The organism is Lacrimispora sp., assembly GCF_047605665.1.
Taxonomy (GTDB): Bacteria; Bacillota; Clostridia; order Lachnospirales; family Lachnospiraceae; genus Lacrimispora.
On record NZ_JASGFH010000019.1, the window covers coordinates 1 to 57,671 of the forward strand.

Here is a 57,671-nt window from a genome sequence, read left to right on the forward strand (position 1 = left end):
TTCGTGACGTGGTAGAGCGTGTTATCCCAAATCCTTCTCAGGAAGACATCAGGGAACTGAAAAAAGAGGCGGCAGACTTAGCGGTCAGCTCAGGAGCTTCCCCGGATACCATTGAAATCCACATCGAGATCGACAACCAGACCGGTAAGGTAACCGCCATTGCAACCGGTTCTACAGAGGTAAAGACCACGGACTTATTAAAGGCCTGCGAAGAGCCGGAAGCCTGCGAACTGGCATTAGAAGACTTTGGTCCCAAGATTACCAATGTCAAGCTGGCAGAGCAGACGGATAAGTTCTATGTATACAGGGGCGAAAAGGATGGAAAGACACCCCTTCGAATCGTGGATACCAAAGGCTTTATCAAGGTACAGTGTTCAGACGGTGCCGTAGAAAAATGCAAGGCAAAGGATTATGAAGAGGTGGTGGAAAAGCTTTGGAAGGAAAACGCCGTATTTAAGACAGACTCCGTTCTCCGCCCTGACTTCTTCGTATGCTTTGGACCGAGGGTGACGGATTACAGTGCCATTGACTTAGAGCAGGTACTGCTTCTTATGAATCTGGATTTAGGAGACAGGGAACCGGATGAGGATATCCTGATCATCGCATCCCATAGGGAGATTTAAGCTATCATGAAAAAAGAAGAACTTCAAACAGCTTTAAAGCCCATTGCAGACGGACTTTTCGGAAAGCAGGGGAGAAGAGTATATGAACGCCCACACTTTGATGTGCGCCCCTTAGGGGATATGCTGGCAGACTTAGCCGAGATCAGGCCGGAGGAATGGTATGGATATGCATTTTCCAGAGAGCCCTTAAACGGAAAGTTTACAGACGAACAGCGCAGAGTGTGGATGGAAAAGGCCTTGGCCTGCGGCAGGGAGTATGCAAAAAAGATCTGTGACAAGTATCAGACGGATGATCCAAGGGAAGTGGCAAAGGCCATGGGCATGGATGTCTCTTTCCCAGAGTTTCCGGAAAAGACGGACCGGGTGCTCTTTGCGGAGTTCCGTGTGCCCAATAAAATCTGTATTTACATGGATGCGGTGAAAAAGGCGGAAAAGCTGTTTGAAAGGCCTGGAGTTTCGGAAGTTCTCACGAAGGAGCTGGATGTCAGCGGGCTCCTTCTGTCCCATGAGCTGTTTCACTGTATGGAAGAGCAGTACCATGAGGAGATATTTACGAAAACCGAAAAGATCAGGCTGTGGTCCCTGGGATTTCTCCACAACGATTCCAATATCATCGCCCTGGGCGAGATCGCAGCCATGGGCTTTGCCCAGGAAATCATGGGAATCAGCTATTCCCCTTATTTAATGGATGTGTTTTTGGTATACGGCTACTCACCGGAGGAAGCCAGCGGCTTGTATGAAGAGATGATGGAGCTGGCAGGCAGACCCGTTTTGCCCGTCAAAACCGGTGAAGAAAAAGATGCATAGAGACAAGGATTTAAGAAAGAAGGAGACCCTATGAGTTTAAAAATTCCCTACAGCACTGTTTTGGAAACAGTGGAAAAAGCATTGTTAAACGCTGGACTTTCCGAGGAGAAGGCAAAGGTATGTGCCACCATTCACGCCCAGTCCAGTGCGGACGGAGTGGAGAGCCACGGACTGAACCGGGTTCCCCGTTTTGTGGAATACGTTCAAAAGGGCTGGGTTGACCCAAACGGTGAACCGGAGCTTGTGGGCGGAAAAGGCGCTGTTGAAAATTATGACGGACATTTGGGCATCGGCATCACCAACGCTCTCTTTTGTGCGGACCGTGCCATGGCCCTTGCCAAAGAGCACGGAATCGGCTGCGTTGCCTTAAAGAACACGACTCACTGGATGAGAGGCGGCACCTATGCCTGGAAAATGGCAGAGGCGGGCTTTATGGGAATGAGCTGGATCAATACAGAAAGCTGTATGCCTTTATGGGGCAGCGACGAGCCGGGAGTGGGTAACAATCCCTTCTGCATCGCCATTCCCCGTGAAGACGGTCCCATTGTCCTTGATATGGCTATGAGCCAGTATGCTTACGGAAAACTGGGCGTTTACCGTCTGGCAGGCAAGAAGCTTCCTTTCCCCGGAGGTTTTGACAAGGACGGCAATTTAACCGATGATCCGGGAGCCATTGAAGAGAGCAGAAGAATTCTGCCTACCGGTTACTGGAAAGGCAGCGGCATGGCCATTGCCCTGGATTTGGCGGCAGCTCTCATGTCAAACGGAAACTGCGGTTCCGATATGGATGAGGCCAATAACGGAAGCTGTACCGGATGCAGCCAGATTTTCATCGCTTATGATCCTTACTTATTCGGAAGCAGAGAAGAGATTCAGGCAATGCTCAACCGCCGGGTTGCGGCAGCAGATGCCAGCCATCCGGAACGGGAAGGCAGCCCGGTCACATGCCCAGGCGAGCGCACCATTGCCACAAGGGAAAAGAGCATGAAGGACGGCGTATCCGTGGACGAGCAGGTCTGGAGCCAGGTCGTTGCCATTTCAGAAGGCAACCTGGATACAGAGGACATTGCAAGCAAATAATAAAAAGGAGGCACCTATGCTTTTTGCCAACAGTTCCATTGCAGAAAAATATAATTATCTGGAAGATAAATTCCAGGCAGCCTACAAATGGCTGAAGGAAACCGATATCAAGGCTCTTCCCGTGGGAAGCTATCCCATTATGGGAGATACTGTGATCGCCAATATTCAGGAGTACACCACATTTGCGGCAGAGCAGGGCTCTTTTGAGACCCATGAGAAATATTTTGATATTCAGTATGTGGTTACGGGAATTGAGCAGTTCGGAGTATGCAAGCGCGACGCTTTAAAGGAAAAAGAGCGCATTCCGGAAAATGATGTGATCTTTTATGAGGAGCCGGAATTTTCCGGTTATGTGATCCTGGAGGAAGGCGATTTGATCGTGGTAGCTCCTGAGGATGCCCATAAGCCCCGCTGCGCGGCAGGAACGCCTTGTGAAGTGAAGAAGGTAGTTGTAAAGGTAGCTGTTTAAACGTTGTTTTTATAATAAAAAAGGCTGCTGCAAAGCGGAAGCGCTTTTTGCAGCAGTCTTACAGGCATTAAATCAAGTTCAGCTTGAGAGGCATCATCAGATGGGCGATGAGAGTCTGGTAAGCCTGGAGGCTGTCCCTGTTTTCCAGATGCCTGTAAAATTCCAGATGTTCTTCATAAGTCTTCTGAGCCCGTCCCGTAATGGCAAGGGCATTGGAAGTGGTCAAGTGAATGGTGTATAAAAGCCGCTGGAAGAGGTGCTCGAATTCACTGTTCTGGGCAAAATGGACCAGAAGCAGATGGAACTGGTGGTCAGCTTCTGTAAAGGAAGTGGAAAAGCTTCCGGAGGCCAGAGCAGCCTTTTGAAGCCTTAAGGATTCCTTCATATCCGCCAGCAGCTTCTGATACCGCTCTTCATCCTGGCACTGGACGGCTAAATGGACGCAAAAGCCTTCGATGGCGCATCGGGCCTCAATGGATTCCCTCATGGTTTCCCTGTCCAGGCGGCGGATTTTAAATCCACGGCTGGGAATGATGGTGATGTAGCCTTCCTGGGAAAGGTATTGAAGGGCCTCCCTCAAAGGCGTCCGGGAAATGCCCAGCTCCTTTGCCAGTCTGGTTTCAGAATAGAGAATCTCTGAGTCAAGAGCCTTGGAAAGAATCTGTTCTTTTATGGTATGATAAGCCTGATATTGCAGGGAACCGGTGTCGTTCATGGAAAACTCCTATCTTCATATTATGGAAGATATCATACCCCAGAAAATTTATGAAGTCAACAAAAAAAGCATTGACCGGTATACCGGTATACGGGTATAATGAAGGAAGAATATTTAAAATAATTATATATAGGAGGTATTATACAATGAATGCATTCGATTTAGGAAATGGTTTGAGAGTAATTGATTTAACAAAGGTGCTGGACCCTGAGACAGAGTCCAGAAGATGCCGGTTATTCCGTTTCAACACAGGCGGTCCTATTCCGGATTTCCATACCATCATGGACTTGACCAGCCATTTGGGAACCCATGTTGAGTGTCCTTATCATCACAATGACAACTGGACCGATGTACAGGGCCTTCCGATCAGTACATTTATGGGACGTGCCATCCATGTAAATATCACTCATATGGAGCCTAACGGAAAGATCAAGGGCGAAGATTTAGAGAAAGCCTGCGGCGACCGCATCAAGGAAGGCGATATCGTAATCCTGGATTCCGATATGAAGCTTCCTCCGTTTACTCCGGCTTCCAACACAGAAGAAGACAAGCGTCTCTTCATCTGCCGTGAAACCGCTGAGTGGTTAAAAGAGAAGAAGGTGAAATGCGTTGGCTTCGGCGACGGCGTTTCCATCGAGAGCAACAACGAAGACGTGAGCGCATTCCACGATGTATTGATGGAAGTGGACGTCGTATTCCTGGAGGTATTAAAGAACCTGGAGGAGCTCTCTACCGATACCTTCTTCATGTCCTACACTCCCCTTCCGATCAAGGGACTGGATTCCTGCCCAATCCGCGCTTATGCAATTGAAGGGCTGGCAGAGTTTTCTAAATAATAAAGGGGAAATCTATGAAAATTGCCGTAATCGGAGCAGGGGCTATGGGTTCCATCTATGGAGCCCACTTATCCCTGAACAATGAAGTATACATGGTGGATACGTCTGCCGCTACTGTGGACCACATTGAAGCAGAAGGCATTAAGCTTCAGGAGGATGGTACGGAAAATGTTTACCGTCCTCATGCAGTGACCTGTACAGAAGGCATGGAGCCGGTGGATTTGGTGATTCTTTTCGTCAAGTCCCTGTTTTCCAAAGCCGCTCTGGGCGGAAATAAATGCCTGATCGGTCCTGATACTTATGTGCTGACCCTGCAAAACGGTTCGGGCCATGAGGATATTTTGGGGGAGTTTGTAGATAGAGAACACATCATCATTGGAACCACAGAGGACAACGGCGCAGTGCTGTGCCCTGGATGCGTCAAAAGAGGCGGAAAGGGCAATACCAATGTGGGAATGCTGGTGGAGGACAAGGCCGGATTTCTTCCGAAGCTGAAAGATTCGTTTGAATCCTGCGGTTTTACGGTTCATGTTCACGCCAATATCCAGCAGTTGATCTGGGATAAGCTTTTTACCAATGTTTCATTAAGCGTGGTAACAGGCATCCTTCAGGTGGATATCGGCTATATTGCAGCCAATGAGCACGCATGGAATATGACCACCCGTCTGATTCATGAGGCGGGTGCTGTTGCCAAAGGCCTGGGACTGGAGGCTGATGAAGCCGCCATCACAGAAAAAGTAAGAAAAACCTCAGAAGGATCTCCAAATGGCCGTACCTCCATTCGGGTAGATTTGGAGAACGGAAGAAAAACTGAGGTGAACACCATAAGCGGCTCTGTCGTAAGAGCTGCAAAGAAATGCGGCGTTCCTGTTCCAACTCATGAGTTTGTAGTAGAAATGATACACGCAATGGAAGACAAGAGCCGGTAGAAGAAATAGAAAGAGGCTGGTTCCTGATTCAGGGGCCGGCTTTTTTACTCATTTCCGCGGGACTTCATTTAAGGAGGCTATTGCCGTGAAAAAATTATACGTTGCTTCTATCACTCCTTTTGACCGGGAGGGGAAGATTAACGAGGCTGCCATCAGGCAGCTTTGGGAAAAGAACATTTCCCAGGGAGCCGATGGCTTCTTCATCGGAGGAAGCTCAGGAGAGTGCTTTCTGCTGACAAGGGAAGAGAGAGTCCGTTCCTTTGAACTGGCTTCAGAATATAAGGACAGGACGGATATATTCGCCCATGTAGGCGCAATCAGTACGGAGGAAGCTGTTTTTTATGCCAAAGAGGCAAAGGAAATGGGCATTCCGCACATTGCGGCCACTCCTCCCATTTATTTCGGATTTTCCGAAAAAGAGATTGCAGGATATTATTACGATATTGCGGAGGCTGTGGGCCATTCCGTTCTCTACTATAACATCCCCTCCAGCACTCATAAGTATTTAAACTTATCCAGCCCGGAGATTCAGGCTCTGTTAAAATCCGGGGCAGTGGGGTCGGTAAAGCATACCAATTTAGACCTGCTTCAAATGGAGCGGATGCACAACATCAATCCTGACATCGTATGCTACGGCGGCTTTGAAAGCTGCATGGTGGCATTTCTGGCCTTTGGATGTGAGGGATTTATCGGAAGCAGCTTTAACTTTATGCTTCCTCAGTATAAAAGAGTCATGGAACTGTATCTGGAGGGCAGGGGGGAAGAAGCCAGAGTCCTTCAGTCCAAGAGCAATAACATTCTGGATGTGCTGTTAAAGAACGGCCTTTGCGCCAACTTAAAGCATGTTGTATCCAGACAGGGAATTTGGGCGGGAGATGTGAGAAAGCCTCTGCTGCCTCTGACAGAAGATCAGAAGGCTGAGATGGATCAGGTATTGGAACAGTACTTGGAAATTTGTTAAAGGCAAAAATAACGGTAAAACAGATAAATGGACAATCATACAAGGAGGTTTCATATGAAAGCTGGATTAATCGAAGCGCCTGGAGTGCTTAAAATGGTAGAACGTGACATTCCCAAACTTGAAAAGGATACGGATGTCCTGGTGAAGATCAAACGGGTCGGCATCTGCGGTTCCGATATGCACATTTACCACGGAAAAAATGCATTTGTTACGTATCCCCGTGTCTGGGGCCATGAGTTTGTGGGGGAAGTGGCAGAAACAGGCTCTGCCGTTACCTCGGTAAAGGCCGGAGATCACGTTGTTGCAGAGCCCATCCTTTCCTGCGGCGAATGCTATGCCTGCCGCCAGGGCCGTAGAAATGCCTGCCAGACCTTAAAGGTCTTCGGCGTCCACGTAGAAGGCGGAGCTCAGGAATACGTTGTCATTCCGGAGAAAAATGCCCACATCATCCCCTCTGACCTGCCGTGGAGCCAGGCTGTTTTAATTGAGCCCTTCACCATCGGCGCCCAGGCCTGCTACCGCGGAAATGTGCAGGCGGGAGACGTTGTATTTATCATGGGAGCAGGCACCATCGGCCTGACCATTATGGTAAATGCAAAGATTCTGGGTGCAACGGTTATTATTTCCGACATTGTGGATGGAAAGCTGGAATACGCAAAGGAACTGGGCGCGGATTACATCCTCAATGCCAAAGAAGTGGATGTGGTGAAAAAGGTGCTTGAAATTACAGAGGGCATGGGTGCCAACGTAACAGTGGATGCGGTCTGCTCAAAGGAAAGCTTTGAACAGGCCATCGATGTGACGAGCACTGCCGGACGGGTGGTGGAAATGAGCTTTAACACCACTCCCAGTGAGATCGCTCCCGTTAAGCTGGCAAAGGGCGAGATGACCATTATGGGTTCCCGCCACCAGACAGGCCGCTTCCCGGTGGTCATCGAGTATTTAAAGCAGGGCAAGCTTCCGTTAGAGGGCTTTGCCAATGCAGAATTTTCCTTTGATCAAATGCATGAAGCCTTTGATTATGCGGAGAAAAACACAGACACTGTGCGCAAGATCATTCTTTCTATGGAATAGTGTATTTCAGTTTGTCATATACCGTGAGTGGCAGGTTCTCTGGAACCTGCCATTTCCATTTTAGAACAAAAGAGTATTGCTCTACAGATGATTTTTTACTTGAATGTTTCTTTCACAGGAAATATAATAAGAAAAAAGAAAATTCCTGCTGTACCAGTGACCGTATCAAAGACAGTCAAAAATGGCAGGTGTGTTGCTGATTTCCAGGGGCGATAAATGACAGGAGTACAGGCAAAAGACAGCGGATGAAGGCTTGTATCAGGGAATGAGGCAAGGGAGGGATGGATATGGCACGAACCAGGCAAATTAAACCGGAAACACTTTTTTTCCCCAGAAAGCTTACGGAGCATTTGAACTCCATCAAGGCGTATCCGCTGACCCTGGTGGAGGCGCCGTCGGGCTTTGGAAAGACTACGGCATTGCGCCATTTTTTCGATTCACACGTTTCCAAAACGGCACAGGTTATCTGGCATACCTTTACTGTGCAGCAGCCGGGCTCTTCGTGGAAAACCTTCTGCTCTCTGATCGGGCAGTTCGATCAGGAAAGTGAAGAGAAGCTGGCAGTGGCAGGTGCACCGGATGAAGATACGCTGCCGGAAATTGAGCGCATTTTCCAAAGTCTTCACTGTTCGGAGGAAACCTATCTTGTGCTGGATGACCTCGCCGCATGGAAGCTGCCCTGTGTGGGACAGTTTCTGATGGCGCTTTCAAAGCATGGCGGCAAAGAGCTTCATGTGGTGGCCGCTTCCCAGCCTCTGCCGGAACAGGCACAGAGCTCCATCGTGGAAAACAACCGCTTTTTCATCCTGCGGGAATCTGTCCTCGCTTTTTCCGCCGGGGATATCGACGCCTATTACCGGCAAGCAGGAATTTCCCTGACGGCAATGCAGCTTGAAGAAGTGCAGCGGATCACCGAGGGCTGGGTCATGGCGTTATATCTCCAGCTTCTGTCCTTTATTGAAAGAGGCCAATTCGAAGACGGAAACATACAAAACATGATTCGCAATGTACTGTGGAGCCATCTTCCTGCCTTTGAGCGGGAGTTTCTGACTGTGGTTTCCATCTTTCCCCGCTTCTCCCTGGCCCAGGCAACAGCCTTATCCGGCATGAGCGCTGAAAAAACGGAAAGCCTCTTAAGGGAAAAGAGGGTGTTCGTCCATTTTGACCGGGAAACCCGGAGGTTTTATCTGCATACCCTGTTTCAAAATTTCCTGACCAGGCAGTTTGAGCTGCTGCCGGAAGAGAAACAAAAGGCTGTATATCTCATTGGAGGCGATTTGTCGGAACAGGCGGGAGACCGGGTGAATACCCTGCGCTTTTATTACCACTCCGGGGATTGGGAGCGGTTTTTGGCTCTGCCGCTGACCAGCTTTGAGATTGCCGATATCGTGGACGAAAGCACAAGGCCTATGATACTGGACGTCATCGAGAACACGCCTTTTGAAATCAAGAGGAAATACCCAGGCGCCATGGTGCCGCTGGCATTTACCCTGTTCTTCCTCCATGAAACCCAGAAGCTTCTTGCAATCAGGGAGGAAATCCACGCGGTCATCACTCAGAGCGATCTCCCTGAGACCGCCAAGAATTCCCTGTCCGGAGAAATGGAGCTGCTGCTTTCTTTTCTGGAATATAACCGCATTGATGCCATGAGCATCCGGCACCGCAAAGCGCTGGAACTGCTTGGTGGCCCGGCCACCCTCATCAATGTCAAAAGCACATGGACCTTTGGCTCCCCATCAGTGCTGTATATGTTTTACCGGGAAAGCGGAAAGCTGGATGAAGAGCTGGAACAGATGGATGAGTGCATGCCTTTCTACTATGACCTGACAGCCGGGCATGGAAGCGGCGCGGAATTTATCATGCGGGCTGAGGCACATTTCATGCGGGGAGAGCCGGAGGAAGCGGAAATCCTCTGCCATAAGGCCATTTTCACAGCCGACAGCAAGAGGCAGAACAGCATTGTCCAATGCGGCCTGTTTCTGCTGGCACGTATCGCTCTCCTCACTGGAAACGAGGCAATGCTGCAAAGCGCTCTGCAATCTCTTGCGGAACGCTCCCGGCAGAACACGGAGGATTTATGCCGGTACACCCAGGACCTGGCTCTCGGCTTTTTGTATATGCTGCTGGAGCGAAAGGATGAGATTTCTCCATGGCTTGCGACCGGTGAAATCAATGATAAGCGGCTGGTCATCATGACCCAGCCTTTCGCCCACATCATTTACGGCAGGTTTTTGCTGGAGCGGGGAGAGTATCAAAAACTGCTGGGAGTCAGTGAATTTGGCTTGGGGCTGTCTTCCATCTTCCCCAACTTATTGCCGCAGATATACATACACCTTTACCGGGCCCAGGCATTTGAAAGGCTGGGAAAACGCTCTCAGGCTCTGGAGGCTCTTAACAAGGTCCTGACTATGGCGCTGCCCGATGGTATTTTGATGCCGTTTGCTGAAAATTATGAAGGGATCAAACGCCTTCTGCCTGACAGCGGATGCGGCGGCAGGGACCGGGAGGACATCAGGCTGATTGCCGAGAAGCTGGAGAACGGGCTGGCGGTGATCTGCGGGAAAGTCCCTTTGTCTCCCCGTGAGAAAGAGGTTTTGCTGCTGCTGCAAGACGGTTTGAGCAATCAGGAGATTGCCGATAAGTTAAATGTATCCTTTTCCACTGCAAGAGCCACCGTCAGCAGCATCTTAAATAAACGGGGCGTTTCCTCCCGTGAACTTTTAAAAAGCACAGAAACGAAAAGATAAATGGACGCCGTCCAATATGAAAAGATTATTTTACACCTTACAATAAAACTGTAAGGTGTATTTTTTTATAAGCAGATCATTCCATGCGGAAAGGAGGGGCTCATATGTAATCATGGCTTTTGCCAGATGGTTTTATATGTTTTGCAGCCTTGTTGATCTACACGTCTATATGCAATTTAAAAGTGGAGGGAGAAACAAATGGAGACCAATGTAAAAGATTTATTGGCAGAATTAACAGAATCAGCGGTTCAAGTTGATCATATTGAAAAAGTAAATTTACTGCGGGCAAATGCGCAGATGATACCCCAAGATGAAGATACCCGTATCATATTAAGCTATGACGATGTAAATGACGGCCCGTTTTTGCTGAGACAGGCGCCCCCCGATGACTGTCTCACCGTCCGCCGTGCCGTGCTCGATATTCTTGGTCAAATTGACTTGCAAAAGCTTTGTACGAATTTAGAGGCTTCCGCTGCATTGATTGACGTTGCTTACAACGCCTGCAACGGAATAGGCGGTGCACACGAGAATTTATATCAGCTTCGCACAGATGTTTACGATGCAGTTGTGGATTCCGTAGATATGTCCGGCAGGTTCAGCAAGTCGTCAAACAATGCTGTCAGAGCGCTGCTGAGTGTATATGAGACTCTGTCATCGGTTGATAACTGTGATATTGACAATGTCCGTACATATTTATCCTATGTTACGGGAGCTGCTAAGGGCATGGCGGAAAAAGCAGATGAAATGGCAAGAAGATTCGTGGAGCTTGAAAAAAGGACACTCAATGAAGGCAAAAATATCGTCGTTCTTGAGGGAACAAACATCAAACAGAGAGAGGAATTACAAAAACAGCTTGCCGATTTCAAGGCTCAGCTTGACGCTTTTCATGCATCAAAAGGGGAGATTGAAAAACAAATCAAGCATGCCAGGGAGTTGTATGCCAAATATGACATGGAGGCCCAGGAGCTCAACAGCAAAGCTGATACACTTGAGATCGTGAGCGTTGTTGTTGGAGGAATCGGGCAGATTGCAGGCTGCGTATCCACCGCTGTTGCCGGATATTACGGATCAACTGTGCCAAAGATAAATATCAACCCAGCCCAGAACCAGCAGCAGACAACGCCGCAGACACCATCGCAGACAACACCTCAGAATCCGGGCAGCACAGCTTCTCTTCCCAGACCTGCCGCCAATACCGGCACTTCGGCTCCCACAAGAGAAGACACAGCCGATGTTGCCGCCCGAAAGACACAGCTTGGTTCAAATAAAGCGGAACTCGCGCTGATTGAAGCCCGGCTGCCTGACTATGCAGTTAAGCTGGAGGCTCTTGAGAAAGAAAAACAGTCACCTGATAAAAAACGCCAGGACAGCGATATCGATGCTGAAATTGCCAGTGTCAAAAACAGGCAAAGTGAAGACTCCAAGCGCAAACTCTTCCTTGAATCACAGATAGGAACGGATGAATCGTATTTAAATGCAAAATTAGCGTCAGCCTTGGGTACAACAGTGGCTGAAGCATCAAAGGAACTGGAAAAGAAATTTGATAACATTGGCAATAATGCCAGGAGTGCGGCTGCGGCAAAGGACAAGCTGGCCCAGGAAATGCTTCGGATGCAATTTGAACTCGAAGCAAAAAACACAGAGAACCTTACAAGGATTGCGGAGTTTACCCAGAGAATTAAAAATGGAAATATCGATGTCATTGATACCTCCACCATAATTAATTCCCTGCAATTGGCCGTAACATGCTTATCAACAGTAGGGTCAACACTTGCCACCGTCTCACTGTTCTGGAAGACGCTGGAGGCAGCTTGCGCCAATCTTGCCGATAATGACACCATTGAGACGTTAAAAAATACGATCAACAGCAAAGAGGGCAATCTGGAGAGCCTGGTTAAGTATGCAACTACCAACAAAACATTTGGCAGGAAATGGTTTATTATGGAATGCCAATGGCATGCATTATATCTCGTTTGCAATGGCTACCATGCGTCCTGTACTCAGGCAAAGAATATACTGGATCATTCGCTTCGGCGCGCAGAGACCGACAGATATAAACACTGGCAGCTTGCACAGCAGATGGCAGAGAGTTTAGAAGCAAAGCTGAATGTGACACTGCGCTGTGCACAAAGTAAGGATGAAGCATTTAAAAAGCGCATGGAGTATGCAAAACAGGAGAGGGATAAAATGCTTCTTGATGCATTGCCTGTATGATTTGTACCGGGATTGACCAAAGGAGAGAATATTGATGAAGATATCTAACTTTCTCAGCGATGTTGCTGATCTTAAGGTCTCAATTAATATGACGGGCTCACAAGGCGAAAAACCCATGCTTAAAAGCTCCCAGGGCGGAGGCAGCAGCGCGCCGGGAGCGTCAGGCCCTCCTAAAGACATGTCATCACTTCGCACACAAATCAGCCATATCAGGATTGGATGCAGTGAATTAATTGAATCACATACGAAGGCGGAAGCAATCATTCGGGAGGCTGCAGAGCAAATGCCGGGAAACAAAAGCATGATTGCCGATATGCTGCAAAGCAATACGGAGAAAAAAGCCGGTCTTGAGCAAACGGTCAAAGGGCTTGAATTATGGATAAAAGAATACGAAGAGAAGGATAGGACGTTGAGAGCCCAAAACATATCACTCAATAAATGTGCCGCTGAAATCAAGAACCGCAACAACAGCGCCAATAATTATGTTCCTGTTTATGGCATTATATATGCTTGTGATACCAATAAAATGGTACAAAAATATAAGAGTGATTTGAGCGCTCAGACTGTGCTGCGCAAGTGGCTGGGCGAAAACCATCAGCAGTGGGATGACCGGAAAACACAGCTTCCTGAGGTGAAAATCCAGATTGAAGAGTTGAAAAGGATAAACGATAAGCTGCAGGAGGAAGGCGGTAAGGTGTGTGAGTTATTGACAATACTGAGCACTTTAACGGTTGAACTGAACAACTTTTTGATAGGAATAAGCTCTGTTGAGCACGATCTAGAGCTCACGTTTCTTAAAACTGCTGCGGAAGCACAAGTGCTTATTGATACAGCCTTAACAAAAGTTTCGGCATTCAGCGATGTACTGCAAAAAAAGCTGGATGAATATTCGTCTGAGCTGCCTGAAAAAACGATAAACGAAGTAAAACTGTTAGTCAGTTAGCTATGGAAACGGAACAGGAAAGTCTGTTCCCGATAAATTAAGTAAATGAAGGAGGTAATGCTGATGCCTGCACCAATTATTCAAGCAGATGATGTGGCTGTCCAAGCTGGACAAAATTGGAAAAAAATCATGAAGATAGCCGGATTTAACGGAGTTTGCAACAAGCTTGTCTATGAGATTTTTAAGTTTTGCGGAGCCGAGATGGATGCGGTTACAGTGAGTGACAGCGCTCTTCCTATAAGAGCGATTCAAGTGATGCATGGAACACAAATCAATCGTGTTGGCGGGAGCCTTGACATAAGCAGCACTGTATTTCATAAAGGTGATGTTGTGGCTTTTTATAAGACAGACGTAGTCACCGGTGACGTCAATCGTGACAGAATGTCACATGTGATGATTGCTGTCGATGATCATACTCTTTCCGGACTCAACAATACTTCAACCTTTCCTGATGTTCCCGGAGGCTTTTATATTTTAGATATGGGAACGTATGGGAATAAAATCAAGGGAGATATCAGGAGTGTTGGCATATTAAGCGCCCAGCAATTTGTTAACTATCATTTTAATGAAATACCCGGCGCGTGAAGTATATGACGGTGATGCTTCTAAATGGGGCTGGAAGATGCCGGAATTAAAAATAAATGTACACCGTCCAATATGAAAAATTTATTCTGCATCCTACAATAAAGCTGTAGGATGCATTTTTTATGTCTGCGCACCGGTAAATATGGAAAGGAGGAAGGTCTATGGGGGATAAAAATATACGGCAGAAAAAGAATACCCCCATGATTCGGGCAGTAATGCCCCTTGACCATCACCGCTTGCATATCGAATTTGGAAGCGGAAATGTTCTGGAACTGAATATGGAAAACCGACTGCGTACCACCCGGTACTATGATTTAAACAGCGATGAGGTATTCCGTTCCGCCTCAACGGATGGAGTAAAGATCATGTTCCATACAGGTACGAATCTTGAGTTGGAAATTTTTCCAAGGGAAGCGGTAAGACTGGCCATGAAGTCACCGGGTGAAGTCATGGGCATTCTGCAGACTAAGCTTTTGGAATCCGGCCGGATTTGGCTGGAGATGAAAAGCGGAAGTATTCTTGCGCTGAACTTGAACGGCTGGCTGGGCACCAACCGCTACAGTCCGCTGAAAAAGCCTGAGGTTTTACAGTCCATAAGCACAGACGGAGAACATTTGATTTTTAGTGATGTACTCAAAATTGAAGAGGAAGAATTGGTCCGCCTGACCCTGATGGTTCCGCCTCCGGTTGAGGAGAGCGCCGTATGAAGTGGAAATCAGGATTCAGAGCTTTCGTAATTTTACCGATATGCAGACGGGCGAAGCAGGTTTTAAAAGAAGAACCTGGATTAGTAGATAGGAGGGATTTATTAACATGAAGAAAATGTGGAAAAAAGCAGGCAGCCTGTTTTTGGCAGCGTGTATGGTGATCACGATACTGCCAATGAATGCCACTGCCGAAATAGAAACATTGGATTTGGGGGGCTACTTAAGCTCTGGCGGAATTATCACCGCCTTTGAGGAACTGGACACTGACGTGGCCTGGCAGACTGTTGAAACAGGTACAACGAAAGATGAACTGGAGTTTCCGGATGCCCTGGTGGTTATGGTTGGCGAAAGCGGCAATACTGTAGCTTCAGGAAGTGAGGCGGAAAAACCGGAACATGAAACTACAGTGGACGTATCTGAGTGGACGGCTGATCCTATTTATGACGGTGATACAGAGGGGGATTATATCTTTACCCCTGCGCTGGATTTGCCGGAGGGATTAATGATAGCAGATAATGTGAATATGCCAATTATTACTGTAACGGTTACAATGCCTGAAATGCAGACCGGAAGCGTTGCAGGCAAGGGAGGTATAATGCCCTATGCCGAGGGATACTTTGGATTCGAAAAACCCACCAATCTGAAGTGGGACGATACAATACCGTGGGTGGCGACTTGGGATGCGGTTGATGGTGCCGGAGCCTATGCAGTGCAGTATGCAAGAGAACATGAAACATCTGGTTACGTTGAAATAGTCACTGGTCAGGAAAAAGACTTTCGTCATCTAATTTATATTAGTGGCTTGGGAGACAAATGGAAGTTTAGCGTTAGGGCGCTTAGGAATGAGAGCACTGATCCCCGGTCCGGGTCTGATAATAATATGAGCGACTGGTCTGAATGGTCTGGCGAATTGTTTGATTATTCCACAATGAATCGTCCGGGTGCTTTTACGCTTAACACTACTTCTTCTAATTGGGCTGATGGCATAAGGTTGCTTAACAACCCACTGACCTTCAATTTGACGGGCGATACGACCAACAACTACGATAGATTGGTAAGGGGTAACATCATACTGAATATTCCGACAGGGAGAACGTTTACGCAGGCAGCGAAGGGGACATTTGGATTTGATGAGGGTTTCAGTTTGAAGATTACAGGCGGCGGTACTCTCAACATCGGAAGTACAGACAAATATGGCATTGGTGGAGGCTCAAACGAATATTATGGTACAGTGAACCTTGAGAATATCAACGTAACCATAACGAATCGCGGCATTCGGGTAAGTACATTGAATATTGATGACGGAGCAACGGTCACGATTGATGCAAACAGCAATAGGCCGTTATTAGTGCCCACCAACGCAATCTGTACTGTAAAAAGCGGGGGAAAAATTGATATTATAGGCGACTCCCATGAGGGTGTGGAGGTAGATAAGGGTACCCTGCATATAGCCGGAGGAACTGTAACGGTAGGTAATTCTTCGGGTTTCAGGGGTATTAAAATGGTATCAGAAAGCACAGAGAGTCCAACCGTACTGAAAATTACCGATGGAGGTACGTTAAATGGTACACCTGGCGGAATAATTGAGCTTTGTGAAGGTGTTAAGCTTGAGGGAGTAAAGGGGCTGTTTGCTGACCGAGGCAACCTATTGAATGCAAATGGGGAGTTTATTGTTGGCGGTAGCGATATTACCTCTTCTACAACCGGATTGACAGCAGGACTTTATTACTGGACTGGTGATAAATTCGAGAAGCATGGGATTTTGATCAGTCAGCAGCCAAGTGATAAGTCTTTGGGTATGGGACAGAGCGGTACCCTGTCAATAACAGCCACGGCTACCAACAGTAAGAATGTAAGCTATAAGTGGTATAAATACAGTATTGACGATCCGGGCTGGTCTGAGTCGATATCTGGTGCTACAGACAGTACGCTTACGATTCCTAACAATTTGCCAGAGGGAGAACATCGCTACTATTGTGAACTCAGTGCAGAAGGGTGTGATTTCGTGTATAGCAGAGACGTAACTGTCATAGTAGGTGCTGTGGAGCCTACCATCACCACAGCAGCACTTCCAAACGGTCAGATGGGAACAGCGTACAGTCAAACTCTTACTGCTGCAGGCACAGGAACTATGAAATGGACGATTGCTGACGGAAGCCTGCCGGGTGGTTTGGTTCTTTCAGAAAGCGGCATCATTTCCGGTAAACCGACAGCAGAGGGCACGTTCAACTTTACCGTTAAAGCAGAAAATGGAGTAGCTCCCGATGCAACAAAGGCATTTTCTATTGTGATTGCAGCAGAGCCGCCTAAGGGAAATGCACCGGCCATCACCACCACATCCCTTCCGGGCGGTCAAGTGGGTACGGTGTACAATCGGGACCTGAAAGCTACAGGCACAGGGACTCTTAAATGGACGATTGCTGACGGAAGCCTGCCCAGTGGTTTGGCTCTCACGGCAAACGGCATCATTTCCGGTACACCGGCAGCAAAAGGCACGTTCACCTTTACCGTTAAGGCGGAGAACGGAATAGCTCCTGATGCAATAAAAGCACTTTCCATCGTGATTTCTGCTGCGCCGATTAATGGAGATGACGGCAATGACGGCGGTAACAGTAGCGGTAACGGCGGAGGCAGCAGCGGAGGCAATGGCGGAGGCGGTTCTCGCTCTGCAAAAGGATCGTCTTCAGCAAGCGCTGCAACCCCAGAGACTCCCGGAACCTGGAATCAGGATCAGAGAGGCTGGAAACTCGCAAAACCGGATGGAACCAATTACGTGAATGAATGGGCTTTTGTGAAAAACTGCTGGTATAGAATGGGTGCCGATGGCTATATGCTGCAAGGCTGGAATACCATTGACGGCAAAACGTATTATTTAAATCCGGTATCAGGCGAAATGGAGACCGGCTGGCTTTTCGATAATAACAGTTGGTACTACCTGGAGCAGTCAGGTGCCATGAACACCGGCTGGGCATTAGTAAACGGAAAGTGGTATTATCTGAATGCAGATGGAAAGATGGCTGCAAATACAGTAACGCCTGACGGATACAAAGTAGGCGAGGACGGTTCTTGGTTACAGTAACCGTATATGAGTAATTATAAATAAATATTTAGTCAAACCGCTCCTCAGGCACTTGGCTGCCTGGGGAGTTTTTGTAGTGATATATACTTATTCAAGATATTTCTGAATTAGGTTGCAGCCCCGTTGTATCATAGATTGCATTATGTTATACTATTTACAAGCAACGATTTCTAAATCAATACGTCTAATATCCTCACTTATGCTGGTCTTCAGCAGTCTGTAACATTCAGAAACTCCTTGCTTATACACCAAAAAGACAGCAGGGAGAGTGAATAGTTCTTCCTGGATAAAAAAACGAAAGGAAGAACAAATTTGGAATACGAAAAAGAGAGCCGCAGTGATATTTTGCCGGAAAATGATGACTTAAACTTAAGTGATTTTGCCCTGTTTCTGTCAGTGATGAAAAACAGAGAGGCATATGAATGTACCTTAAGTATTATTATGAATGAGCCTGATTTAAAACTGACAGAGGTAAAAGTAGAACAGGTAGTTTTAAACCGGTTAGGAAAGCGGGCCATACGGATGGATGCCTGGGCAGTTGCAGCGGATGACCGTCAGTTCGTGACAGAAATGCAGAACGACACCAGTTCCGATGATGTAAGAAAACGTGCCAGGTTTTATCAGGGCCTTTTGGATTCTCCTGTATTAAAATCAGGAAAAAGAACGAGGTATAAATACCTGCCATCATCTGTCATTATATTCATAACCCAGGAAGATATTTTTGGAAATGACCTGGCAAAATATACATTTACAGAACGATGCAAAGAAATACAGGACCTGGAATTAGAAGATGGAACGAAAAAGATATTTCTCAATATGAAAAGCAAGAATGGTGAGCCGGAATTAATCAGTCTGCTCCAATATATGAAACAATCAAATTTAAATAACCCGGATATTATGGTACAGGATGAGCGAATCGTAAAGCTGGATACAATTGTCAATGAGGTAAAGCAATCAGAGGAATGGGAGGTTGTGAATATGAGTATTTACGGGAAAGGAATAGAGCGAGGCAGGGAAGAGGGCCTGCAACAGGGCGTACAACAAGGCATACAACAAGGACAGAAACAGAGTTTCCAACTCATAGCTTTGGAAATGCTGCGTGACGGTGAGCCGCTTGAAAAGATTATGAAGTATACAAAACTGACAGAGGAAGAAATACAGGAACTATACAACAATACAGAAATAAAAAAATAAATGTACACTGTCCAATATAAAATATTTATTCTGCACCCTATAATAAAAATATAGGGTGCATTTTTGCGCCTGCCACCATTCACGATGGCTCGCTTGGTGCTGATGGAGCATGGATGCAGCGATGATATAAGGATAACCATGAGTAAAGAGTTTAGATTGACAGGAGGGATTTATTAAGATGAAACGAATGTGGAAAAGAGTAAGCAGTGCGATTTTGGCGGCATGCATGGTAATAACCATGGTGCCAATGGCTGCTATTGCCGAAACAGATGCAGGAAGTTCTAATGATTCTTTGAATTCAAAGGGAATCATCACCGCTTTTGCGGACCTGGATACTGATGTATCAGAACAGACCGTTGAGGCAGGCACACCGGAGGATGAGTTGGATCTTCCGGATACTCTGGTGGTTATAGTCAGTGAAGACCGTGATACGGTGGCTTCGGGCAGCGATGCAGAGAAAATGGGAATCGAAACTACGGTAGAGGTGTCAGGCTGGACTGCCGATCCGGTCTATGATGGGGATGAGGCAGGAGATTATGTCTTTACACCGGTGCTGGATTTGGCGGATGATCTGGATATGGCGGAGGGGGTAACTGCGCCGCAAATTACAGTGACAGTGACTGCCAGACTTTTGATGCGGGGGGCATTTAGTGAAAAAAGAGAAGTAAATGTTTTTAACGCTGCTGATCTGGTAAACGCGCTGAAGTCAACTGACCCTGCTATCATCAGTGTGAAAGCAGACCTCATATTATACGACAATATTGACATTAATGCAGACCACAATCTGAAAATTGAGGAGGGTAAGCATGTTTATACCAGCAATAATACCGATGTAGTTACAATTCTCTCCGGTAAAACTCTGACCCTCGAAGGGGATGGTACCTTCGTGGTTAGAAATGTAGGCTATATAACCAAACTTTCTGTTTTAGGAACACTGTTTCTGGAGGGGGACAGCAAGCTTCTGGTTGAGAGCAATGGTTCCGCCGCCGCCATCACCCTTGGTAACGCTGATGGTCCAGGTAAGCTGGAAAGTGAGGGCGGAAACATAACCCTGAAAAACGGAGGGGTTAACAGTACAGGCATAAGTGGCCTAGGTACGGCTGTCAGCGATGTGATCTTAAACGGTGGAACCTTGACAGTCTCCAATGCTGGAGATTCCAGCACAGGTATTTCCGATATCAATTTGACAGCTGCCTTTGGCTGTGAAATTACTGTAAATAACAGTGGGGAGGATAGCTTTGGAATTGACGGAACTGCTTTTATTGAAAGCGGAAGCATTTTAAACATTGAAAATACTAAAAATAAGGGTTTTTCCGGTTCCCTCTTAGTGAATGACGCCGATGTTATTGTGAAAAGCTCAGGCGCGAGCGGAATCCATATCAGTGGGAAGAAATTTCTGTATCTGGATGAACAAAGTGAGCTGAAGCTGGAAAATATCCGGGGCGAAGGGTTGAGTCTCTATGGCGATATGATAGTGGATGATACATCAATTGTTACTGTAGGCAACACCGGCGGTACAGGGGTTTATTTCGGTGAGGATAGTACTGCCTATGGACAATCCGGCGGAAAATTTATATTGACCGAAGGTGCTGCCTTGCAGGGGGCAGGCAACCGGTTCAGCAATAAGGGCGTTAAGTGTACAGCCAATGATCTCCTCACAGTGAGTGCGGAGGATACACCGCCCTCCCCGGACGGTATTGCGGCAGGCCACTATATCTGGAACGAGAATCTCGGTCTGTTCAGCCGCGCAAGAAGCATGGAGGGAGTTTTGCTTTATGTGCTTAATATTCCCGTTACTGATGCCAATAAAGGCAGCATTACCGGACCGGGCATCAGCGGCCAGGTGAGTTACGACCCGGCCACCAAGACATTGACCTTGAATAATGCGGTTATCACTTCCGATATCCAGGCTGATTATGGCATATATACAGAGGATGACTTAACGATTAAGCTTGTAGGACAGAATCGGATAGGTAAGGCACCAATAAAACAGGATGTTCGGGAGCATTATACTGTGAACGAGGGCGTTAAGAGCGAAAAATCCCTTTCTCTTACAGGCGAAGGCAGCCTGACCGTATATGACGCTGTCACAGGCATTTGGGGAGTTGAAAGCCTCACCGTGGATATTGGGGGCAGCCTGATTGTAGTAGAAGTCGGCGAGCAGGGAAAAGCCTGTTGTTTAAAAACGGAAGGTGTACTCACGATAAAAAGGGGAACCTTGAACTTGAGTTCTATCATATCTAATGGTTTGAGGGGCAGCAGTATCGTAATTAACGGCGGATCTGTCACGGCTCGGACTGATACAGACAGCACTCTATTTGCATTTAGTACAGCGCCCTCCTTTGGCAGCTCCTATGCACACCGGGTATTTGCCGGAGAAAATGCAAACCTGGCTAAAGAAGTAAGAAATCCTGTCGCAGAAACATTTACAGAGAGCAAATATGTGCGGATACAGCCAACCCGAAACAGCGATGGTGGCGGAAGCAGCAGCGGTGGAAGCGGAGGGGGAGGCGGTGGTTTCCGTTCTTCCAAAGCTACCGAAGGAACACGTTCTACAACCCCGGAGACTCCCGGAACCTGGAATCAGGATCAAAAGGGCTGGAAATTCGCAAAATCAAATGGAACTGATTATGTGAATGAATGGGCTTATGTAAAGAACAACTGGTACAGAATGGGCGGCGACGGTTATATGCTGCAAGGCTGGAATACCATTGACGGCAAAACGTATTATTTAAATCCGGTATCAGGTGAAATGAAGACCGGCTGGCTTTTCGATAACAACAACTGGTACTATCTGGAGCAATCAGGTGCCATGAACACCGGTTGGGCATTAGTAAACGGAAAGTGGTATTATCTGAATGCGGATGGAAAGATGGCTGCAAATACAGTAACACCTGACGGATACAAGGTGGGGGATGACGGTGCATGGATTCAGTAAATTGCATGAGTAATTATAAATAAAATGTTTCGTTAGGTATTGGAATCATGTGAATGTTTCAGGAAATATTACAACAGAATAAATAACGCAACCGCTCCCCAGGCACTTGACTGTCTGGGGAGTTTTTGCGCGATAAATCTGTCTCATACGCATTCCGGAATATTGCTGGATTAGGCCATAAGCCCGTTGTATCACGATCTGCATTATGCTATACTATTTACAAGCAATGATTTCTAAATCAATACATCTAATATTCTCATTTATGCTGGTCTTCAGCAGTCTGTAACATTCAGAAACTCCTTGCTTATACCCTTAAAAACAGCAGGGAGAGCGGAAGGTTCTTCCTGGATAAAAAACGAAAGGAAGAACGAATATGGAATACGAAAACGAGAACCGCAGTGATGTTCTGCCGGAAAATGATGACTTAAACTTAAGTGATTTTGCCCTGTTTCTGTCGGTCATGAAAAACAGAGAGGCATATGAATGCACCTTGAGTATTATTATGAATGAGCCGGATTTAAAACTGACAGAGGTAAAAGTGGAACAGGTGGTTCTGAACCGGTTAGGAAAGAGGGCAATACGAATGGATGCCTGGGCGGTCGCAACAGATGACCGTCAGTTCGTGACAGAGATGCAGAATGACACCAGTTCTGATGATGTGAGAAAACGTGCCAGATTTTATCAGGGCCTTTTGGATTCTCCTGTATTTATAAATACCTGCCATCATCTGTCATCATATTCATAACCCAGGAAGACATTTTCGGAAAGGACCTGGCAAAATATACATTTACAGAACGGTGCAAAGAAATACAGGACCTGGAATTAGAGGATGGAACGAAAAAGATATTTCTCAATATGAAAAGCAAGAATGGTGAGCCGGAATTAATCAGTCTGCTCCAATATATGAAACAATCAAATTTAAATAACCCGGATATTATGGTACAGGATGAGCGAATCGTAAAGCTGGATACAATTGTCAATGAGGTAAAGCAATCAGAGGAATGGGAGGTTGTGAATATGAGTATTTACGGGAAAGGAATAGAGCGAGGCAGGGAAGAGGGCGTACAACAAGGATGGCAACAGAGTTTCCAACTTATAGCTTTGGAAATGCTGCGTGACGGTGAGCCGCTTGAAAAGATTATGAAATATACAAAGCTTACAGAGGAAGAAATAAAGACTTTGGAAGAAACGTGTAAAAGATCTTAGGCTGCATTTCAGAGTAAAAAAGGAGCGTTACTCCACAGATGATTTTTCATCTGTTTTGTAACGCCCCCTACTCATGATTTATATATTTCAAGTGCATCCACCAGATAATCATAAATACGTTCCATGGCCTCCGGTTCCACCCATTCAGGAGTATCCCGATAGCCACCATGCATGGTGCTGGTGATTTCCATTTGTTCCAGAATCATGTCAAATTCCGGAGGACGTCCAAGGAGTCCGGCGCCCATGCCGGAAAGCACCTTCAAATACTGGATATCCCAGCGCGGAAGGGAAGCGATGCTGATAGCGGGGATTGCAGTCCCTGAAAAAGAAGCCTCGTCACTTTTTGGCAGATATTTCACCAAAAGCCCATTGTGGGCCTCTAAAACCTTTCGCTTGCAGAAATTGGCCACGGAAGGTTTTCTTTTATACCCTCTGTCATATACAGCCACCGTGTCTCCGTAGCCGCAGACATCTAAATTCACCACGCCTGTAATCGACTTACGGTCCATCTGGGATACATAAAAGCGGCTTCCTGCATTCCCTGACTCTTCTCCGTCAAAAAAGGCAAAATGGGCGGGAAAATTCTCCGAGGAAAGTTTTTTTGCCAGATCAATCAGGATGCAAAGGGCGGCGGCATTGTCGTTGGCCCCAAAGCTTCCGGGAACGGAATCGTAGTGGGCACAGAACAAGAGGCCGGCCTTTTCGTTCCAGGGGTTCAGCAGATAGTTGAGGATGCCTCCGGGAGCCTTGACAGAAGGCTCCTGCTCCTGCCTTATAAAGGATAAACCTTCCTCCTTTAAGACCTCTTCCAGGGCCTGACGGCGCTGGAGGGGGTCTTTTTGGGAAAGTCTGGTTAAGTGACGGCTTATGTTCATTACGCTTCTCCCTTTGTGCTCTCTTTTGGAAGACAGCTCTCCAGAGGAACCTTAATAACGATTTTACGGATAGGAGCAGAGCTTTCCCCTATTTGAATAGCAGGAATATGAATATCCCAGGGGAAATACATGGCATAAGTGCCCGGAACCATGTGAATACGGCCTTCGGGAGCTGCCGGATCATTGAAGAAAAATCCGATATCCCTTGGAGTGGAAAAAAGGTCTTCCTGGATTTCTCCCGTTCCGTCGTTATTGTAAAATCCGGCCCCTTCCGGTCCGCCGGAAGCCAGGAACTGCACGTCAATGATCTTTTTGTGAATTTCCGGTCTTAAGCTTTCCCGGTCAGAGGTATTTAAATCGAGAACCTGCAAAATGACAGGCACACCGCCCAGTTCTATATTGAATACGCCCGGCTCATGGGCTGCCATATCGTGATTTTTTAGAAAGCGGAGCGCCCGGCCAAGAGGCTCCGGCAATATGGCGATCTGCTGCTCCAGCATGGGATTGTGAATATTTCCGTAAATCATAGTAAGTCCTCCTGATTGATTAATTTGATATCAATACGATTACTGCATGGCTGTCAGACCGCCGTCCACGCCAAGAATCTGCCCGCTGACAAAAGACGCTCCATCGCTGGATAAGTACAGTGCCGCAGCAGCGATATCCTCTTCCTTGCCGATACGTCCTAGTGGGATACGGTCTGTCAGGGTTTTAAAGAACACCGGATCATCAAGCTGAAAGGAGTTGATGGGGGTTCTGACAAAGGTAGGGGCAATGGCATTGCAGGTGATTCCGTATTTTCCCCATTCACAGGCAAGCTGTTTCGTATACATATTGACCGCCCCTTTGCTGGCGCAGTAGGCGATGTAGTCCTGCTTGGTTCCAATGAAGCCCTTTACAGAAGAAAGATTGACGATGCGGCCATACTGTCTGGGAATCATAAACCGCTTTCCTACGGCCCTGGTCACGGTATGGACCCCTTTTACATTTAAATCCATCACAAGGTCAAAGGTGTCCTCGTCGTAATCTTCTGCAGGAAGAAGGCGGTTCATTCCGGCGCTGTTTACCAGGATATCCACGGTACCAAAAGCCTTGTCCACTTCATCCAGCATCCTGCTCACCTCTTTGGGGTTTCTGATGTCACAGCTTAAAGCCAGAAAGCTGCGTCCGGCCTCTTTCGCTTCTTCTGCCAGGGCTGCCGCCTTTTCCGGATGTCCGCCGCATACGGTCACATCGGCTCCATTTTGTAAAAATGCTCTGGCAATGGCGCTTCCCAGGCCCCCGGTTCCTCCGGAAATCAGGGCTTTTTTCCCTGTCAGCGCAAATGGGTTCTTCTGAAATTCATTCATCGTTAAGAAATCCTTTCTGTTCAGTATTGCCGTCAATAAAGTAGCTGGGATAGCTGTCCCTTAAAGGCTGTACCAGCAGCAGTATCCGGGACAAATGATGGTGGTAAATGGTGCATGCCCGGTCCGTATCCCTTTTTACAAGGGCATCGGTCAGGGCAGTTAAATCCCTTAAAAAATCCCTCGTCACAGAGGGGTCCATGGTGGACAAAAATAAAAGACGCTGTAAATCCATGCCTACCTTCTGGATGGGCTCCCAGACGTGTTCCATCTTGCCTGCCAGTTCATAGAGAAGGCGGTAGTAATCGTTAATTAAAAGAGCAGGCTGGGTGAAATCCTCCTGAGCCAGATAATCTTCAAGCTGGTGCAGAGTGTGGTAGAGGATGTCGAACTGAGTCTGCTTTACGTTTCGGATAAAAATATTCTGAAGCATTGCCGTTCCAAGATGTTTGTGAAGCCAAAGGGTCTGCTCAATTCGATGGACGGAGATTCCGGATACAAAGGCCCCCTTCTGAGGAACGATATCCACCAGATTCTTTCGGGAAAGCTTATAGAGAGTATCGTGAACCGGAGTCCGGCTGATATTAAGCGCCTCGGCAAGTTCCACCTCGTTCATCTTCCTGCCTGGAGGCAATTGGAGATTTAAAATAAAATGACGTATGATCCGGTATGCATATTGACGCGCATCCTCCGTACGTCTTCGGGGCGGCAATTTCTGAAACGGTATGAGTGACATGTAAAGCTCCGTTCTGCCGTTTTGGGCGGCATAGCTGTTTTTACTTATTTTATCATTTTTCAGCAAAAAAATCTACCGGATTTGAAAAAGCAGAACAAAGGCCCGCAAATCACCCCGGACCAGTGTTTTGCGAGCCTTTGCCATCATTTTACCGCGGTTACTGAATAAAGATTCCTGCTTCAATTTCCTCTACAATTTTCAAATATTCATCCTGAATGTCCTTTGGAACCTGACTGGAAAATGTTCCCACACTGAGACAGCCGTTGCTCAAATCCCCGAAAATGGTACGGCCTCCAAAGGTGCCCTTTTCCATGTCTTCCATGCAGGCTTTCACCAAAGCTGCATTGTCAGTCACAACGGAGCAGATGATGACCTTGTTATCGGCTGATCCGAGATCACCTGGCTGACCGATGTCATACCGGCCCTCCTGGCCTGCCAGGGCTTCCCTTGCGCCCGTATCCACGGCAGAGGCATCGCCGAACATAATGTCCACGTCATAGGTGGAGATCATGGAGGAAGCGATTTCCTTGCCCTTTGCCGTATCGCTGAAGGAGCCGGCGTAGGCGGAGGATACCTTGATGTCAGGGTTTATCTTCTGGGCTGCCTTTTCATAGCACTCCAGCTTGGCTTTTGTGGTGTCTAACTCCATGCCTCCGATAAAGCCGATATTTCCAGTTTTACTCATAAGGCCTGCCAGAGCGCCGGCCATGTAGCCGATCTGTTTGGCATCGGGAAGAACGGAGGTGATGTTTTCTGTTTCTACTGTTCCGTTTAAGAGAATAAATTTGATCTCAGGGTATTCCCCTGCTACCTGTTTTACTGCGTCGGTATACTGGTTTCCGGGGGCAAAGATCAGGTCGTAGCCCAATTCCGCGTAGTCGGTCATAACGGTGGCATAGTCTGCGGTTGCCACATTATCGGTGTAAACGGTTTCCCAGCCGGATTCAGAGGCGGCATTCACCATAGCCTGATAACAGCTTGCGCCCCAGCCTCCGTCTGAGATGGAAGAGTCTAACACCATGGCAATCTTATAGGACTTGTCTGCGGCGGTTTCAGCGGCAGAAGTGCCGGGAGCCGTGGTTCCTGGGGCAGAGGAACCGGCATCGGAAGAGGCAGCCGTGGTTGGGGCAGATGGGGATGAAGATGGCCCAGAGCAGGCTGATAAGCTCGCGGCAGCCAGAAGGGCAGCCATCAAGAGGGCAGCGGGGGTTCGTAGTTTTTTCATAATTAAATCCTCCTTGTCTGTGTTGAAAATCATTTATAATCTCAGGATATATCCTGGAATTACCGTTAACGCTCTTCCCGGTAGTAAGGCTGGCCGTTTGCTTTTGGGCCGCTTTTTTTGATTCCAAAGAAAGCCAGGACCAGCAGAGTGAAAATGTAAGGCATCATCTGAAGAATCTGGTAGGGAGTGGAAGGGCTTAAAAGCTGGAAACGGATCTGCAGGGCGTCGCAAAAGCCAAAGAGCAGGCAGGCAAACAGGACTCCGGTTGGCATCCAGCGCCCGAAGATGACGGCTGACAAAGCGATAAAGCCCCGCCCGGAAACGATTCCCTCGGAATAGGTGCTGGTGTAGCAAATGGTCAGATAAGCGCCTCCCGTGCCTGCCAGGGCCCCGCAGATGATGCAGGCAATGTACTTTTGAAGGGTCACATTGATTCCCAGGGTTTCCGCTGCCTTGGGAAACTCTCCCACAGCCTTGAAGTTAAGCCCAGCCTTTGTCTTATTTAAGAAGATGGCAGTGATGGGAACCAGAAGATAGGAAACATATACCAATGGAAGGTGGTTGAAAAGAACAGGGCCGAGAATTGGAATCTGGCTGAGGACCGGAATGGGCATGGTCTTCATGGACACTCCCTGAATCAGGGTGGAGGTGTCGGAAAAGGACAGCCGGTAAATAAAAGAGGCCAGGGCTGGTGCAAAAATGTTGATTGCCATACCGTATACGATCTGGGGTGCACACAGCCTGATGGTGCAGAAGGCGTAAATCATATTGATCATCACTCCGGACAATGCCCCAAAGGCGATACCTGCTATGGGACTTCCCGTTTTAAAACCTATGAGAAAGCCTGCCAATGCCCCAAAGGACATGATTCCATCCAGGCCGATATTGACCAGTCCGGCCCGTTCTGAATAGGTTTCTGCCAGAGCGGCCAATAACAGGGGCGTTGCCATGCGCACGGTTGACAGCAAAAGTTCCACGAAAAAATTCAAGTTAAAAAATGCGTCCATTGGTTCACTCCTTCTTTTTTCCGGATATCCGGTTTAAATACTGTCTGATTTCCGGCAGCCTTAACAGTGCGGTGCCTGCAACGGCAAATATGATGACCAGGGCCTGAATGATATCCACCACTGAAGTGGGAATCTGCATTCCCGTCTGCAGGGTGCTGGCACCTTTTCTCAAGACGGCAAAGATAAATGCCACGATTGCAGTTCCTATGGGATTTAGCTGGGCAATGAGGGCGATAGCTACGCCGTCAAATCCAAAGCCCTGCCCAAAGCCGCTCATAAGCCGGAGCTGCTTTCCGTGAAGCTCCACGCTCCCTCCAAGGCCTGCCACGGCTCCGGAAGCGATAAAGGAAAACAGCACATACCGGTTGACGGGAAAACCGTTAAAAAATGCGGCGGTGGCATTTAACCCTACGGCTCTTAACTTAAAGCCTTTGGAGGTCCAAAAGAGGAAGTAATATCCTGCAAAAGCCAGAAAAACTGCGGCTGCGATTCCCCAATGAACGGGAAAGCCCTTGGATATGACCGGGATTTTCGTGGTATCGGGAATGGCAAAGGTCTGAGGAACGCTTCCATCCCGCAAAAGGGTGGTGTAGACGTAGCCCATAAACAGGGTGGCTATGTAGTTGAGCATGATGCTGACAATCATTTCATTTAATCCCCGAACGATTTTTAAAATTCCGGGAATAGCTCCCCAAAGTGCGCCGCAGATCATACCCATACCAAGGCTTAACAGGATTCCCGGCACACCCTGGACTCCTGTTTTGGTGACAAAAAAGATGCTGGCGACAGCTCCCATAATGAACTGCCCTTCTCCTCCCAGGTTAAAAACTCCGCATTTATAAGAAAAGGAGGCGTTCAAGCCGGTGAAAATCAGAGGGCAGGCAATGACCAGAGTCTGGGCCAGCTTTCTGCTGCTTCCAAATGCCCCGGAAAATAAGAATCCGTAAGCCTGAAAGGGATTTTTCCCCAGGCAGATGATGATGATGCCTCCCATGATAAATGCCACCAGAATGGAAATGACAGGCACGATGATTTTAGTCAGGTTTTCTTTTTGCTTCATATGTTAATTCCCCTTTCCGGCCATTGCCAGGGAGATCTGCCCGATGGGCGGATTTTCTCCGGGATAAATTCCCATGATCTTCCCTTCAAACATCACGATGATCCGGTCAGAAAGCTTGAGGATTTCGTCAAAGTCTGCGCTGATTAAGAGAATGCCGCAGCCTCCGTCCCTGGCCTTTATCATGGTGTCGTGAATGTACCGGGCGGCGCCCATGTCCAGCCCTCTGGTGGGATGGACCGCTATCAAAAGATCCGGCTTACTTTCCATTTCCCTTGCAAGGATGATTTTCTGCTGGTTTCCTCCTGACAAGTTGCGGACTTCCTGATCAATGGAAGAACAGCGGATATCATTTTTCTCCTGCATGTCCAGGGCAAAGGCGGTGATGGCCTTTCTCTTTAAGAGAGCGCCCCTGCCGTAAGAAAATCTCTTTTCTTCCGTGGATTTTAAGACCAGATTTTCCCGGACAGTCATATTTCCGATGAGACCCATCTTGTTCCGGTCCTCCGGCACATGGGAAACGTGGGAAAGGATGAAGCCGTTGGGGGCGAAACGGGATATGCGGCTGGTTTTTAATGCCAGGGTTCCGCTGTCTGGGGAAATGACTCCGGAGGCAAGCTGTGCAAGCTGGGACTGGCCGTTTCCATCCACTCCGGCGATTCCCAGGATTTCTCTCTTTCCAACCGTAAGGCTTATGTCATTTAAGCCGCTGTGTCTGTGTTCTTTTTGATAGTCAACATGTTCCAAACGGAGCACTTCTTCTCCGGGGGAGGTGACCTTTTTGTATTGGCTGGGAGCCATTTCTCTGCCGATCATCAGGCTGGCAAGCTCTGAGCCGTCTGTTTTGTCCTTATCCAAGGTGGCAACGGTTTCCCCTGCCCGCAAAATGGTGATGCGGTCACTGATGGCAAGGACTTCCCGCATTTTGTGGGAAATGAAGATAACGGATTTATTTTCCCCTGTCAGTTTGCGGATGATAGCAAACAGTCCTTCTGTCTCCTGGTCGGTCAGGGCTGCGGTGGGCTCGTCTAATATGAGAAGCTCGGCCCCGCGGTACAGGGCCTTTAAGATTTCAACCCTTTGCTGGGCCCCTACGGAAATGTCTGTAATCAGCCTGTCCAGTTCCACATTCAGGCCGTATTTCTCGGAAAGGTCCAGGATTTCTTTCTTAAGCTGTTCCTTTTTTATGAAAACAGAAGAATCCTTTTTAAGGCCCAGGATGATGTTTTCAAAGACGGTCATGGCCTCTACCAGCATGAAATGCTGATGGACCATGCCGATTCCCAGGCGGACGGCATTTTTAGGGGATTCAATTTTGACATTTTCTCCCCGAAGAAAGATCTGTCCGCTTGTAGGCTGGTATAAACCGATGAGAATGTTCATCAGGGTGCTTTTTCCGGCTCCATTTTCCCCTAAAAGGGTATGTACCTCTCCTTCCAGTAAGGAAAGATTGATATTCCGGTTGGCATACATATCGCCGAAGCACTTGGTAATGTGTTCCATTTTGAGCAGTTCTTTCATAAATTTCTCCCATCTTTTCAAATGCCTTGCTGAAATTTCTTTGTATTATACGGAAGGGGGGAGGGGGTGTCAAACCATAAACCGAAAGAATTGAGAATGTTAGGTGAGGGCCTTGTATTGGAGGGGAAATACATTTTAAATGTAGGAAAAAAGGAAAAATAATAAAGATTGAGGGGGAGGGATGGGGGAATAAGAGGGTGGATGCTGCTGTGGTGAGGGATTGAAATAGAGAACGAATTTGGGAAATACGGGTGGAGGAAATAGGTGAGAATTTTTTAAAACCTCTTGCATTTTTTTTAAACGTGTGCTATAATTTTCGTGTTCTCAGAAATGGGAAAACAACACAATATTGATTATGCGCGAGTGGCTCAGTTGGTGGAGTACGACCTTGCCAAGGTCGGGGTCGCGGGTTCGAGTCCCGTCTCGCGCTCTTTTTATTTACAGCGGAAACCTGGTATTTATCAGGGGTTTGGCTGTTTTTTTGTTTTTCATGCTGTAGACAGCTAAGGTACATTATCAGTGTTTTGACTGCTAGAAAAGTTTTTTTCTTACCATGTATGTTAACTTCTTGGAGTATCTCTAACGTTCTGCATACTTTTCAAAAACATAGACAATTTGCCCTGATGTAATCCGGTTACTATTTCTCATAAAAATAAAATCTCTTTGGCAGTCAATCTTTTTTCAGAATATCAGTTGTCTTTCGTACTAGGGCAACGAACCCATTTCGGTTTGCTTTAGTATACTCCACGACCTTATAGAAATTGTAAAGAGTTATCTTTTTTACAGTTTGTTTTCTTATACAAGTTATTAATAGATTCATATAACAGTATGGATATTCAAATATTAGTATGATAAAATAATTTTATTATTCGATTTGAAATCTAATTATAACAATAATAGGAAACTGAGTGATCCAAACGATATTCTAGTATGGTGTTTTTGCTACGACCTTTAATTGTTACGAGATACGCTAAAGACTGTTCAACTAATTTACATGATTTGTCTGATTGCATGTAATCAATTCCTTTTTTCAGGAGTATTGCCCAATTCACATTGTATAACATAATCATGTAAGCGGAATAATGAGAAGTTACATAGATTACAGTTATGAAGGAATAGAAATGAATAATAGAAATAATAGTGAAATCAAAAGGTTAATATTTTTTGAAATATTATTGCAATATTATAATGTTTAGAGAGGTGAATTTTATGGAAATAGATCATATTTATATATGTACAGAAAAGAATGCCCCTGCAGGAGATTTATTAGTAGAATTCGGATTATTGGAAGGTTCATCAAATACACATCCAGGGCAAGGAACAGCTAATAGAAGATTTTATTTTCATAATTTAATGTTAGAACTTCTATGGGTAGAGGATAGTGAAGAAGTGCAAAATGAACGCACCAAACCAATGAGGCTATTTGAACGTTGTGAGTTAGAAGAAAATGCAAATTCACCATTTGGCATGGCATTTCGACCTACTGCTGATAAAAATGAAATATTACCATTTCAAGTATGGAATTACCAGCCAATATATCTGCCAGATTTTCTAAAAATCCAGGTAGCTGATAACACACCATTGAGTGAACCAATGTATTTTTATCTTTCTTTTGCTAAGAGGCAGGATAGTGTTTCTGATGAAAATAAAGAACCGATGGAACATAAAGTACCTTTAAGAGAAATAACATCAATAAAAATATATGTAAATCAAGATATTGCATTATCCAGTGCAGCTGTTGTTCTTAATAAGATTCAGAACATTGCAGTTATTAAGAGTCAGGAACATCTCCTTGAGCTAGAGTTTGATAATGGCCAGTCAAATCAATTAAGAGATTTTAGACCTGGTTTGCCATTGATTTTTAGGTGGTAATAAACTTCTCATTATGTTTATTTAATGATAAATATTTTGTTTTAGTATTTCTGTTTGGGATAAAATAAGTTTTTGATGAATAGGTCAAGAGCAACCTCTTTTTGCATAGCCCTTGACCTATCCTAATATAAAACCTGGAAAGAAAATAATGTTGTGGACACCTGATAGACAGTGTGCGTTTCTCCTTATTTTATGCGGACTTGCGGACGGCGATAATGTTCCAGTCCCGTCTCTCGCTCTTTTTATTTACAGCGGAAACCTGGTATTTATCAGGGGTTTGGCTGTTTTTTTGTGCTGCAAAATACTTTTTTGAGGGTAGAAAGAGTTAGACAAGATTTCGTTAAGAATTTTATTTTTCAATTATCAAATGTGGAAATATAAAGATAATTCTTTGGAAGTCAACATCATATCAAGTAAAGTTTTTGAATAGACTTATTTCCATCTTTCATTGAGTATGGTGTGTTTTATAGAAATGCATAATACGAAAAACAGATTGTTTGCCAGATAAGGATATGGTATAATTATAGGCAGGAAATAACCGTGTCACTGCAAGGAAGTTGGCCTCCGTACATAGAGATGGAGGGCATCGCCTTCCGTCTAAGATGGGAGGTGAGCAGATGAATTTAGACTTTAAAGACCTTATGGCCTTTGGCATGTTCATACTCGCACTGCTTACTTTTATGTTTGATAATCGTAAGTAATTAGGTTTTTCAATACCCTCAAAGGGTATAAAGTCCCGTAAATGGGAAAAAGAAAAACCATCCTTGTAAACTTTGGACAGTTGAAGGATGGAATTTCTATTCTTTAATAGGCCAACCCCTTGTAGAGGGGCGGTTATTTCTTTATGGTTATAATATAACATAATCGGATAAGAAATGCAATAATCTAAAAGTCTACCTTAAGCAGGACACTGGACACATCCCCAGTGTCCTGTTCCTATTTGTAAAATATTAAACAAGTTATTGTAAAACATTGGTAAAATGGATATAGTTATCTAAAAACTAACCGATATACACATTGAACTGCTGTAAATTCAACAGCATGAGTACAAACAGGATATCGGAGGATAACGAAAATGAAAAGGAAACGCAAGGGCATAAGAAAAGAACTGGTGACATTTACGATGGCGTGTATCATTTCTATTGTATTCGTGCTGTCCGCAGGTTCCATTTACCTGACTTATGAAACCACAAGAAAGTCTCTGGAAAAGAGTTTAAAAGAAACTTCGGAGCTGGTATCCGAAAAGATAACCCAGCAGCTAAAGGAGTATTCCATCATATCTGAGTCCATTGCCCTTTACATGAAGGGAAATGTGCAAAAAGAAGGCAACATCAACATATTCTTAAGAATCTTATGTTCTCAATATGGCCTTAAAAATATTGATATCATTTCCTCCGATGGCCTGTCCATTGTAAACGGAAAATCTTATAAAGAGAACAGCCCATACCTTCAGGCAAAAAGCAAAGCCCCTTCTTTATCAGAGCCTTTGATTCAAAAAGATTCCGTAACCTTTGAATACGCATACCCCTATGACGACCTGGTCATTATGCTGGAATTTCCTTACTCTGTTTTTGAAACCATGATTGCGGATACAAAGATCGGAGATACGGGAAGCACCTACATCCTGAACCGTGAAGGCACAAAAGTGGCTCATGAAGATTTTTCCTTAGTCCTATCGCAGCAAAATAATATAGAAGCTGCAAAGACCGATCAGGCAGCATATGGGGAAATTGCAAAGCTGGAAACCGCAATGACCAGCGGTGAAACAGGCTTTGAATTTTATCAATGGAAGGGAGAAAAGAAGTTCGGCTCCTATGCCCCAGTGAAAGACACCAACGGCTGGTCAGTAAATGTGACAGCTTCTCAATCAGAATTTATGTCCGGTGTCAACCGCTCCATATTAAATGCCGTCATTTTAGGATTCGTTTCCATGACCCTTGCAGTTTTAGCCATGCTCCGAATCACCAGCCATATCACAAAGCCCATCGACCAGGTGGTTGATGCTATTGACAAGCTGTCTGCCGGTAATCTGGATATTGAGCTTCAAATAAAACGCCGGGATGAAATAGGGGGAATCGGAGAAAAAGTCAATGAAATGGCGAGAAAATACAGGGATATCATTTATGACATTTCCTCTTTTTTACAGGAGATATCCAGCGGAAATCTCACAGCTCAAAGTGATTGTGAATACCCCGGTGAGTTTAACGGCATACGCACTTCTATGGAAATGATCGCTTCCCGCTTAAATGATACCATCTTAAATATTCATTCCTCCGCCCAGGAAGTCAGCTACGGTGCAGGCCAGGTTTCCGGTGTTGCCCAGACCCTTGCCACCGGTTCGGCCACACAGGCAGAAACCGTAGACCGGTTAAATGGCTCCATTGAACACGTTTCTGAAAAGGCCGCGAAAAATACAGAATACGTAAAGACAGCCTCTGATTATGTAAATCAATCCAATGAAAAAGTCAGTGACGGCAACAAGCACATGGAAAGCCTGAATGCAGCCATGAAGGAAGTGAGCCGGTTTTCTGAAAAAATATCGGGAATCACAAAAATCATTGAGGATATTGCATTTCAGACCAATATTCTGGCTTTAAATGCAGCGGTTGAGGCTGCCCGTGCCGGTGACGCAGGCCAGGGCTTTGCTGTGGTGGCCGGAGAGGTACGCAGTCTATCCGCAAAATCCGCCGAGGCGGCAAAAGAGACTGCCCTGCTTATCGGGCATACAGTAGAGTCAGTTTCAGAGGGAAGGAAGCAGACGGAGGAGACAGCAGAAATCTTAAAGGAGATAGCTGAAAAGTCCAGTCTTTTGGAGCAGGTGATTGGAAAAATTCAAGCCGCTTCCCTGGAACAGGCGCAGGCAATGGAGCAGATCCGGGAAGGAGTGTCCCAGGTATCAGCCGTGGTTCAATCCAATGCAGCAACAGCCCAGGAAAGCTCCTCCTCCAGCGAGGAACTGTCCGCTCAGGCTCAGATATTAAATCAGGAAGTTTTAAAGTTTAAACTGTTGGAAAATTAATCCCATCAGCTTTCTCCATGGCTGCATTTCTCGACACGCCTTATGATACGATCAGACGAAAAGACAATCATTAACAGTTAAAACAACAGCACTGAAAATAGTGATTCTGGATAGAATTTACAGATTATTAAAATAGAAAAAAGACCACCATATCAATAAGGCGCCAACGGAAGAAAGTCACTTTCCGCTGGTGCCTTTTCTATCTCTGGCTATAAGCTGACTTTATGACCAGTTGTATTTTTTACCTATTATACAGAAACATACAGGAATGGTATGCTAATATACAACAAAACGTTTTTACACAGGCAGGAGGAATAAAACATGATAAATTTAACAGGCTCATGGGTTGCTATGCCAACGCCATTTACAGAAGATAATAAAATTGATTACAAAGCATTTGAAACATTAATCGAACGCCAGATTAAATACGGAACCTCCCAGCTCTTCGTCCTCGGCTCCGCCGGTGAGGTAACTCTTTTATCACTGGAAGAGAAAAAAGAAATCGTACATGAGGTCATAAAAATGACAAAGGGCAGGATTCCGGTATTCTTCTCCGCTTCCGCCTTAACAACCGAGGCCAGCGTGGACTTTGCAAAATACTGTCAGGCAGAAGGAGCAGACGGCGTCATTTTCACCGTACCGCCCTATGTACTGGTTCCCCAGTCAGCCGCCCTTGCCCACTTAGATGAATGTATGAGCGCTGTTGACATTCCCTGCGGAATCTATAACAACCCCTCAAGGCTTGGAGTTTTAGTAACTCCTGAAACCGTAAAGACCTTATCCGATAAACACCCCCATTTCGTAGTGGATAAAGAGGCCACCTCCAGCGTGGAACAACTGGTTCAGGTTCAGAGGCTTTGTGAAGGAAAAATTAAAATCATGTGCTGCGATTTCCCCAAGTACTCCATTGTCATTCCTACCCTTGGCGTAGGAGGAACAGGAACCGCCAACATCGGAGGCAACATCATACCGGAGGAAGCCGCACTTTATTCCAGACCATGGACTTCCATGGATATAGTAGAAGAGGGCAGAGCGGAATATTTTAAATGGTTCCCCCTTCTTCAGGCTCTCTACACATTTTCCAACCCCATTGTCATTAAGGCCGCTTTAAACATCCTGGGCCTTCCGGGCGGCCATCTGCGCAAGCCCTACCAGGACTTTGAAGGGAGCAAGCTGCTGGAGCTGGAAAAGCTCATGGGAGAGATGGGAGTTATTGACAAATACGGCGTAAAACGCTGAATCCACCGATGAAGGGCGGCGATCTGATGATCATTCAATTTGAAAGCGTAGAGAAAACCTTTAACAGCAAAAAGATGCAGGTGCATGCCTGCAAGGACATAAACTTAACCGTGGACAAAGGGGACATTTTCGGAGTGGTTGGTTACAGCGGCGCAGGAAAATCCACCCTGATCCGGATGGTGAACGCCCTGGAGCGGCCCACCTCCGGACGGGTGATCGTAAATGGTGTTGTGATCAATGAATTAAAGGGAAATGTCCTGCGAAAAGCCAGAAAAGACATTTCCATGATCTTCCAGCAGTTCAATCTGCTGGAAGCCAAAACCGTTTTTGAAAATGTGGCAATGCCCCTGATCTTAAACCACACCCCAAAGGACGAAATCAAAAGGCGGGTCAATGAAATCCTGGAATTCGTCGAATTGTCCGATAAGGCGGATACATACCCCGGAAAGCTGTCGGGAGGCCAGAAGCAGAGAGTCGGAATTGCCAGAGCTTTGACCACCAACCCCAGCATCCTGCTCTGCGATGAGCCCACCAGCGCCTTGGACCCCAAGACAACAGATTCCATCTTAAACCTTTTGCAAAAAGTCAACCGGGAGCTGAATATCACCATTATGATCATCACCCACCAGATCAACATTGTCCAGAAGATATGCAACAAAGTGGCGGTGATGGAAGACGGCTATGTGGTTGAAATGGGAAATGTAAAAGAAGTCTTTGCAAGGCCCGTACAGCCCATTACCAAGGCATTTGTGGATACAGTTGTGGACCAGTCCATTCCGGAAACCATTTTTGCGGCGGCAGCGGCAGAGAAGCAGAACTCCAGAATCTTCAGGGTCCGGTGCCTCAATGGAAATGTCTGTGATACCTTTACCCCTGACTTGAGAAACCGTTTTACGGCTGAGATCAGAACCCTGTTTATGTCAGTCAATGAAATGCAGGGCTCTGTGCTGACCATTATCGGGCTTCACGTAAAGGGAAGCAAAGAAGAGATCAGCCAGGTGGAACAGTATTTAAAAGCGAATTTTGAGTCTGAGGAGGTGGCAGTATGATTGAAAGTTATTTGAGAGTGCCGGGCTCCACACTTGCCCTTGCGGCTTCCCAGACCTTATATATGGTAGGCTGGTCCCTGGTGGCAGGAGCCCTTTTGGGAATGCTTCTTGCCATTGTCCTGGTCCTTACAAGGCCTGATGGGCTTCTGGAAAACGGAGCTGTATTTTTCATCACCAGCACAACGGTCAACATTGTGCGCAGCGTTCCCTTTATCATCATGATGGTTGCGATCATGCCTCTGACAAAGGCGGTGGTAGGCACCAGAGTGGGAACTGTAGCGGCATTAATTCCCTTAATCGTCCACGTGGCCCCTTACCTGGCCCGGCTTTTTGAAGGTTCCTTATTGGAGGTGAATACAGGAATCATCGAAGCCGCCCAGTCCATGGGAGCCAGTACGGCCCAGGTGATCTGGTATTTCTTAATACCGGAAGCACGGGCCTCCCTGGTGCTGGCCCTGACAACGGGCACCATCGGACTTTTAGGAGCCACGGCAATGGCCGGAGCCATCGGCGCCGGAGGCGTGGGAAACTTAGCCCTTGTCTATGGTTATGAAAGGCTTAACATGCCTTTGATGGCGGTGACGGTCATCATTCTGGTGGTTCTGGTCCAACTGATTCAGACCCTGGGAAATGCAGCAGCCCGCAAGCTGAGACACATATAAATCTAAAATTCAAGTTCAAAATGAGGAGAAAACATATGAAAAGAATACAAAAAGCAATACTTGCCATCGCAACAGGAGCCATTTTTGCAGCCTCTTTAACCGGATGCTCTTCTGACAGCGCAAAGCCTGCGGCCGCAGACACCACCACAGCAGGAACCGCCACAGCAGAAGGCACCACAGCAGCCCAGTCCGCCCAGGCAGACGGAGCTTCAGGGGCCACAAGCGGAGCCAAGGACCATCCGGAAATCAAATACAGACGTATGCCAACGGCTACCAGCGACCTTTTTGAAGCGGGAATCATTCCCATTCTGGAAAAAGTGGGATATACCTTTACCCCTGTGGAGATCACAGATTCCGTTCAGAGAGAAATCGCTTTAAGTGAGGATGAAATTGATATGCACATAGATTCCCACACCGCTTTTGTGGAGAGCTTTAACAAGGACCAGGGAACAGAGCTGGCTCCGGTGCTGGCTATTCCTACGGTGCCTACAGGCATTTACAGCGGCACAAAGGACTCCCTTGAAGCCGTTGCCGATGGAGACAAGATCGCTTTTCCAAATGATGCTTCCAACGAAGCCCGTTCATTACAGCTCTTAAGCGAGATCGGATTTATTGTCATGAACGAAGGTGTGGAACCCACTCAGTACACCACTGCCGATGTAAAGGAAAATCCCCACAACCTGGAATTCGTGGAAATGAAGGGCGGAACCATTGCAGGCGTGAGAACAGACTTCGCCTACATCATCTTAAGAGGGTCCGACGCTTACAATGCAGGAATTGATTTTGGAACAGCTCTGGCAGCGGAGTCCCAGAAAGACATTCTTCCCGATAACCGGATGCAGCTTGTAGTAAATGGCAAACACAAGGATGAAACCTGGGTTCAGGATGTCATTGCAGCATACAAATCAGAAGAGTTCAAGGAATTTATGAAGGGAGAAAGCTCCTTCTGGATTCTGCCGGACTACTTACAATAAGAAGCTTTTGGTGAAGAGCGGATTCTTTAAGAGTCCGCTTTTCTTGAACATGAGGAGAAAAAATGAATATAACAGAATTGATGGCAGACATGGAAGGGGCTGTTTATGAGGTGTATAAGCACATCCATGAAAACCCAGAGCTGGGGATGGAGGAATATAATACCAGCCGCCTCATCAGAGAAGAGCTTTTAAATCATTCAGACTGTGATGAGATCAAATCCATCGGCAGCACAGGGCTGATAGCGATTTTAAAAGGGGAAATGGAAGGCCCTGAACATCACTTCCTGTTAAGAGGGGATATGGATGCCCTTCCTGTCCGGGAAGACCCTTCCCACGATCCTAAAAGCAAAAAAGACGGAGTCATGCATGCCTGCGGCCACGATGTCCACACGGCCATTTTGCTGGGAGCACTGCGTGTGTTAAAAAATTATAAAAAGCATTTTTCCGGAAACCTCTATTTCTTTTTCCAGCCTGCCGAGGAAACCCTCAGCGGGGCAAAGCTGCTTTTGGAAACAAAAGAAATTGATCTGGAGAAAATTGAAGGGGTGGCGGCCTGTCATGTGATGCCGGACCTGTACGCTGGAGATATCGGCTTAAAATCAGGCATCATGCTTGCCAGCGCCGACCAGTTTGAAGTTATGGTAAGAGGAAAGGGAGGCCATGGAGCCCATCCTTATACAACTGTGGACTCCATTGTTATCGCGTCCGATATTGTGGTTCAGCTTCAGAACCTGGCGGCAAGAGAGGTCAGTGCCCTGGACAGCGCAGTCATTTCCGTATGCAGCATTCACAGCGACGGGGATGCCTTTAACGTGATCCCGGATAAGGTCCGGATGAAAGGAACTTTAAGGGCCTTGAAAAAAGAAACCAGAGAATATCTCACCGGAAGGATTACGGAGGTGTGCCGTAATGTTGCAAAAGCCGGAAGAGGAGAGGCTGAGGTGATATTTCAGGAAGGGCCGCCGCCTTTTTACAACGATGAGCAGTGGGTGGAACGGACAAAGCGTGTGATGGAAAAGCTGTTGGGAGAAGAGCACGTAAAAATGCTGGATATCGTCACCATGGGAGCAGAGGATTTTGCCTTTATCAAGGACCGGTATCCGGGCGTCTTTGTGAGAATCGGATGCAGAACACCAGGAAAGGAATTCACCCCCATTCACAGCAGCAGATTTACCGTGGACCGAAAGGCCCTGACCACAGGAATCCAGACCCTGAGCGGGATTGCCCTGGACTTTTTTGGGATAAAAGAGAATATATATGGCTGAAAAGGTGAAAAGCAAAATGGAATATACCATATTTGAGGTTACGGTGGGCCGGGGAGAGGATATCAAAGCCGTCATTACCGGCTTTATCCTGGACCACAATTGGAAAAATGTTTATATCATGGGGGCAGTGGGAAGCGTCATTGATATGGTGTTCACCACTCCGATTCAGAACCACCTTCCCCTGCGCTGCGGGAAGACTCCTGTCAGCGGGGCGGCTGAAATTCTCAGCATGACCGGGGAAGTGATGCCCATTGAAGATATGGACCCGGATTTGGAGGACATTTATCCGGATAAAGACAGTCCTCTATTTGTGCACATCCACGCTTCCTGCGCAGTCGCAGGAGGCCGCGTTTATGGAGGGGGACTCAGCAGTGGCAGGGCATTCCGGGCTCTGCGGGTGTTTATGGTTCCCTTAGATGGTGATAAAATTGAAAAAGAATAGAGGGTATCCATTAACTAAAGGGTATCGCAAACAAGCTGTTTTTCGGTGGTAATTGAATATGTAACAACGTTAAGATTTATTCAGCATCTGACTTAACTTTATAACCTTGAAACTAAAGGAGGTTGTATAAAGCTGTCAGAAGCATTCTTGCTGTTAAAATACAATAGTGATATGGATAAAATGACTATAGTAAAGTTAAAAGTTCTAAAGATAAAGCGGCAAGATAAATCCTTAAAAGCAAAGACATCAGATGCAATATGAGCATATGATGTCTTTTTCTATTTATCTGATCAAAAGAACCGCTATATGTCAGGAAAAAATGGCGTTCCTTTACTTTTATGTTGTCTCACGCTCCAATAGCTCTGGTATTAAAGAAATGTGATGTATCATATTCTTTTCTTCTCCGGAGATAAGTTTTAGCATCATATCCACACCCACTTGTGCCATTTTTTCTACTGGCGGAGATAGGGTGGTCAACTTCTTGTGAAGATATTCTCCGGCACGCCCGTTGTCATTTCCAATGATTGCAATATCTTCCGGAATCCGAAGGCCGCTTTCTGTTATAGCCCGCATTGCACCGATTGCAATGTCATCATATCCGGCAATATAAGCGGTGGGATAGGAAGGCTGAGAGAGAAAAATTTTCATGACTTCATAACCGGCTTGCTCAAACCGGCAGGTTTGATGAGAAATGACTTGGCTTTTTGCCGGATTTAACTGATTATTGATCAGCGCCTGCCGAAACATATCTGGACGCAGCTGTTTGTCATTAATATAGTCTGATATAAATCCAATACGTTTATGCCCGCGTTCCAATAGATGGTAGACGGCCATTGACATACCTAAAGTATCATCAACACGAATTTGATTGCAGTCCGCCCCTTCCAGTCTCGTGTCTAAAGCTATTAAAGGGATACCGTGAAGGGAGAGTTTCCGGTTATAATGCTTCAGATCCTTATTGTTTATGGAGCAAGCCAGAAAAATGCCGTCAATATTGTGATTTATAAAATTATCAAGGGCAGAAGCTTCTTTATCTGAATCATAATACGTGTTTGCGATAAGCAGAGAGTACCGGTTTTTTTGCAATTCGGTTTCAATTGATTCAATCATTTTGGAAAAGTAATCACTGTTTATTTCAGGAACGATAATACCAACGATATTAGAGCGTTTTCCTGCCAATACCTGTGCGGTCGTATTAGGAATGTAGTTAAGTTCTTCAGCAATTTTTTTAATGAGAATTGTAGTTTGCTCGGATATATTGGGGCTTCCATTTAAAGCGCGGGAAGCGGTGGAAATGCTGACTTTAGCCTTTTCGGCCACATCTTTTAATGTTGCCATGTAGATGCCTCCTGTTCACGTGAAAATATCATTTGTCGAATGAGTTCTTACAAGAATAGCATAGCATACTTAATGCAAAAATCAAGATAAATTTGCATTAATGCAAAAATAGAAAAAATCAATGCAAAATCAATGCAAAATATATTTCGTATTCACAAATAAAAATTCAAAAATAATACAATATGTACAAAAATAAGCTGAAATATATAGAGCATATTGACAAAATATAATAAAAGGTTTAACCTAATGGCTAGAAAGCGCTTGCAAAGGAGGAGAGACAAATGGATTTAACCTTATCATCAGAATTATATAATAACTTAAAGTTTAACATGCATAAGCTGATTCTGAATTTAGCAGAAGACAATTACATCAGGTTAGCAGCAATATTTGGAGCGGATGAGAAAAAGGTGAAACAATTCTTAGATGAGTTTCATTGCACATGTACAGAAGAAGCAGAAGAATTAAAGAAGACGGTACAAATTCCGGACATAAAAAAGATAAAAACATTTGCATTCGTAGGAGATTCCATTACCAGTGACAGGGAAGGTTATCTGAATATCTTAAAAGAATATTTTAAAGGGCAACCGGAAATAAAGATTGTTGACGCTGCCATATCCGGAGACAAGAGTGACGATGCGAGGATGAAGTTTTATTTTCGCGTAATGAATCATAAGCCGGATATAGTTCATATTCTTCTGGGAACAAATGACATGAGGCAAAATGCGGACATAGATGGCGAACCTTCGGTAAGCCTTCAGGACTATCAAAGGAATTTGGAATATATGGTGAGCAGACTAAAGTCTGAGAATGTGGATATCATATTATCTACGATTCCTCCAGTCGATAACCGGGGGTTAAGAAAACGCTTTCCAGATGATTATTGGATATATGATACCCGAAATATTTCAGAGGTTAATAAAATTATTGCAGATATTGCAGAAAGATATCAAGTTAAATTGAATGATATGGGGCCGGAATATGAACGGTATTTACCTCAGGAAATATTGCTTGAAGATGGACTTCACCTTAACAGAACCGGACAGAAACTGTTGGCTCAAAATTTATTAAAGGCCTTCATTGAATTTGTTTAAAGGAGCAGGACTATGGGAAATAATGCAAAGATATTTATGAAGAGTTTGTTAAAATCCAAAGAAACAGGTATTTTTTTGATTTTGATTGTGCTGTCAGTTTTGATTCAAATGAATAATCCAATCTTTTTTACATTTGGAAATATCATGGATATTCTAAGAAATACCTCTTATACATTAATTATTGCAATTGGGATGACATTTGTATTGATTATCAGAGGGTTGGATTTGTCAGTAGGTTCTTTGGTGGCCTTTTGTGGATTGTCTGCGGCTTTATGCATGCAAAGAGGAGTCCCGGTCATCGTGTCTATTCTTTTGGGATTGTTTTGCGGAGCCGTATTCGGAGGAATTAATGCGTTTGGTATTGTGAAGCTTAAAATCCCGGCAATGATAGCGACCTTAGGTGCTATGTACATGGGAAGAGGTTTGGTACTGGTCATCACAAAGGGACAAGCAGTTTATCCTTTACCAGATTCTTTTACTTCTTTTGGAAAAGGAAATTTGTTAGGAGTTCCCAATGTTGTAATTTTGGCGTTTATATTGGCGGTTATCGCTCATTTTGTTTTATCCCGCACGACTTATGGAAGGAAAGTATATGCCATTGGGGGCAATCCGGAGACAGCAGGATTTGCTGGAATCAGTGTTTCAAAAATACAAATCAGTGTATACATAATAAGCGGCGTAATGGCCGCATTATCGGGCATCATGACGGCGGCGAGGATGGGATCGGGTCAGCCAAGTGTAGGTGATGGGATTGAAATGATGGTTATTACGGCAGTTATTATTGGAGGAACCAGTCTGAATGGTGGTGCAGGTACTATTTTGGGTACTGTTTTTGGAACTCTTCTAATGAATGTGTTGTCAAGCGGAATGAATCTCGTAGGGGTATCGGCATATTGGCAAAAGTTTGTCATGGGACTGATTATTATCATAGCGGTAGGATTTGATCAGTATCAACGCAGCAAGCGCCGGGCGTAGGAGACAACAATATGGAAAAAATATTAGAAATGAAAGAAGTATCTAAGTCATTTGGAAAGGTAACGGTATTTAAAAATGTAAATTTAGATTTGTACCGCGGCGAGATATTAGCTTTATCAGGGGAGAATGGCGCTGGAAAATCTACAATGATGAATGTCTTAGGCGGAATTTATCCGTATGGAGAATATGATGGACAAATAATTGTCGAAGAGAAAGTATGTGAATTCAAAAATGCCAATGATTCCCGTGCAGTTGGAATTGAAATGATTCACCAGGAAATCAGCTTACATTCAGATTTAACAGTGGCTGAAAATATCTTTATGGGCAATTGGAAAAGCAAAAAAGGCGTGATTAGCTGGAATGAGATGTACACACAAGCAGAACAGTATCTGAAAAGGGTACATCTGGATGTGAGCCCGAAAATAATGGTATATAACCTGAGCACCAGCCAACAGCAGCTTTTGTCTATTGCGAAAGCCCTAGCCGGAAACCCCAGGATTTTATTGTTTGATGAGCCGACTTCAGCTTTGACGGAACATGATGTGTCTAATCTTCTGGCCATTATTAAAGATTTGGCAAGGACAGGAATTTCCTGTATTTACATTTCTCATAAAATGGAAGAAGTATTTGCTCTTGCAGATAGAATTGCAGTCTTACGGGATGGCAGTCTCATATCAATTGATAAAAAAGATGAAATTACAGTAGATAAAGTCATTGAGCGCATGGTTGGAAGAAAAGTGGAAGAAATGTATCCCAAAAAAGACATTCCAATTGGTGAGACTGTTTTAGAAGCAAAAGGAATTACAGTACCTCATTTCTATATAAAAAATAAAAATGTTGTAGAGAATGTCAGCTTTTCGGTAGCGAAAGGTGAAATTCTTGGATTCTCAGGCTTAGTGGGAAGCGGCAGAAGCGAGACGATGAATGCGATTTACGGAAGCTTAAAGAAATCTGCCGGAACAGTATATCTGGAAGGCAAAGAGCTGCAGATCAAAAATCAGAGTGATGCAATTAAAAAAGGAATGGGCCTGGTAACGGAAGACCGGAAAAGATCCGGTATCATTGCTCCAATGAGCTTGCGTGAAAATATGACCATTGCCAGCCTTAAGGAGATAGCCGGACGAGGTGTGATAGACCGTGAAAAGGAAAGAAGTATTGCGGAGAAATATTACCGTATATTAGCAGTCAAAGCACAAGGAATCGAAGATAATATAATGAATCTTTCCGGCGGAAACCAGCAAAAGATCGTATTATCAAAATGGCTGATGAGAGATTTAAAGGTGCTGATTCTTGATGAACCAACGCGTGGAGTGGATGTTGGAGCCAAAGTTGAAATCTATAATGTTATCACTGAACTGGCAAAAAAAGGAGTTGCCGTCATCGTTGTTTCTTCTGAGATGCCGGAGCTGATGGGGATGTGTGACAGGATCATTGTATTAGGAAGAGGAAAGGTGTATGCGAATATTCCCAGAGAAAAGTTTTCTCAGGAGTTGATTATGAAAGCAGCAGCTTGTCTGGAAACATATGGAGTATGAGGTGAACCGGACTCTGGATAAATGCGCATATTCAATTTTACAGGAAAAGGAGGCACAAAAGGAAATCTGGGTTTAACAATAACAACTGATTAATCTTAAGAAAGTAGAGGAAAATGTATGAGAAGAAAAATAATTGCTATGATTTTAGCAGGTGTTGCAGCATTATCATTGGTGGCATGCGGTTCGGCTGCAAAGAGCGAAGGGGAACAAGGGAAAAAGTCTGATGCGGCAGTGGGTGAGCAGACGCCGGGCAAGGAACCGTATGTTATTTGGGTAAATCCTCTGGTTGGAAGTGCTGTATTTACAAGTGCAGATAATGGAATCAAAGATGCATCGAAAGAATTTGGTTTTAAGCTTAAAATCATTGGACCGTCAGTACTGGATGATACCCAGATGTATGAAGCTTTACAGAATGCACTGGTAGAAAATCCGGATTTGGTTGTGACAACGCCTTATAATTTTTCCGCAGTCCAGGGGCTTTATACAGAGGCGAAGGAAAAGGGCATCCCTATTATTAATATCAGTTCAGATTCTGATGAGGCTGGAAGAGTGAGTTTTATCGGGACAGATAATACTGCCTATGGTCAATTAGCAGCAGACTATATTAATGAAGAGAAAAATGGAAAAGCAAATGTTATGATTATGATGGCGAATTTGGATACCAGTAACCAGCTGGAACAAAAGACTGCATTTGAGGAAAAGTGCAAAAAGGAATACCCTGGTATAAATGTAGTTCTCACTGATGAAGATAAGGGCGATAGTGTAACGGCATTACAGAAATTTCAGGATAATCTAAAGGCCCATCCGGAAATTGATACTATCCTTTGCCTGGAAGCAATCGGAGGGGTTTCGGCAGCAAATGCAATTGAAGAGCTTGGAATGAAGGATATTACTATATTGGCTATTGATGATAATGAGGATACTCTGCAGTACATCAGAGACGGTAAGGTATGGGGAACCATGGCTCAGAACTTTTATAAAATGGGATATACGGCCGGTGAATTCGCCAGGGATTATCTGGAAGGCAAAAAGGTAGATTCCATAGTGGATTCAGGAACTGTATTAATCACTAAGGATAATATTGATACTTATCAGGATGAGTTTTATAAGAAATAGAGTGAATAAATAATATCTTCCATTTATACTGTAATTGAAAATTGGACATGGTGGTGAAAAAGACTTCGCATGAGAGTGTGAGGTCTTTTTTTGTTGTGCATCCGCCAGTCCCACGTTTTAATGGGGGAAAGCCCCTGGTCCGCCCTGGCGGGAGGAATATCCGATTTTAAGTAAAGTTCTGTATTATAGGGTTTTTTATTTCTCAACATGTTATATAATGCTGTTAGAAGCATTCTTGCTATTGCAATGATAGCCTTCTTGTGGCCGTGCCGCTTTCTCAAGCGAAGATACCGGTTGTGGATTTCCGGATACATTTCACTTTTTACTAAGGAGTCAGCAACTTAATTATAGAAAAGAGGGCTGCCAAAGACAACGCTTTTATAACGTTTTGTGCCTTGAGCAGCGCGAAAGGAGTGAGTATAAAAATGAATAGTATCAGTCAGTTATTAAAGGAACGGGTGTCCTTACGGCGTTATGAGAAAAAGGCCATCCGGGAAGAAGATATGGAAGTGATCCTAAACGCAGCTTTAAGTTCCCCTTCCGCATGCAACCAGATGCATTACTCTATCTTAAAGATCGAGGATGAGAAGAGAAAGGAACAGATTGCGCAACTGTGCAATCACCAGAAGTTTATCGCAACTGCCCCTGTAATTCTGGTTTTTCTGGCGGACCAGTATAAATGGACCAGATATAACCAGTTAAAGGGAGTGGAGCAGTATGCCATGGCAGAAGGGATCGGCTTTCGCCAGCCGGACCTTTCAGACTTATTGCTGGCCTTTGAGGACACCATGATCGCTGCCCACAGCGCAGTCATCGCAGCGGAAAGCCTTGGGATCGGGAGCTGTTACATCGGTTCCACTCTGGTCAGTGACAGGGAGCTTTCTGAGCTTCTCAACCTGCCGCCTCATGTGGTGCCTCTGATGGTCCTTCCTATGGGCTATTATCCCGAAAACTTCAAGCGGGTCCACATGCCCCGGTTTGAGAAACGCTTTGTGGTATTTGAAGAGACTTATCATGCTCTTGACGATGAAGAGCTGGAAGAGATGTTTCAAAGCCGGGCAGAGCGGTATTACCATCCGTCGGAAAAGGAAAGGGCTCAAAACTATGCCCAGGCTTTTTATAAGCAAAAAACGGGTCATCCTTTCATGACGCAAATGACGGAGTCCCTGGAACAGATTCTTTCCAGATGGCATAAAAGGTGGCAATAACCTGACAAAGCAGCGCCTGATATAGAAGCAGAACATTGCATTTAAGGGGAGAAACGGCTATAATATCAAATAATAGAACAAGGAATACTGCTGATATTTGATACCCCTGATAATTGGAATTGTACTGCAAAGAAAGGTGCTTGAGCCGAATGAACCTCTGGAAGAAAAACTCAGTCAAACAGGAATCATATAAAAATGACGGGAAAGGCAAGATCCCGGAAATCCATCTGTGGCTGGCATGGATCGGAGTGATCGCATTTATGCTGGGCGCTTTTGTGGCTGCGGAAAGGCACTACATTCCAAAGTATTATGCCAGGTTTTACTTAACCCGTTCTGTGCTTCAGACCAGAGGAAGGCTTCTGGACCTATGGGGAAGAGAGCGGGGAAATATGAGGGAAGCCAGAGAAAGCCTTCTGGAGCTGAAAGCAGAGGAGGCCAGATGGAACGGCCTTTCGGTTCCCGTGATTTCCGGCGGCCTTGGGGTTTCCTGGAGGCATATAAAAAATGAAGACAACACCTTTGCCCAGGGAAACCTTAAGGTATATTTTCTGGAAAAACCAGGGGAAGGGCTGGATTACTGGGCTGATGAGGAAAACGTCCTGCTCTGTCTTCCCGGAGCAGGCGGATTCTCCGTGAAGACGAGTCAGGAAGCCATAAAGCAGGTTGTAGGCTTTTCCCTCATTCCCCAGAAGGAAAACGGTCCCAGGCAGAAGTTTGAAGCCTTAAAGGAAGGCGCCGTCACCATGATGAACCAGAGCGAAATACAGTTTGACGGAAGGGATGAAGAGGGAATAAGGCTGAAAGCCGTCATTCCAGCCTCTGTCTTTGAGCAGTATCTCGGTCAGGTGGGAGGATTTTTGGAGGAAGAGGCTTTAAGGGATATAAAGGAATGGGGCAGGCTTTTGACGGAGCGGAAAACCGGAAAAGAGGTTCAGGAGGTCTTATTTACCATTGATAAAAAGCTGAATATCAGTTCCATTCAGGTGGAGGGACTGGCTGATGTAAGCCTTCTCCTGGAAATTAACAGGAGCGCTTCCATCAAGGGGAGAATCGGCATCGGAGACAGGGAAGCGGACCTGGAAACCGTGGTCTATTCCGGCTCAGGACAAAAGGGCAGGCGGGTATTTGATATACCGTCATTAAACCTTGCTTATAAAAAAGAAAATGTCCGCATTGACCTGAAGCTGAGCGGAGGATATGAGGGCGGAAGGGTCGGAAAAGAGGAATTGGACTGCAAAAAACTGTCTTCTGCGGAAGAAGAATGGGATGATGGGAGATTGCAGGAAGAAAAAGAAGGATTTCTCAAAAAAGCCGGACAACTGGGCTTTGATTTCGGAAGGGAACGAAAAAAAGATATTGACAAATAGAACTGTAACTTTTATAATAACAGTAAGGTTGTTATGAGAGTTTCAGATTATGATAAAACTATAAAAGACAGATATAAGAAAGTCAGACTTAGAAGGAGGAATATAATATGGCAGTAATTACATTAACAGAGGAAAATTTTGAAAGCGAAATCAGCAGCGGCATTGCAGTCGTAGATTTTTGGGCAGCATGGTGCGGTCCTTGCAAGATGTTTGCCCCTGTTTTGGATGAAATTGCAGAAGCGAACCTTCCTGATGTAAAGGTGGGCAAAGTGAACGTGGATGAGCAGCCTGAGCTGGCAAGACAGTTCAGGGTCATGACCATTCCTACTGTTGTCATTTTCAAAGATGGAAAAGCACAGACCACTTCTGTGGGAGTGAAGCCTAAGAAAGAAGTTCTGGAGATGATTGAACGGTTAAGATAATGATTGTTTCGTAAGCTGCAGGCCTTTCCGCCTAACCGGAGGGCCTGTTTTTTTACAGATTTTTCTGCTTCCTGCCCAAGCTGTTTTCGTTTACAATAGATTGCATAAGTTAGTCTTGACATTCCCCTATACGGGAAGGGTTATACTGGACTTACAAACGGGGAAATGAAGAAGTCAGGTGATCAGAGGGCACGGGGAACTCTTAGTCAGGTAACATACTTATAAGGGGTTATCATGGAAGGTAAAAAATATTCAATCGGGGAAGTCAGTAAAATCTGCAAAATTTCGACGAAGGCCCTGCGCTTTTACGACAAGATAGGGATCATACCTCCGGATATGATATGCAAAGAGAACAGCTACCGGTATTATAACAAGGAAACCCTTCTGACGGTGCCGATCGTCAAGTATTACAAGCAGATGGGGTTTAAGCTGGAGGAAATGCAGGGGCTGGTGGAAGGAAATACATATTACTGCGTGGAACAGAACTTCCGCAGCAAGATCGATCAGCTTCGCATCCAGGAACAGCAGATTCACAACAGCTATGTTTCCATTAAGGACTGGTATGAACTGATTCAGGAAGCCAAGATGGTCCTTGAGCACGACGTTCACGACGTTTCCGTAAAATACGTTCAGCCGGTCACCTACTGCGGTATGGAACAGGACTTTGACTATAATTACATGGAATCCATTATCAACATCGAATGGACCAATCATCTGGAATCGGCTGAAAATGAGATTACAGGGCCTGTGATTTTACGGTTTGACTCCTTTGAAGAAAAGATGGCGGGAAAATGCAAACGGGCCAAAATCATACAAAAGCCCATTCATCCGTGCAAGGACTGCTTAAACCGCCAGGATTACGGCGGGTTCATGGCCGCCTCCGTGTACCATATCGGGGAGCATGAAACCATTGATGAGGAATATGAAAAGATATTGGACTGGGTGGAAAAGAGGGGGTACCGGTGCGGTAAGGAAAGCTTTGAGCGGTATGTGGTGGATTACTGGACAACCAGAAACCCGGCAGAATTCGTCTCGGAAGTGATGGTGCCCATATACAGAGAATAGGGAGCAGGGAAGGAAAAAACCTTCCCTGTTTTTTTGCGTTTCAGGGAAAAATAAAAGTTTAAATATGTATTGACATTCCCCATAGGGGGAGGTTCTATACTAAATGCATAGAAAACCGCGGGCTCGAAAAATAAAATTAGTGATATTTGAAAGGGCGCCCTGTCTTCTAAACGTTTCAGCTGAACGTAGAGAAAGAAAAGAGAAATAAAAAACCTGAATTTTGTGCAGTATTCAATTAAGGAGGAAACAAAACATGAAATATGACGCATTGGGAATGATTGAGACAAAGGGACTGATCGGCTCCATCGAAGCCGCAGATGCAATGGTTAAGGCGGCCAACGTCACACTTTTAGGAAAAGAATTTGTAGGCGGCGGCCTTGTTACCGTTATGGTAAGAGGTGATGTGGGTGCAGTCAAGGCAGCTACTGACGCAGGCGCTGCTGCGGCCCAGAGAGTAGGGGAGCTGGTTTCTGTTCATGTGATCCCCCGTCCTCACGGCGAGGTGGAAACCATTCTTCCAAAAGAGAAAAAAGGAGAGTAAAGAATGAGTACTCAGGTAAACACTGTATCTGCAAAAATGGCGCCTGTATCTGCAAGTGAAAAGATGGCGGCTGTCAATAAAAAATTCCGCAGAACCGGATTGTCCACCGGCGCGATTTCCGGCCTTACATACGGCATTTATACCGTTCTTGTAATGGTGGCAGGATATTATGAACCTCTTGTGAGCGCAGCGGGACTTTTGGCCGGCCCTTACGTATGCTCCGGCTTAAATGACCTTTTTGCAGGAGTCTGGCTGACCATCTACAATGCCAAAAGCGGACGCCTCCGTGAGATGGGACGAAGCTTAAACACATTTCCGGGAAAGATGATCGTCATTGGCTCTCTCCTTGGCGGTCCCATAGCAAACGGCGCTTACCTCATCGGACTTTCCATGGCAGGCGCTTATGCCATCCCCATTTCCGCCATGTGCGCTCTGTTCGGAGCTGTTTTTGCAAGGATTTTCTTAAACCAGAAGATCACAAAACGAGTGATGGCAGGCATGCTGGTATGTGTGGCCGGAGCCATTATCATCAACTGGTCCAAGCCGGAGGGGAGCAGCAATTTCACCCTTGGCATTATTTTTGCATTTGTGGCGGCTATCTGCTGGGGCCTGGAGGGCGTTTTCTCCGCTTACGGCGGTGCCATGATCGATACGGATGTGGCGATTAATTTACGCCAGTTGATTTCCGGAGTTGTGGACTTATTCGTAATCCTTCCCATCGTGGGAGGCATGGGCCTGTTAAGCGGAACCCTTTTTGCAGGAATTCCTGTCATCTGGCTGGTATTTTCCGGTTTAAGTGCGGCAGTATCCTACTTGTGCTGGTATAAGAGCAATTCGACAGTAGGCTGTGCGGTAGGTATGTCCTTAAACGTGACGTATGCATTCTGGGGCGTATTCTTCTGCATCCTGTTCCTGGGGCAGGCAGTGACCCCTACAATCGTCACCGGTTCCATCGTCATCGTGGCAGGTGCAATCCTGGTGACCATGAATCCGCTGGATTTATTTAAGAAAGGGGAATAAAACCATGTTATTACCTGCGAGAACAGCAGTTTTAAATTATTTGTACGGGGTTAAAAATGCAAATGTCACTCAGATTATGGAGGCATTAAAGCCCATTTACGGCGGAGAACTCCAATTCACCAAAGCCCGCTATCTGGACCATGTCATGACGCTGGAAGCGAACGGGTTAGTATCCTTATGCGGCTATGATCTGGATGAAGACGGGGATTTGCGCATGTGCTATGAAATCAACGAAGACGGAAAAAACTCCGTTGAAAAATATGTGGATAAGAAATACCGCAGCCAGTAAAAATGAAGGAGGTTTGCAAAGGTGAGATATTACGGAGAAGAAGCTTTGGGCCTGGTGGAAACCTTGGGCCTGGTTCCTGCCTTAGAAGCGGCGGATAAGATGCTTAAGGCGGCAGATGTGGAATTGATTTCCTATGAAAACGTAGGCTCCACCCTGGTGACCATTATGGTCAAGGGCGATGTGGCGGCAGTCCGCTCCTCCGTGGAAGCGGGAGCAGAAGCAGCGGCAGCCATCGGCAAGCTGACTGCAAAGAATGTGATGCCAAGACCCATCAAGGAAGTGGGCGACATTGTATCCGTCCACGATATTGACGCATAAAGAGAGGAAAACCATATATGGAAAGATATGAAGCCATAGGCGCAATCGAAACCTTCGGCCTGGTATTTGTTCTGGAGGCCGCTGATGCCATGTGCAAAGCAGCGGATGTGCAACTGATCGGCTATGAAAATGTAGCTTCCGGTTATATTTCCGTCCTGGTACAGGGCGATGTGGGAGCCTGCAAGACTGCTGTGGAGGCGGGAGTTAAGGCGGTAAAGGACATGGGGGCTGAGGTTTACAGCTCTGTGGTCATTCCAAGACCCCATCCGGACTTGGAAAAGATCGCCAGGCGCTATGCCTTACCGGCTGCACCGTAACGGAAGCGGTGAAATCCCGAATGGAGGGAGAAATGTAAATGAATTTTGTAGACAAAGACCTGCTCTCCATACAGGAGGCCAGGGTTTTAATGGAAGAGGCGCGGGAAGCCAGAGAAGCCATGCTCACCTTTTCCCAGGAAAGGCTGGATTCTGCGGTGGAATGCCTTGCAGCCGCAGCGAAAGAGCTGGCAGAAGAGCTGGCGGCCTTATCAGCGGAAGAGACGGGATACGGGAGGCAGCAGGATAAGGTTTTAAAGAACAGGTTCATCTGCGATACCCTGCCTGGGCGGTTAAGGTCCATGAAATGCGTGGGAATCCTGCATGAAGATGCCAGGGAAAGGACCATGGATATCGGCGTTCCGGTGGGAGTTCTTGTCTCACTGACTCCGGCCTACAGCCCGGTTTCCACCGCCATTTATCAGGTGCTGACTGCCGTAAAATCAGGAAATCCCATTGTCATTGCCCCTCATGAGAGGGCTTCTAAAGTGACGGCCCGCCTCATTGACAGGCTGGCAGAAGCGGCAAGGGACTGCGCTCTTCCGGAGGGAGCCATAAGCTGTTTAAAGACAGTGACAAAATCCGGAATCAGGGAGCTGATCGGCCACCCGGCAGCGGCCATGGTCATCAACACCGGAGTTTCGGACCTGTGCCGGGAGGGAGCAGAAAGCGGAAAGCCCTATATCTACGGAGGAACGGGAAACAGCCCGGTCTTTATTGAACGGACAGCCGATGTGAGGCAGGCAGTTTGCGACATCATTGCCAGCAGAACCTTTGACCACGGAATTGTACCCGCGGCAGAGCAGTATGTGGTGGCGGACAGTCTGATTGCAGAGGAAGTAAGAGCTGAAATGGTGAAAAACGGAGCTCACTTCATGAGCGAAGAGGAAGAGAAAAAGCTGGTGAACCTCCTCTGCCCGGAAAAAGGAAAGGCGGATATGGAGGTCATGGGAAAATCAGCCCTCCATCTTGCCCGCTGGGCTGGATTTGACTTGCCGGATTCTGTCAGGGTATTGGTTTCCCAGCAGAAATACATCTCTGACCAGAACCCCTTTGCAACGGAGTTTCTCTGCCCTGTTCTGGCCTACTACATAGAAAACGACTGGCTCCATGCCTGTGAAAAGTGCATGAGCCTGCTGGTCAAAAGCCATGGACACACCCTTGTCATCCATTCGAAAGACGAAGAAGTGATCCGCCAGTTCGCATTAAAGAAGCCTGTGGGAAGGGTTCTGGTGAACACCCCTGCAACCTTGGGAAGCATGGGAGCCACCACCAACCTGTTTCCTGCCATGACCCTGGGAGGCATTACGGCAGGGGCTGGAATCACGGCGGATAACGTCTCTCCCATGAACTTCATCTACCGGAGAAAGGTAGGATACGGAGTCCGGGAAGCCGGAGAGTTTCTTAAGGGCTTTCGGAACCCTCCTTCTGAGGAAGAGGAAGAGGATGTGAAACAGCTTTTGAAACAGATATTAGAAACTCTGTCCAGGGAACTGGACTGAGAATCATTGAAAGAGAGGGAAACTATATTGGATATTCGTGAATTTTCAAATAAATTTGCAGAAGCGACCAGGAACATGACACCGGAAGAGAGATCTGCCCTGATGAAGATGTTTGAAACCGTTTCTGACGAGATCAATAAAAAAGAAGCAGCGCCTTTGGGAACAGCCGTATGCAGCGAGGGCGGTACAGAAATACCGGAAGGAATCACCCCAAGGCTTCAGAAGCTGAAAGAAAAGTACCTGACTCATAAGCCTTCCATCACGACTTACCGCGCCCGCGCCATCACCAAGATTGCCAGAGAAAATCCCGGTATGCCCAAAGTCATGCTCCGCGCAAAATGCTTCCGTTACTGCTGCGAGACGGCTCCCCTGGTGATTCAGGACAATGAGCTGATCGTAGGCGCACCCTGCGGCGCCCCCCGTGCAGGTGCATTTTCCCCTGATATTGCCTGGAGATGGATGATGGATGAGATCGATACCATCGGAAGCCGCCCTCAGGACCCCTTCTATATTTCTGATGAAGATAAGAAGATCATGAAGGAAGAGCTCTTCCCATACTGGTACGGCAAATCCGTTGACGAATACTGTGAAGACCAGTACCGGGAAGCCGGAGTGTGGGAACTGTCCGGTGAATCCTTTGTATCAGACTGCTCCTATCACGCATTAAACGGCGGCGGAGACTCCAATCCCGGTTATGACGTGATCCTCATGAAAAAGGGCATGCTGGATATCCAGCAGGAAGCCAGAGAGCATCTGGAAGAGTTAAAATATGAAAATCCCGATGATATCAAAAAGATTTACTTCTATAAATCCATCATCGACACCACAGAAGGCGTTATGATTTATGCGAAAAGGCTTTCTGAGTACGCGAAAGAGCTGGCTGACAAAGAAGCCGATCCAAAGCGCAAAGCAGAGCTGTTAAAGATTTCCGAAGTAAATGCCTACGTTCCGGCTCACAAGCCAAGGACCTTCTGGGAGGCTGTTCAGGCCGTATGGACCATTGAATCCCTTCTGGTGGTGGAAGAAAACCAGACCGGCATGTCCATCGGACGTGTGGACCAGTACATGTATCCTTTCTATAAAGATGACATGGAATCCGGACGCATGAACGATTATCAGGCCTTTGAGCTGGCAGGCTGTATGCTGATCAAGATGTCTGAAATGATGTGGATCACCAGCGAAGGCGGCTCCAAGTTCTTTGCAGGCTATCAGCCATTTGTCAATATGTGCGTGGGCGGTGTGACCAGAAGCGGCCACGATGCCACCAATGACTTAACCTACTTATTAATGGATGCAGTCCGCCACGTGAAGATTTACCAGCCTTCCCTCGCCTGCCGTATCCACAACAAGTCTCCGAAAAAATACTTAAAGAAAATCGTGGATGTGGTGCGCTCCGGTATGGGCTTTCCTGCCTGCCACTTTGACGATGCCCACATCAAGATGATGCTGGCAAAAGGCGTTTCCATTGAGGATGCCCGTGACTACTGCCTCATGGGCTGTGTAGAACCTCAGAAGTCAGGCCGCCTCTATCAGTGGACTTCAACCGGCTATACCCAGTGGCCTATCTGCATTGAGCTGGTGTTAAACCAGGGCGTTCCTCTTTCCTACGGCAAGCAGGTGTGCCCGGATATGGGAGATTTAAGCAGCTTTAAGACGTATGAAGAGTTTGAGGCAGCGGTAAAGGAACAGATCAGATACATAACCAAGTGGACCAGCGTCGCCACTGTGATTTCCCAGAGAGTCCACAGGGACCTGGCTCCAAAGCCTCTCATGTCCATCATGTACGAGGGCTGTATGGAAAAGGGAAAAGACGTATCCTCAGGCGGAGCCATGTATAACTTCGGCCCCGGTGTCATCTGGTCCGGCCTTGCAACGTATGCGGACTCCATGGCAGCCATTAAAAAGCTGGTATTTGACGATAAGAAATACACTCTGGAGCAGTTAAACCAGGCATTAAAGGCGGATTTCATCGGCTATGACCAGATTCGAACCGACTGCCTCAACGCTCCCAAGTACGGAAATGACGACGATTATGCCGACTTGATTGCCGCTGATCTGGTGGATTTCACAGAGCATGAGCACAGAAAATACAAAACCCTGTATTCCGTATTGAGCCACGGAACCCTGTCCATTTCCAACAACACCCCATTCGGGCAGCTGACAGGCGCTTCTGC

50 protein-coding genes, 1 tRNA gene and 1 pseudogene (1 of these 52 running past the window's edge) are annotated in these 57,671 nt (G+C 46.1%); 42 read left to right on the forward strand and 10 right to left on the reverse strand.

Features of this window, described 5'->3' with window-relative positions:
• From QM657_RS15025 to QM657_RS15040, 4 genes and pseudogenes are all read left to right on the forward strand, one after another.
• Positions 1 to 623, forward strand: a pseudogene (locus QM657_RS15025) (hydantoinase/oxoprolinase family protein); the annotation flags it as partial.
• Positions 624 to 629: 6 nt separating this feature from the next.
• The gene (locus QM657_RS15030; protein WP_415067516.1) at positions 630 to 1,430 is read left to right on the forward strand and encodes a hypothetical protein; all 801 of its coding nucleotides are present in this window, start codon (positions 630 to 632) and stop codon (positions 1,428 to 1,430) included.
• Between the two features lie 30 nt (positions 1,431 to 1,460).
• Complete coding sequence (yiaK, locus tag QM657_RS15035) at positions 1,461 to 2,510, forward strand: 3-dehydro-L-gulonate 2-dehydrogenase (RefSeq protein ID WP_415067517.1); 1,050 nt, start codon at positions 1,461 to 1,463, stop codon at positions 2,508 to 2,510.
• Positions 2,511 to 2,526: 16 nt separating this feature from the next.
• Positions 2,527 to 2,979 carry a YhcH/YjgK/YiaL family protein gene (locus QM657_RS15040; RefSeq protein ID WP_415067518.1) on the forward strand — a complete coding sequence of 151 codons (453 nt, stop codon included), beginning with the start codon at positions 2,527 to 2,529 and terminating at the stop codon, positions 2,977 to 2,979.
• A 67-nt stretch (positions 2,980 to 3,046) separates the two neighbouring features.
• Here QM657_RS15040 and QM657_RS15045 read toward each other — a convergent pair whose 3' ends face one another.
• A complete protein-coding gene (locus QM657_RS15045) occupies positions 3,047 to 3,694 on the reverse strand; it encodes a GntR family transcriptional regulator (RefSeq protein WP_415067519.1) in 648 nt (215 codons plus the stop codon).
• A gap of 146 nt (positions 3,695 to 3,840) precedes the next feature.
• Between QM657_RS15045 and QM657_RS15050 the strand changes: the two genes are divergently transcribed.
• From QM657_RS15050 to QM657_RS15115, 14 genes are all read left to right on the forward strand, one after another.
• Positions 3,841 to 4,530 carry a cyclase family protein gene (locus tag QM657_RS15050; RefSeq protein WP_415067520.1) on the forward strand — a complete coding sequence of 230 codons (690 nt, stop codon included), beginning with the start codon at positions 3,841 to 3,843 and terminating at the stop codon, positions 4,528 to 4,530.
• A gap of 14 nt (positions 4,531 to 4,544) precedes the next feature.
• Positions 4,545 to 5,459, forward strand: a complete 915-nt coding sequence (locus tag QM657_RS15055; protein ID WP_415067521.1) for a ketopantoate reductase family protein — start codon at positions 4,545 to 4,547, stop codon at positions 5,457 to 5,459.
• An 85-nt stretch (positions 5,460 to 5,544) separates the two neighbouring features.
• Positions 5,545 to 6,420, forward strand: coding sequence for a dihydrodipicolinate synthase family protein (locus tag QM657_RS15060; protein ID WP_415067522.1), 876 nt, complete (start codon positions 5,545 to 5,547; stop codon positions 6,418 to 6,420).
• Between the two features lie 54 nt (positions 6,421 to 6,474).
• Positions 6,475 to 7,494, forward strand: a complete 1,020-nt coding sequence (locus tag QM657_RS15065) for a zinc-binding alcohol dehydrogenase family protein (RefSeq protein ID WP_415067523.1) — start codon at positions 6,475 to 6,477, stop codon at positions 7,492 to 7,494.
• Positions 7,495 to 7,781: 287 nt separating this feature from the next.
• Entirely contained in the window at positions 7,782 to 10,241 is a 2,460-nt protein-coding gene (locus QM657_RS15070; RefSeq protein WP_415067524.1) for a LuxR C-terminal-related transcriptional regulator, read from the forward strand.
• A 198-nt stretch (positions 10,242 to 10,439) separates the two neighbouring features.
• Entirely contained in the window at positions 10,440 to 12,455 is a 2,016-nt protein-coding gene (locus QM657_RS15075) for a hypothetical protein (protein ID WP_415067525.1), read from the forward strand.
• Between the two features lie 34 nt (positions 12,456 to 12,489).
• Positions 12,490 to 13,398 (forward strand): hypothetical protein, encoded by a 909-nt coding sequence (locus tag QM657_RS15080; RefSeq protein WP_415067526.1) that lies wholly within the window; start codon positions 12,490 to 12,492, stop codon positions 13,396 to 13,398.
• A 63-nt stretch (positions 13,399 to 13,461) separates the two neighbouring features.
• Positions 13,462 to 13,983 (forward strand): hypothetical protein, encoded by a 522-nt coding sequence (locus tag QM657_RS15085; RefSeq protein WP_415067527.1) that lies wholly within the window; start codon positions 13,462 to 13,464, stop codon positions 13,981 to 13,983.
• A 161-nt stretch (positions 13,984 to 14,144) separates the two neighbouring features.
• Positions 14,145 to 14,690: a hypothetical protein gene (locus QM657_RS15090; RefSeq protein WP_415067528.1), complete on the forward strand. Its 546-nt coding sequence runs from the start codon at positions 14,145 to 14,147 to the stop codon at positions 14,688 to 14,690.
• Positions 14,691 to 14,796: 106 nt separating this feature from the next.
• Positions 14,797 to 17,769 (forward strand): putative Ig domain-containing protein, encoded by a 2,973-nt coding sequence (locus QM657_RS15095; RefSeq protein WP_415067529.1) that lies wholly within the window; start codon positions 14,797 to 14,799, stop codon positions 17,767 to 17,769.
• 312 nt (positions 17,770 to 18,081) lie between these two features.
• On the forward strand, positions 18,082 to 18,963 hold the full coding sequence (locus QM657_RS15100; protein ID WP_415067530.1) for an Rpn family recombination-promoting nuclease/putative transposase: 882 nt from the start codon (positions 18,082 to 18,084) through the stop codon (positions 18,961 to 18,963).
• A gap of 178 nt (positions 18,964 to 19,141) precedes the next feature.
• A complete protein-coding gene (locus QM657_RS15105; RefSeq protein WP_415067531.1) occupies positions 19,142 to 21,901 on the forward strand; it encodes an N-acetylmuramoyl-L-alanine amidase family protein in 2,760 nt (919 codons plus the stop codon).
• A 373-nt stretch (positions 21,902 to 22,274) separates the two neighbouring features.
• On the forward strand, positions 22,275 to 22,646 hold the full coding sequence (locus QM657_RS15110) for a hypothetical protein (RefSeq protein ID WP_415067532.1): 372 nt from the start codon (positions 22,275 to 22,277) through the stop codon (positions 22,644 to 22,646).
• Positions 22,647 to 22,756: 110 nt separating this feature from the next.
• Complete coding sequence (locus tag QM657_RS15115; RefSeq protein WP_415067533.1) at positions 22,757 to 23,107, forward strand: hypothetical protein; 351 nt, start codon at positions 22,757 to 22,759, stop codon at positions 23,105 to 23,107.
• A gap of 71 nt (positions 23,108 to 23,178) precedes the next feature.
• On the opposite strand, the gene QM657_RS15120 is transcribed toward QM657_RS15115, so the two are convergent.
• The 8 genes from QM657_RS15120 to QM657_RS15155 form a co-directional block, all read right to left on the reverse strand.
• On the reverse strand, positions 23,179 to 23,982 hold the full coding sequence (locus QM657_RS15120) for a M28 family peptidase (protein WP_415067534.1): 804 nt from the start codon (positions 23,980 to 23,982) through the stop codon (positions 23,179 to 23,181).
• A complete protein-coding gene (locus tag QM657_RS15125) occupies positions 23,982 to 24,509 on the reverse strand; it encodes a YhcH/YjgK/YiaL family protein (RefSeq protein ID WP_415067535.1) in 528 nt (175 codons plus the stop codon). Before QM657_RS15125 ends, QM657_RS15120 begins: the two co-directional genes overlap by 1 nt.
• A 39-nt stretch (positions 24,510 to 24,548) precedes the next feature.
• Positions 24,549 to 25,331: an SDR family NAD(P)-dependent oxidoreductase gene (locus tag QM657_RS15130; protein ID WP_415067536.1), complete on the reverse strand. Its 783-nt coding sequence runs from the start codon at positions 25,329 to 25,331 to the stop codon at positions 24,549 to 24,551.
• The gene (locus QM657_RS15135; RefSeq protein ID WP_415067602.1) at positions 25,324 to 26,064 is read right to left on the reverse strand and encodes a GntR family transcriptional regulator; all 741 of its coding nucleotides are present in this window, start codon (positions 26,062 to 26,064) and stop codon (positions 25,324 to 25,326) included. Before QM657_RS15135 ends, QM657_RS15130 begins: the two co-directional genes overlap by 8 nt.
• Positions 26,065 to 26,221: 157 nt before the next feature.
• A complete protein-coding gene (locus QM657_RS15140; protein WP_415067537.1) occupies positions 26,222 to 27,289 on the reverse strand; it encodes a BMP family protein in 1,068 nt (355 codons plus the stop codon).
• Positions 27,290 to 27,354: 65 nt separating this feature from the next.
• The gene (locus QM657_RS15145) at positions 27,355 to 28,296 is read right to left on the reverse strand and encodes an ABC transporter permease (RefSeq protein WP_415067538.1); all 942 of its coding nucleotides are present in this window, start codon (positions 28,294 to 28,296) and stop codon (positions 27,355 to 27,357) included.
• 4 nt (positions 28,297 to 28,300) lie between these two features.
• Positions 28,301 to 29,356 carry an ABC transporter permease gene (locus QM657_RS15150; RefSeq protein ID WP_415067539.1) on the reverse strand — a complete coding sequence of 352 codons (1,056 nt, stop codon included), beginning with the start codon at positions 29,354 to 29,356 and terminating at the stop codon, positions 28,301 to 28,303.
• A gap of 3 nt (positions 29,357 to 29,359) precedes the next feature.
• A complete protein-coding gene (locus QM657_RS15155) occupies positions 29,360 to 30,874 on the reverse strand; it encodes an ABC transporter ATP-binding protein (protein WP_415067540.1) in 1,515 nt (504 codons plus the stop codon).
• 357 nt (positions 30,875 to 31,231) lie between these two features.
• Between QM657_RS15155 and QM657_RS15160 the strand changes: the two genes are divergently transcribed.
• The 9 genes from QM657_RS15160 (at position 31,232) to QM657_RS15200 (ending at position 41,396) form a co-directional block, all read left to right on the forward strand.
• Positions 31,232 to 31,304, forward strand: a tRNA-Gly gene (locus QM657_RS15160).
• A gap of 779 nt (positions 31,305 to 32,083) precedes the next feature.
• Complete coding sequence (locus QM657_RS15165; protein ID WP_415067541.1) at positions 32,084 to 32,746, forward strand: hypothetical protein; 663 nt, start codon at positions 32,084 to 32,086, stop codon at positions 32,744 to 32,746.
• Between the two features lie 1,075 nt (positions 32,747 to 33,821).
• Entirely contained in the window at positions 33,822 to 35,765 is a 1,944-nt protein-coding gene (locus QM657_RS15170) for a methyl-accepting chemotaxis protein (protein WP_415067542.1), read from the forward strand.
• A 321-nt stretch (positions 35,766 to 36,086) separates the two neighbouring features.
• Positions 36,087 to 37,004, forward strand: coding sequence for a dihydrodipicolinate synthase family protein (locus tag QM657_RS15175; protein WP_415067543.1), 918 nt, complete (start codon positions 36,087 to 36,089; stop codon positions 37,002 to 37,004).
• A 26-nt stretch (positions 37,005 to 37,030) separates the two neighbouring features.
• A complete protein-coding gene (locus tag QM657_RS15180; RefSeq protein ID WP_415067544.1) occupies positions 37,031 to 38,053 on the forward strand; it encodes a methionine ABC transporter ATP-binding protein in 1,023 nt (340 codons plus the stop codon).
• Entirely contained in the window at positions 38,050 to 38,715 is a 666-nt protein-coding gene (locus QM657_RS15185) for a methionine ABC transporter permease (protein ID WP_415067545.1), read from the forward strand. The genes QM657_RS15180 and QM657_RS15185 overlap by 4 nt, the downstream gene beginning before the upstream one ends.
• Positions 38,716 to 38,750: 35 nt before the next feature.
• A complete protein-coding gene (locus QM657_RS15190; protein WP_415067546.1) occupies positions 38,751 to 39,689 on the forward strand; it encodes a MetQ/NlpA family ABC transporter substrate-binding protein in 939 nt (312 codons plus the stop codon).
• Positions 39,690 to 39,751: 62 nt separating this feature from the next.
• Complete coding sequence (locus tag QM657_RS15195; RefSeq protein WP_415067547.1) at positions 39,752 to 40,954, forward strand: M20 metallopeptidase family protein; 1,203 nt, start codon at positions 39,752 to 39,754, stop codon at positions 40,952 to 40,954.
• Entirely contained in the window at positions 40,947 to 41,396 is a 450-nt protein-coding gene (locus tag QM657_RS15200) for a PCC domain-containing protein (protein WP_415067548.1), read from the forward strand. Before QM657_RS15195 ends, QM657_RS15200 begins: the two co-directional genes overlap by 8 nt.
• A gap of 336 nt (positions 41,397 to 41,732) precedes the next feature.
• On the opposite strand, the gene QM657_RS15205 is transcribed toward QM657_RS15200, so the two are convergent.
• On the reverse strand, positions 41,733 to 42,734 hold the full coding sequence (locus QM657_RS15205) for a LacI family DNA-binding transcriptional regulator (protein ID WP_415067549.1): 1,002 nt from the start codon (positions 42,732 to 42,734) through the stop codon (positions 41,733 to 41,735).
• A gap of 281 nt (positions 42,735 to 43,015) precedes the next feature.
• Between QM657_RS15205 and QM657_RS15210 the strand changes: the two genes are divergently transcribed.
• The 15 genes from QM657_RS15210 to cutC all read left to right on the forward strand — a co-directional run.
• A complete protein-coding gene (locus tag QM657_RS15210; protein WP_415067550.1) occupies positions 43,016 to 43,825 on the forward strand; it encodes an SGNH/GDSL hydrolase family protein in 810 nt (269 codons plus the stop codon).
• 12 nt (positions 43,826 to 43,837) lie between these two features.
• Positions 43,838 to 44,800, forward strand: coding sequence for an ABC transporter permease (locus QM657_RS15215; RefSeq protein ID WP_415067551.1), 963 nt, complete (start codon positions 43,838 to 43,840; stop codon positions 44,798 to 44,800).
• A gap of 11 nt (positions 44,801 to 44,811) precedes the next feature.
• Positions 44,812 to 46,335: a sugar ABC transporter ATP-binding protein gene (locus QM657_RS15220; protein ID WP_415067552.1), complete on the forward strand. Its 1,524-nt coding sequence runs from the start codon at positions 44,812 to 44,814 to the stop codon at positions 46,333 to 46,335.
• 117 nt (positions 46,336 to 46,452) lie between these two features.
• Positions 46,453 to 47,451, forward strand: coding sequence for a sugar ABC transporter substrate-binding protein (locus QM657_RS15225; protein ID WP_415067553.1), 999 nt, complete (start codon positions 46,453 to 46,455; stop codon positions 47,449 to 47,451).
• Positions 47,452 to 47,876: 425 nt separating this feature from the next.
• Positions 47,877 to 48,659: a nitroreductase family protein gene (locus tag QM657_RS15230; protein WP_415067554.1), complete on the forward strand. Its 783-nt coding sequence runs from the start codon at positions 47,877 to 47,879 to the stop codon at positions 48,657 to 48,659.
• Between the two features lie 149 nt (positions 48,660 to 48,808).
• The gene (locus QM657_RS15235) at positions 48,809 to 50,026 is read left to right on the forward strand and encodes a hypothetical protein (RefSeq protein WP_415067555.1); all 1,218 of its coding nucleotides are present in this window, start codon (positions 48,809 to 48,811) and stop codon (positions 50,024 to 50,026) included.
• Between the two features lie 107 nt (positions 50,027 to 50,133).
• On the forward strand, positions 50,134 to 50,448 hold the full coding sequence (gene trxA / locus QM657_RS15240) for a thioredoxin (RefSeq protein WP_415067556.1): 315 nt from the start codon (positions 50,134 to 50,136) through the stop codon (positions 50,446 to 50,448).
• 234 nt (positions 50,449 to 50,682) lie between these two features.
• Positions 50,683 to 51,513, forward strand: coding sequence for a MerR family transcriptional regulator (locus QM657_RS15245; RefSeq protein WP_415067557.1), 831 nt, complete (start codon positions 50,683 to 50,685; stop codon positions 51,511 to 51,513).
• 253 nt (positions 51,514 to 51,766) lie between these two features.
• Complete coding sequence (gene eutM, locus QM657_RS15250; RefSeq protein WP_415067558.1) at positions 51,767 to 52,054, forward strand: ethanolamine utilization microcompartment protein EutM; 288 nt, start codon at positions 51,767 to 51,769, stop codon at positions 52,052 to 52,054.
• Between the two features lie 3 nt (positions 52,055 to 52,057).
• The gene (locus QM657_RS15255) at positions 52,058 to 53,074 is read left to right on the forward strand and encodes a DMT family transporter (protein ID WP_415067559.1); all 1,017 of its coding nucleotides are present in this window, start codon (positions 52,058 to 52,060) and stop codon (positions 53,072 to 53,074) included.
• Between the two features lie 4 nt (positions 53,075 to 53,078).
• Positions 53,079 to 53,363: a hypothetical protein gene (locus tag QM657_RS15260; protein WP_415067560.1), complete on the forward strand. Its 285-nt coding sequence runs from the start codon at positions 53,079 to 53,081 to the stop codon at positions 53,361 to 53,363.
• 21 nt (positions 53,364 to 53,384) lie between these two features.
• Positions 53,385 to 53,681: a BMC domain-containing protein gene (locus tag QM657_RS15265; protein ID WP_415067561.1), complete on the forward strand. Its 297-nt coding sequence runs from the start codon at positions 53,385 to 53,387 to the stop codon at positions 53,679 to 53,681.
• Between the two features lie 17 nt (positions 53,682 to 53,698).
• Positions 53,699 to 53,998 (forward strand): BMC domain-containing protein, encoded by a 300-nt coding sequence (locus QM657_RS15270; RefSeq protein WP_415067562.1) that lies wholly within the window; start codon positions 53,699 to 53,701, stop codon positions 53,996 to 53,998.
• Between the two features lie 38 nt (positions 53,999 to 54,036).
• A complete protein-coding gene (locus tag QM657_RS15275; protein WP_415067563.1) occupies positions 54,037 to 55,497 on the forward strand; it encodes an aldehyde dehydrogenase family protein in 1,461 nt (486 codons plus the stop codon).
• Between the two features lie 27 nt (positions 55,498 to 55,524).
• Positions 55,525 to 57,671, forward strand: partial view of a choline trimethylamine-lyase gene (gene cutC, locus QM657_RS15280; protein WP_415067564.1) — the 5' portion only. It continues 400 nt past the right edge of the window; the window shows 2,147 of its 2,547 coding nt (coding positions 1–2,147); it begins with the start codon at positions 55,525 to 55,527; its stop codon lies off the right edge, out of view.

Excerpts from the sequence above, each read along its gene's own strand:
- QM657_RS15030 (WP_415067516.1), top strand. The coding sequence starts at position 630 with ATGAAAAAAGAAGAACTTCAAACAGCTTTAAAGCCCATTGCAGACGGA.
- yiaK (WP_415067517.1), top strand. The coding sequence starts at position 1,461 with ATGAGTTTAAAAATTCCCTACAGCACTGTTTTGGAAACAGTGGAAAAA.
- QM657_RS15040 (WP_415067518.1), top strand. The coding sequence starts at position 2,527 with ATGCTTTTTGCCAACAGTTCCATTGCAGAAAAATATAATTATCTGGAA.
- QM657_RS15045 (WP_415067519.1), bottom strand. The coding sequence starts at position 3,694 with ATGAACGACACCGGTTCCCTGCAATATCAGGCTTATCATACCATAAAA.
- QM657_RS15050 (WP_415067520.1), top strand. The coding sequence starts at position 3,841 with ATGAATGCATTCGATTTAGGAAATGGTTTGAGAGTAATTGATTTAACA.
- QM657_RS15055 (WP_415067521.1), top strand. The coding sequence starts at position 4,545 with ATGAAAATTGCCGTAATCGGAGCAGGGGCTATGGGTTCCATCTATGGA.
- QM657_RS15065 (WP_415067523.1), top strand. The coding sequence starts at position 6,475 with ATGAAAGCTGGATTAATCGAAGCGCCTGGAGTGCTTAAAATGGTAGAA.
- QM657_RS15070 (WP_415067524.1), top strand. The coding sequence starts at position 7,782 with ATGGCACGAACCAGGCAAATTAAACCGGAAACACTTTTTTTCCCCAGA.
- QM657_RS15075 (WP_415067525.1), top strand. The coding sequence starts at position 10,440 with ATGGAGACCAATGTAAAAGATTTATTGGCAGAATTAACAGAATCAGCG.
- QM657_RS15080 (WP_415067526.1), top strand. The coding sequence starts at position 12,490 with ATGAAGATATCTAACTTTCTCAGCGATGTTGCTGATCTTAAGGTCTCA.
- QM657_RS15085 (WP_415067527.1), top strand. The coding sequence starts at position 13,462 with ATGCCTGCACCAATTATTCAAGCAGATGATGTGGCTGTCCAAGCTGGA.
- QM657_RS15090 (WP_415067528.1), top strand. The coding sequence starts at position 14,145 with ATGGGGGATAAAAATATACGGCAGAAAAAGAATACCCCCATGATTCGG.
- QM657_RS15095 (WP_415067529.1), top strand. The coding sequence starts at position 14,797 with ATGAAGAAAATGTGGAAAAAAGCAGGCAGCCTGTTTTTGGCAGCGTGT.
- QM657_RS15105 (WP_415067531.1), top strand. The coding sequence starts at position 19,142 with ATGAAACGAATGTGGAAAAGAGTAAGCAGTGCGATTTTGGCGGCATGC.
- QM657_RS15110 (WP_415067532.1), top strand. The coding sequence starts at position 22,275 with ATGGAATACGAAAACGAGAACCGCAGTGATGTTCTGCCGGAAAATGAT.
- QM657_RS15115 (WP_415067533.1), top strand. The coding sequence starts at position 22,757 with ATGAAAAGCAAGAATGGTGAGCCGGAATTAATCAGTCTGCTCCAATAT.
- QM657_RS15120 (WP_415067534.1), bottom strand. The coding sequence starts at position 23,982 with ATGAACATAAGCCGTCACTTAACCAGACTTTCCCAAAAAGACCCCCTC.
- QM657_RS15125 (WP_415067535.1), bottom strand. The coding sequence starts at position 24,509 with ATGATTTACGGAAATATTCACAATCCCATGCTGGAGCAGCAGATCGCC.
- QM657_RS15130 (WP_415067536.1), bottom strand. The coding sequence starts at position 25,331 with ATGAATGAATTTCAGAAGAACCCATTTGCGCTGACAGGGAAAAAAGCC.
- QM657_RS15135 (WP_415067602.1), bottom strand. The coding sequence starts at position 26,064 with ATGTCACTCATACCGTTTCAGAAATTGCCGCCCCGAAGACGTACGGAG.
- QM657_RS15140 (WP_415067537.1), bottom strand. The coding sequence starts at position 27,289 with ATGAAAAAACTACGAACCCCCGCTGCCCTCTTGATGGCTGCCCTTCTG.
- QM657_RS15145 (WP_415067538.1), bottom strand. The coding sequence starts at position 28,296 with ATGGACGCATTTTTTAACTTGAATTTTTTCGTGGAACTTTTGCTGTCA.
- QM657_RS15150 (WP_415067539.1), bottom strand. The coding sequence starts at position 29,356 with ATGAAGCAAAAAGAAAACCTGACTAAAATCATCGTGCCTGTCATTTCC.
- QM657_RS15155 (WP_415067540.1), bottom strand. The coding sequence starts at position 30,874 with ATGAAAGAACTGCTCAAAATGGAACACATTACCAAGTGCTTCGGCGAT.
- QM657_RS15165 (WP_415067541.1), top strand. The coding sequence starts at position 32,084 with ATGGAAATAGATCATATTTATATATGTACAGAAAAGAATGCCCCTGCA.
- QM657_RS15170 (WP_415067542.1), top strand. The coding sequence starts at position 33,822 with ATGAAAAGGAAACGCAAGGGCATAAGAAAAGAACTGGTGACATTTACG.
- QM657_RS15175 (WP_415067543.1), top strand. The coding sequence starts at position 36,087 with ATGATAAATTTAACAGGCTCATGGGTTGCTATGCCAACGCCATTTACA.
- QM657_RS15180 (WP_415067544.1), top strand. The coding sequence starts at position 37,031 with ATGATCATTCAATTTGAAAGCGTAGAGAAAACCTTTAACAGCAAAAAG.
- QM657_RS15185 (WP_415067545.1), top strand. The coding sequence starts at position 38,050 with ATGATTGAAAGTTATTTGAGAGTGCCGGGCTCCACACTTGCCCTTGCG.
- QM657_RS15190 (WP_415067546.1), top strand. The coding sequence starts at position 38,751 with ATGAAAAGAATACAAAAAGCAATACTTGCCATCGCAACAGGAGCCATT.
- QM657_RS15195 (WP_415067547.1), top strand. The coding sequence starts at position 39,752 with ATGAATATAACAGAATTGATGGCAGACATGGAAGGGGCTGTTTATGAG.
- QM657_RS15200 (WP_415067548.1), top strand. The coding sequence starts at position 40,947 with ATGGCTGAAAAGGTGAAAAGCAAAATGGAATATACCATATTTGAGGTT.
- QM657_RS15205 (WP_415067549.1), bottom strand. The coding sequence starts at position 42,734 with ATGGCAACATTAAAAGATGTGGCCGAAAAGGCTAAAGTCAGCATTTCC.
- QM657_RS15210 (WP_415067550.1), top strand. The coding sequence starts at position 43,016 with ATGGATTTAACCTTATCATCAGAATTATATAATAACTTAAAGTTTAAC.
- QM657_RS15215 (WP_415067551.1), top strand. The coding sequence starts at position 43,838 with ATGGGAAATAATGCAAAGATATTTATGAAGAGTTTGTTAAAATCCAAA.
- QM657_RS15220 (WP_415067552.1), top strand. The coding sequence starts at position 44,812 with ATGGAAAAAATATTAGAAATGAAAGAAGTATCTAAGTCATTTGGAAAG.
- QM657_RS15225 (WP_415067553.1), top strand. The coding sequence starts at position 46,453 with ATGAGAAGAAAAATAATTGCTATGATTTTAGCAGGTGTTGCAGCATTA.
- QM657_RS15230 (WP_415067554.1), top strand. The coding sequence starts at position 47,877 with ATGAATAGTATCAGTCAGTTATTAAAGGAACGGGTGTCCTTACGGCGT.
- QM657_RS15235 (WP_415067555.1), top strand. The coding sequence starts at position 48,809 with ATGAACCTCTGGAAGAAAAACTCAGTCAAACAGGAATCATATAAAAAT.
- trxA (WP_415067556.1), top strand. The coding sequence starts at position 50,134 with ATGGCAGTAATTACATTAACAGAGGAAAATTTTGAAAGCGAAATCAGC.
- QM657_RS15245 (WP_415067557.1), top strand. The coding sequence starts at position 50,683 with ATGGAAGGTAAAAAATATTCAATCGGGGAAGTCAGTAAAATCTGCAAA.
- eutM (WP_415067558.1), top strand. The coding sequence starts at position 51,767 with ATGAAATATGACGCATTGGGAATGATTGAGACAAAGGGACTGATCGGC.
- QM657_RS15255 (WP_415067559.1), top strand. The coding sequence starts at position 52,058 with ATGAGTACTCAGGTAAACACTGTATCTGCAAAAATGGCGCCTGTATCT.
- QM657_RS15260 (WP_415067560.1), top strand. The coding sequence starts at position 53,079 with ATGTTATTACCTGCGAGAACAGCAGTTTTAAATTATTTGTACGGGGTT.
- QM657_RS15270 (WP_415067562.1), top strand. The coding sequence starts at position 53,699 with ATGGAAAGATATGAAGCCATAGGCGCAATCGAAACCTTCGGCCTGGTA.
- QM657_RS15275 (WP_415067563.1), top strand. The coding sequence starts at position 54,037 with ATGAATTTTGTAGACAAAGACCTGCTCTCCATACAGGAGGCCAGGGTT.